The organism is Mesorhizobium sp. M0633, assembly GCF_040320645.1.
GTDB lineage: Bacteria > Pseudomonadota > Alphaproteobacteria > Rhizobiales > Rhizobiaceae > Mesorhizobium.
Genome location: NZ_JAMYQC010000025.1, coordinates 1 through 53,981 on the forward strand (window position 1 = coordinate 1; position 53,981 = coordinate 53,981).

Consider the following 53,981-nt stretch of genomic DNA (forward strand, 5'->3'; position numbering starts at 1 on the left):
GAACGCAGTCTGCGACACCATCATCGCTTACGTCCGCGATGACAGTTTGCAGCCTTGGCGGTAATCGCGCGCTCTTCCCTTCTCCCCCTGTGGGAGAAGGTGGCTCGGCGCGCAGCGCCGAGACTGTTGAGGGGTGTTGGACGGAGCGCCGCCGGTGCCAAGCTGGAGCACCCCTCATCCGACCGAGCTTCGCTCGGCCACCTTCTCCCACAAGGGGGAGAAGGGAGGGCGCGACCTCAGCTCCTCAGCTACACCCGCTCGTAGCCCCGCAAGTATCGCACTTCTCGCAAGTCCCGTTCCGCACCATCGTGAAGTTATGGCATTCCGAGCATTCGTTGCCGGTGTAGCCCTGCATCAGCGATTGCTGGCGCCGGTTGGCGGCGAGCGCTTTGGCTTCGGCTGCTTCTTTCGCGGCCTCGTCGGTGAACAGCTCCGTCGGGTCGGAGGCTTCCGCGTAGACGATGTCCTCGACCAGTTCCCTGGCGCGCTCCTCGTAGTCGCGCTTGTAGGCGATGGCTTCGTCGCTGGCCGGCTTCAGCGTCAGCACGTTGGAGCCGGAGAAGGCGGTCGGGGCGGTACGGGCTGGAGTTCCGGAGCCGGAACCCGCAAAGCCTTTCGGCTCGGCGCCCGACACCAGCTTGACCGGCGAGGCGCCGCGGGTCAGGCCCTTGGAGAAGGGCGTTGCCTTGCCTTCGTTGATGCCGCGCCCGAGCGCAGTCTTGTCGAAGTCCGACTGGTCGACATGGGCCAGGTCGTGGCGGCCGAGATAGGAGACGGCGAGTTCGCGGAAGACATAGTCGAGGATCGACGTGGCGTTCTTGATCGCGTCGTTGCCTTGCACCATGCCAGCCGGCTCGAATTTGGTGAAGGTGAAGGCCTCGACGAATTCCTCGAGCGGCACGCCATATTGCAGGCCGAGCGAGATGGCGATGGCGAAGTTGTTCATCATCGCCCGGAAGGCCGCACCTTCCTTGTGCATGTCGATGAAGATCTCGCCGATACGACCGTCATCAAACTCGCCAGTGCGCAGATAGACCTTGTGGCCGCCGACGACCGCCTTCTGGGTATAGCCCTTGCGGCGGTTCGGCAGCTTCTCGCGGTCACGGTAGAGACGCTCGACGACGCGCTCGACGATCTTCTCGGTCACCTGAACGGCGCGCTGTGCGGCCGGCGCCGCGATCAGCTGCTCGATGGCTTCGTCCTCGTCGTCTTCGACGTCGGCGAGCAGCGAGGCATTGAGCGGCTGCGACAGCTTCGAGCCGTCGCGATAGAGCGCGTTAGCCTTCAGCGCCAGCTTCCACGACAGCATGTAGGCGCCTTTGGCGTCTTCCACCGTCGCGTCGTTCGGCATGTTGATGGTCTTGGAAATGGCGCCGGAGATGAAGGGCTGCGCCGCCGCCATCATCATGATGTGGCTGTTGATCGACAGCGAACGCTTGCCGATCTTGCCGCACGGGCTGGCGCAGTCGAACACCGGCAGGTGTTCGGCCTTCAGGAACGGCGCGCCTTCCAGCGTCATCGCCCCGCAGACATGGATGTTGGCGGCCTCGATATCTTTCTTCGAAAAACCAAGCGCCGGCAGCATCTCGAATGAGAAATCGTTGAGCTGCTCGTCGGTGAAGCCGAACGTCTCCTTCACCCAGTCAGAGCCCAGCGTCCACTGGTTGAAGACGAACTTGATATCGAAGGCCGACTTCAATGCCGCATTGAGCGCGGCGATCTTTTCGTCGGTAAAGCCTTTTGCCTTGAGCGAGCCAGGATTGATGCCCGGCGCCTGGTTGAGATTGCCGTGGCCGACCGCATAGGCCTCGATCTCGGCGATCTGGCTCTCGGAATAGCCGAGCGTGCGCAACGCTTCCGGCACGGCGCGGTTGATGATCTTGAAATAGCCGCCACCGGCGAGCTTCTTGAATTTTACCAGCGCGAAGTCGGGCTCGATGCCGGTGGTATCGCAATCCATCACCAGGCCGATCGTGCCGGTCGGGGCGATCACCGTTGCCTGCGCGTTGCGGTAGCCGTGCTCCTCGCCGAGCTCGATGGCGCGGTCCCAGGCGGCCTTGGCGTGGTCGGCAAGCTCTTGCTGCCTGAGATCCGAGGCGACCAGCGGCACCGGGTTGACGGCAAGCTTCTCGTAGCCGTCCCTTTCGCCATAGGCAGCACGGCGGTGGTTGCGCATGACGCGCAGCATGTTCTGCGCATTGCGGTCATAATCGGGGAAGGCGCCGAGCTCGGCGGCCATTTCAGCCGAAGTGGCATAGGCCGTGCCGGTCATGATCGCGGTGAGTGCGGCGCAGATGGCGCGGCCTTCGTCGGAATCATAGGGAATGCCGGAGGTCATCAGCAGGCCGCCAATATTGGCATAGCCGAGGCCGAGCGTGCGGTACTCGTAGGAAAGCTTGGCGATCTCCTTCGACGGGAACTGCGCCATCATCACCGAAATTTCCAGCACCATGGTCCACAGCCGAACCGTGTGCTCGTAGGCGGCGATGTCGATAGTGCCGTCGGCGTTGCGGTAGGGCAAAAGGTTGATCGAGGCCAAATTGCAGGCGGTGTCGTCGAGGAACATGTATTCCGAGCACGGATTGGACGCCCGGATCGCACCGGCCGAGGCGCAGGTGTGCCAGTCATTCATCGTCGTGTTGAAGTGCAGTCCGGGATCGGCCGACGCCCAGGCGGCATAGCCGATCTTTTCCCAGAGATCGCGTGCCTTCAGCGTCTTCAGCACCTTGCCGTCCTTGCGGGCGGTGAGATGCCAGTCGCCGTCCTGCTCGACCGCGCGCAGGAAATCGTCCTTCAGCGACACCGAATTGTTGGAATTCTGGCCGGAAACGGTGAGATAGGCGTCCGAATCCCAGTCGGTGTCGTAGGTCTTGAACGACATCGAGGTGTAGCCCTGCTTAGCAAACTGGATGACGCGGTAGATGTAGTTCTCCGGCACCGCGTCCTTCTTGGCCGCCTTGATCTCGCGCTTCAGCGCGGTGTTGACCGCCGGATCGAAGCAATCGTCGCCATTGCCTTCGCAGTTGATGCAGGCCTTCATGATCGCTTCGAGATGCTTCTTGACGATCTTCGAGCCAGTGACCAGCGAGGCGACCTTCTGCTCCTCATTGACCTTCCAGTCGATGAATTCCTCGATGTCGGGATGATCGGCGTCGACGATGACCATTTTCGCGGCGCGGCGTGTCGTGCCGCCCGACTTGATGGCGCCCGCCGCGCGGTCGCCGATCTTGAGGAAGCTCATCAGCCCCGACGAACGACCGCCGCCCGACAGCTTTTCGCCTTCACCGCGCAGGAACGAGAAGTTGGAGCCGGTGCCGGAGCCGTATTTGAACAGGCGCGCCTCACGCACCCACAGGTCCATGATGCCGCCTTCATTGACGAGGTCGTCCTGCACGCCCTGGATGAAGCAGGCATGCGGCTGCGGATGCTCGTAGGAAGACTTCGACTTGGTCAGCTTGCCGGTGAACGGGTCGACATAGAAATGACCTTGGCTCGGACCGTCGATGCCATAGGCCCAGTGCAGGCCGGTGTTGAACCATTGCGGCGAGTTCGGCGCGACGCGCTGGGTGGCCAGCATATAGGCGAGCTCGTCGCGGAAGGCGCGCGCGTCTTCCTCCGACTTGAAGTAGCCGCCCTTCCAGCCCCAATAGGTCCAGGTGCCGGCAAGCCGGTCGAAGACCTGGCGGGCGTCGGTCTCGGAACCGTAGCGCTCGGCTTCCGGCAGCTTGGCCAGTTCAGCCTCGTCGGCGACCGAGCGCCACAGGAAGGAGGGGACTTGCGTCTCTTCGACCTTCTTCAGCCGTGCCGGGACGCCAGCCTTGCGGAAATATTTCTGCGCCAGGATATCGGCGGCAACCTGGGAGAACTGCGCCGGCACGTCGATGTTGTCCAAGCGGAACACCACCGAGCCATCCGGATTCTTGATCTCCGAAAGCGCCTTGCGGAATTCGATCTCCGCATAAGCTGATTGCCCTGGCTTGGTGAAACGACGCTCGATGCGCATTGGTCCGGTCCCTTTTGTCTACATATAGCGCTTTTCCCAGAGGATTTCTGCCCTCTTGGCGAAACGCGCATGTCCGCCGTCTGCCGGCGTTCGAAACCCGCCGGCTCTCATCATCACAGTCTCCGCCGCCCTGCCGGTCGAACCTCTTGCGAGGCCGCTGTCCAACGCGCTCACGGACCCTGTGGGTCCCTCAAAGCTGAAAACTTTTTGTAACGCCCTCGGTCGAGGGAACTTCACATTATCTAGCGTCGAACCTACCTGCAAACACTAAATATAGTATTAACAGACAATTTATTCAAGTCCGACAATCCTCCCCTCTCGCCCCCCAAGGCTTCAAAATCCCACGCATTCGCCGGCCTCGTAAACAGGCGGGAACGCGGATCAAAACGCACATATTCCGGGAAAAAGACCGGCCTCGAAACTTTTCCGGTCGCACTCTCAACAAGAGCGCATGGCCTATAAAAGGCGACTCGTTTTGCGACGTCAAGGATTCGTTTGCGTAGCTTTTATGACCCCCACATCTTGTGTGTCACACATGTGGATAACGGGGATAGAAGCGGAGCGCAAGGAAGGGTCGGCTCTGGGTGGAGGCGCTTCGGCAACGACGTTCCACAGCACCTGAGCGATAGGCTATGCGCGACTGAGACTCAGGAGAACCGATGCGGATCCGCGCAGAAATGGGCGATGATCTGGCTGAGGTCGGGTTCGTTGACCATGCGCACAGCCTCGGCGGCGCTGACCCACTTGCGGGTGCGTGCCCGCTTTTCCTTCCACCGGTCGGCGACCTTGTCGACCTGCAGCGGGAAGACCAGCACCTCGCACGGCACTTCCTCGCCGGAATCCAGCAGCTTGGCATAGAAATAGCGGCCGGCCTCGTGATGCGAGATTGTGCCGCTCAGGCCGGCCTCCTCGCCGGCTTCGCGTGCCGCCGCTTCGCAAAGCGGCTCCTTCGCTTCCGGCCAGCCCTTGGGAAGCACCCAACGGCCGGTATCGCGGCTGGTAATCAGCATGATTTCGACGCCGTCGCCGCTATCGCGCCAGGGCAGCGCTGCAACCTGCAGGCGGGAGGGCACCGCGCCGAAGAGTCGCCGGACCCTTTCGGCCTTATGGTCGTGCGTCGTTGGCCTCGTCAACATCGGAGAAGCTTGCCCCAGCTTCCAGAATCATTTGCCGTCTCACGAATCTTACGGCTAATTATAAGCAATGAAAGTAAAAAATGTTTCACGGATCGGCCAGATTCCGTCAATCTGCGCCGATCTCAGCCTAATGGCGCGACTGCAGCAGCGTCGCGCCACGCCTTTATCGGTGTGCGGAGGTCCCCTGGGCGGACTCGGTGCATCAAGCGGCGTTGCCGCGAATCAGCCGGCGTGGTCGTCGGCGATCGGCTTCTGGTAGGTGAAGCCCATGTCCCAGGGGAAATAGATCCAGGTGTCCTGGCTGACCTCGGTGACGAAAGTGTCAACCATCGGCCTGCCTTTCGGCTTGGCATAGACGGTGGCGAAATGCGCCTTGGGCATCATCGCGCGCACTATGCCCGCCGTCTTGCCGGTGTCGGTGAGGTCGTCGATGATCAGCACGCCGGCCCCGTCATCGGCGAGCAGCGCCGGCGTGACCTCCTTCAGCACCTGCAATTGCCCCTGGCTGGTATAATCGTGGTAGGAGGCGACGCAGACCGTCTCGATGATGCGGATGCCAAGCTCGCGCGAAATGATGGCGGCCGGAACCAGGCCGCCGCGCGTGATGCAGACGATCGCCTTCCATTGCCCCTTGTTGGCGCCGGCAAGCCGCCAGGCGAGCGCGCGCGCATCGCGGTGGAACTGGTCCCAGGAGACCGGGAAGGCTTTTTCGGGCAGGGACATCTTTCGCGCACTCCGTAAAGCGCGCATCGCGCGCAGACACCTATGGAATGCGCGCGGAATTAACTGGAAAGGCTTGGCTTTGGCAAGGGCGCGGCAAAGCTATTGTCCTGCCAGCTATCCCTGTGAACCTACCGCGACAGGAAAGCCGCCACCGGGGCGGTGCGCAGCACCGTTCGCGTCACCCCGCCGAACAGCAGCTGGCGCAGCCAGGAATGGCTGTAGGCGCCGAGCACGAGCAGGTCCGCACCCGACTCGGCGACCCTGGTCTGGATGATGTCGTCAACGGAAGCGCCGCCGGACCTCAGCACCGAGACGCTGACGGTCGCGCCATGCCTGGACAGCGAGGCGGCGATCTCGGCGCCGGCTGTTTCCGGCGCCTCGTCGAGCGTATCGGGCGGGTCGATGACGACGATGTCCGTCTTTTCGGCCTCGATGATGAAGGGCAGGGCATCGAAGGCCGCGCGCGCGGCTTCCTTGCTGCCGTTCCAGGCGAGCAGCACATGCTTGAAGCTGGTGACCAGCGGACCCGAATGCGGCACCACCAGCACCGGCCGGCCGGCATCGTAGACCAGGGTGTCGACGTCGGCGCTCGGGTCGCTGCCCGATTCGCGCTGCGCGGCGATGATCAGGTCCGCGGTGCGAACGGTCGAGATGCCGGTCAGCGCACTGTCGCCGGAAAAACTCTCGAGACTGCGCCACTCGAACGACAGGCCGGAATTCTCGATGCGCTTGTGAAAGGCGGCCTGCAACTTCTCGGCGCGCTCCCGGTTCATATCGGCGGAAACCTGCAGGAACTCGGTGTCCGGAAAGCCGGTGGCAGAGGTGTAGGGCACCGGCAGCGCCTCGGCATGGATGCCGATCAGATGGCTCTGGAATCGGCTGGCCAGCGGGATCGCGCAGTCGAGGACGCGCTCGGCATCCTGTTCATTCTGCAATATGGCGACGATGGTCTTGAAGCGCATGGCAGTCCCTCACTTCTTACGGCGATCCCACTCGTGACAAACGTCACTGCGCGATGCTGGTTCCGTCAGGCCGGCCGATCAGCCCACTCGGCTTGCCTTGATCAAGCCCGCCACCATAGCCTCTACGTCGGCGCGTGCGGAGTCCAGTGCCTGCTGGCTGCGGGCGCGCACCACCAGTTCCGTCCAGAACTTGCCGTCGCCATATTTCGGGTAGGAGCCGATGATCGTGTCCGGATGCGCCTTCTGGATGTCGCCCAGCGGCCCGCCGATCAGGCCTTCGCCGAACGGGCATTCCACGGTTGCTGACAGCATTTTGGTGCCGGCCCGCAATGTCGGCACGACATTGTCGAGCATCGCCTGGAAAATCGCCGGCACGCCGGCCATGACATGGACGTTGCCAATGCGAAAGCCCGGCGCAACCGACACTGGATTATCGATGTGGTCTGCCCCGCGCGGCATCCGCGCCATGCGCTTGCGTGCTTCGGTGTATTCGATGCCGCGGGCGGCGTAGCTTGCCTCCAGCAGGGCGTAGGCCTTGGCGTCGTATTCGCATGGCACGCCAAAGGCCTTGGCAACCGAATCGGCGGTGATGTCGTCATGCGTTGGGCCGATGCCGCCGGTGGTGAAGACATAAGTATAGCGGGTGCGCAGCGCATTCACCGCAGCGACGATCTCGTCTTCCTCGTCCGCAACGATGCGCACTTCCTTCAGGTCGATGCCGATCGCCGTCATGATGTCGGCGAGGTGGCCGATGTTCTTGTCCTTGGTGCGGCCGGACAGAATCTCGTCGCCGATGACGAGCATGGCGGCGGTGACGATTTCGGTCATGACTGGCTCCGGCAAACGGGTCGCCTGAGATAGCGCGGCAAACGGCCGGCGGCAATGCCGCCAAATGACGGATCTACCTGTGCCACCTCCCTTGCAGTGCACCCGTCGGCGGGTGATGCTGCGTGCCGGTTTGGAGCCCTGAGCAAGACATGCCGGCATCGATTCTGCTATGGCTACCCGGCGCGCTGTTTCTGCTGGCGCTCGTCATGGCAGCCTATCCGATGCTGGCGACGCTGCGGATCGCGGCGAAGGCCGAAAGGCTGGTGCCGGCCAGTGGCAAATTCATCGAGATCGACGGCAACCGCATCCATTATGTCGAGACGGGCGAGGGGCGGCCGATCGTCTTCCTGCACGGCCTCGGCGCGCAGCTTCATCAATTCGGCCACACGCTGTTCGGACGGTTCGGCCCGAACTATCGGCTGATCGCGCTCGACCGTCCGGGCTCCGGCTATTCGGTGCGGGCCAGGGGCGCCAGCGGACGGCTGCCCGAGCAGGCCGAGATCGTGCGGCATTTTATCGACGCGCTTGGGCTGGAAAAGCCTCTGGTCGTCGGTCATTCGCTGGGTGGCGCCATCGCGCTGACGCTGGCTATCGAGCATCCAGAGGCGATTTCCGGCATCGCCTTGCTGGCACCGCTGACCCATCTGGAGCCGGACGCGCGCGAGAAGTTCGGCCCGCTGTACATTAAGTCGCCGCTGCGGCGCCGGATCATGGCTCATACGGTGGCGATCCCGGCGGCTCTCAAATATGCCGAAGCGACGCTTGCCTTCATTTTCGCGCCGCAGACGGCGCCGGCCGACTATATGGTCGAGGGCGGCGGCTGGTGCGGGCTCAGGCCAAGCCATTTCTATGCAACGTCGACCGATGTCGTGGCCATTGAGCACGACCTTGGCCGCATCGAGCAACGCTATCGCGAGATCACCATGCCGGCCGGCATTCTGTTTGGTGCTTCCGATCTCGTGCTGGGCATCGATATTCAAGGCTGGCCGGTGATGGAAAAGATCAGGGGGCTGCATTTCGAGCCGGTCGAGGGGCTTGGTCACATGCCGCAATTCGTCGAGCCGGAACGGGTCGTCGCTTTCATCGAACGCATTGCCGACCGCGCATTTGCGCCGAAGTCCGACACCGGCAGCTGACACCCTTCCGCAACCTCGCGCATTCCTCACGCAAAGGTGTGCAAGCCTGTCTCCGACGCCAACGCCAACACGAATGTCAACGATCAATACTGCGGCAAGTAACCGGCCGTAGCCTCGGCCGGCAGGGTGCCTACCCTAGGCATTCCCGGCCGCCGGGAATACCTCCGAACCCAATCATGATGCTGGCTATTCCTTCACGGCTCCGGTCATCGAGGAAACATAGTGCTCGACAAAGAACGAATAGAGCACCACGACCGGCAGCGAGCCGATCAGCGCTCCCGCCATCAGCGCCCCCCATTCGTAGACGTCCGAGCGCACCAGCTCGGTGAGCACGCCGACCGGCACAGTCTTGTTTTCGGACGACTGGATGAAGGTCAAGGCGTAGATGAACTCGTTCCATGACAGCGTGAATGCGAAGATGCCGGCGGAAATCAGGCCCGGCACCGATAGCGGCAGCACGATCTTGGTGAGGATCTGCCAACGGCTCGCCCCGTCGATCAGCGCGCATTCTTCCAGCTCGAACGGGATCGAGCGGAAATAACCCATCAGCAGCCATGTGCAGAACGGGATCAGGAAGGTCGGATAGGTGAGGATGAGCGCGAACGGCGTGTCGTAAAGTCCAAGGTTGAACACCATCACAGATAGCGGAATGAACAGGATCGAGGGCGGCACGAGATAGGCGAGGAACACCGCGAGGCCGACCTGCCGCGCCCCGGAGAACCTCAAGCGTTCGATCGCGTAGGCAGCGAACACCGCAGCCAGCAGCGACAGGAACGTGGCGGCGGTCGAGATGATGATCGTGTTGAGCAGCCAGCCCGGATAAGACGTCTCGAAGAGCAGGTAACGGATATGCTCGAGCGTCGGATGCACCACCCAGAACGGATTGAAATTGGCGTAGTCGGTCATCTCGAGGTTGGGCTTAACCGCCGTGATCGTCATCCAGTAGAACGGAAACAACAGCACGATGACGAAGATCAGCAACGGCAGGTAGACCGTCACCACGCGGCGCGGCAAACTCTGCAGGTAGCCCATGCCGCCTTCGTCGAGTTCGGGGCGTTTGCTCGTTTCGATCGCGGTCATGTCAATCTCCGCCGCCCTGCTGCCATTTGCGGCGCTGCAGGCCAAAGTAGCTGAACAGGATCGCCGCCAGCAGGAACGGGATCATGGCGACCGCGATCGCGGCGCCTTCGCCAAGCTGGCCTCCGGAAATGCCGCGCTGGAACGACAGCGTCGCCATCAGGTGCGTGGCGTTCACCGGCCCGCCGCGCGTCAGCACATAGATCAGCTGGAAGTCGGTGAAGGTGAACAGCACCGAAAACGTCATGGTGATGGCGATGATCGGCGTCAGCAGCGGCAGCGTCACATAGCGGAACAATTGCCAGCGGCTGGCGCCGTCGAGCGTGGCGGCCTCGTAGAGCGACTGCGGAATCGTCTGCAGGCCGGCAAGCAGCGTGATCGCCACGAAAGGAATGCCGCGCCAGACATTGGCGGCGATGACCGAAGCCCGCGCATTCTCGGGATCGCCGAGGAAGTTGATGCGATGGTCGATCAGGCCCATTTCCATAAGCGCCCAGGACAGGATCGAGAATTGCGAATCGTAGATCCACCAGAAGGCGATCGCCGACAGCACCGTCGGCACCACCCAGGGCAGCAGGACGATCGCGCGGAAGAACGACTTGAACGGCAGGTTCTGGTTGAGGATAAGCGCCAGCCACAGGCCGAGCACAAACTTCAGGACCGAGGCGCTGATCGTGTAGAGCAAGGTGTTGAAGACGGAGAGCCAGAAGACGGCGTCATCCCACAGATATTCATAGTTCTCGAAGCCGATGAAGATGCCGGGGCGGCCGATGCGGGCATCGGTGAAGCCGAGCCAGACGCCGAGCCCGAGCGGATAGGTCAGGAAGACCAGCAGCAGTGCCGCCGCGGGCAGCATGAAGCCGAAGCCAAGCGCGTTATGACTTTCGGACACGAACGTCAGAATGCGCGACAGCGCCGACCGGCGTGGCTGAGCGGCAGCGGAGGTCACGGCCATGGTCGGCTCCTCTAAGGTCTCATTGAACGGCCGGGCGGCCATGCGCGATTCGAAGCCGGGCAGCATGGCTGCCCGGGTGAACCCGGCTCAAACGCGATAGTAGCGGTTTGCGCGCTTCTCGGCTTCTTCCATCGCTTCTTGCGGCGTCGCCTGGCCTGTCACCGCCTTGGCGAACATGTCGACCAGCACATAGTCGGCCATGGTCGCCGCCGAGGCATAGCCAAGCGGGCCGGCATAGCCGTTGGGCCGCAGCGTCGCCGAGGCCTTGGCGTAGGCGGCGTTGTTCGGATCGGCCGTCCACACCGGGTTGTTGTCGAAGGCTTTGAGCGTCTGGCAGCAATAGCCTGCCGACGACGTGATCCACTGCGACATTTGCGGATCCTCGAACATGAACTGCAGGTAGGCCTTGGCGGCGTTGGGGTAGGGCGTGTAGTCGAAGATCACGGCCGTGGTCACCTGGAACAGCTCGACGGATTTTCCGACCGGGCCGATCGGCAGGTTGGTGGTGCGGATGTCCTTGGCTATCTCAGTGAGCTTCGGATCCTTGTCCTTGTTGATCTTGGCGGTGTTGTAGGCGGAAATGCCGTTGGCGATGACGCTCAATTGCCCGGCCAGGAAGGCGCGGTTGTTGTTGACGTCGAGCCAGCTTTCGGTGCCGGGAATGAAGGTCTTGTAGAGTTGCTGCGCGTATTCGATCGCCTTGAGCGTCTCGGGGCTGTTGATCGTCACCTTGCCGCTCTCGTCGACCATCTGACCGCCATGGCTCCATAGCAGCCAGTGAGCGTAGTTGTTGCCGTCGCCGACGCCGTGGCCATGCGTGAAGCCGGCCGGGTGCCCCTTTGCCTGCAATGCCTTGCAAAGCTCGAGCAGGCCCGCCGTGTCCTTCGGAAATTCGGAGAAGCCGGCCTCCTTCACCCAGCTTTCGCGATAGACGATGGCATTGCCGATGGTCGCCAGCGGCAGGCCGAGGAATTTGCCTTGCCGTGTCGCATATTGGTGCGGTCCATCGTGCCAGCCGCCATATTTCGAGCCGAGATATTCGCCCAGTTCCGTCACGTCGTGCAGCTTGTCGGGATATTGGTGCGGGTCGTCGAACCAGACGAACATCAGGTCCGGGCCGGAGCCGACATTGGCGGCGACCGCCGCCTTGGGGCGGATGTCCTCCCAGCTTTCCTTGTCGACGCGGACCTCGACACCGGTCGCTTCGGTAAAGCGCTTGGTGTTGGCCAGCCATTGATCCTCGTCGCCCTGCACGAAAGGCGACCAGCGCAACAGCCTGAGCTTGGCGCCGTCCTCGGGCTTGTATTTCAACCCCTCCTGGGCAAAGGCGGGAGAGCCGATGAGCCGGCTTCCCAAGGCTCCCGCCGCAACGCCGGCGGTGGTGCGGATCACGTCACGTCTGGTGAATTTCATGCTCGCTTCCTCCTGCTTATTGTCCTTGCCGTCCTACTGCCCGATGGGTGTTTCGAACCGCTGTCCGGTTTTGCCGTGAAAGAGATGGATGAGGCCAGGCTCGGCCGTAAGCCGGATGGTTTCGCCCGGCGTGAAGGAATGGCGTTCCCGGAAGTTTGCGACGATCTCCTCGCCGCCGGCGGTGCGGCCGATGAGCTGCACTTCGGACCCTGTCGGCTCGACCACCACGACGGTGACCGGGATGCCCTGATGGTCGGACAGCCGTAAATGCTCGGGCCGTATCCCCAGCACGACCGGCTCACCATTGCCGATGGAAAGTGCAGACGCCAACGGGACCGAAATCCCTCCGGCGCCGCGAAATGACGGCGAGCCGTCGCTTACGATCTCGCCCCTGAGCATGTTCATGGCGGGCGAGCCGATGAAGCTAGCGACAAAAATATTGTTCGGCCGGTCGTACAGCTCGAGCGGCGGCCCGATCTGCTCGACGATGCCGTCATGCATGACGACGATCTTGTCGGCCATGGTCATCGCCTCGATCTGGTCGTGGGTGACGTAGACCGTCGTCGTCTTCAGGCGCTGGTGCAGTTCCTTGATCTCGGCGCGCATCTGCACCCGGAGCTTGGCATCGAGATTGGATAGCGGCTCGTCGAACAGGAAAACCTGCGGATCGCGCACGATCGCCCGGCCCATGGCAACGCGCTGGCGCTGCCCGCCGGAAAGCTGGCGCGGATAGCGGTCGAGCAGCGGCACCAGTCCCAGGATTTCGGCCGCGCGCCGCACGCCGGCATCGCTCTCCGTCTTGGGAACGCCCTTGAGCATCAGCGAGAACGCCATGTTCTCGGCGACCGTCATATGCGGGTAGAGCGCATAGTTCTGGAAGACCATGGCGACGTCGCGCTCCTTTGGCGCAACGTTATTGACGACACGTTTGCCGATCGCGATCTGGCCGCGCGAGATCTTTTCCAGGCCGGCGATCATCCTGAGAAGGGTCGACTTTCCGCAACCCGAAGGACCGACCAGCGTGACGAACTCGCCGTCGTTTATATCGACGCTGACCCCGTGCAGGACCTCGACGGTCCCAAATGATTTGTAGACATCGCCGATTGCGACAGACGCCATCGATCTCCTCCCGATTGATTCCTGCAACGACTTCGAAGGAAACCGCTTTCTTGCCTGGCCCGCGACAGCGCCCAGGCTCCTCCCCGGTCACGCGCGATGTGAGACGGTAGCGCTACCAAACCGACCTGTAAAGCACGCCGGCATCACTGGGATATCGACACACCCTAATCCGAAACCTCGGTCTGCGGCCGGTCGCGGCCGTCGGCTAGCTCGTCATGCCATTTGCCGTCGGCGTCCTCGTACTGGATGCCGTCGGTGTTGCCGGCGACCTGCTGTTCGGCGGAAGCGATCTCGGCGGCGCGCAACGCGTCCTGATGGGTGGGGAACGTTTCGGAGAATGTCGAGCCGACCTTGTAGGCCCAGCCTCCGTCATGCTCGACGATCTTGTAGGTCAGTTTCGCCATGAAACCCTCCGGTTGAAAGCCCGTTGCCTCAATGCAGCCTATCGTCGGCCAGTCTGTCGTCTGGCAGCCTGTCATCTGCGACCAGCACGTCCGATTCCCTGGCGGCTTCGATCAGTGCCCGGCGCGCATCCGCCGTCGAACGATAACCTTCCAGCACTTTTAGGCAAGTGTCGAGGGCATCACGATGACGCGGCCCGCGATTGAGTGGCCAGACCGTCATCAGGCACTCCGCCGCCTCCTGGGCGCTGCGGATCTGCCGATATTTGCCGACATGGCCGAGTTCGACCACGACCGGCTTTTCAAATGGCTTGCTGTCCATCATCGCCGCCAACGCGGAGCGACCGATTTGGTTGCAAGTACTATGTTAGCTCAGGCGAATATAGCTCAATAGCCGCAGTCGTTGCGCAGCCAGCGTGCGTTCGCCCAGCCGGTGCGGCCGCCGAAATCGACCTTGTACCAGCTTCCGCGGCGGTCGAAGATCTCGGTTTGGTCGCCGTTGAATAATTGCCCGACCATGCGCGACGACGAGTTCGGTCGGGCTCGAAGGGCGAGAAAGCCGCTTCCCGTCGCCAGATTGTAGTGCCTGGAAAGGCCGTGCACCGTGCCTTCGCAATATTGCGCCCCGGCCGGCGTCGGTGCGGCGAACGACAGCCCGGCCAACACCGCGGCGGCAGCCGCTATGGAATTCCCCCTGAACGGCATGTCTCTGCTCCCCCAACCCGCCGCGCCCAGCCGCGGCCCCGGCCACTCTACACCGGCAGAGGATCAATGCGATGCTGTGCTGGCCCGTCCAGCGAGACGAACCCGCCGTCAGGTCGCCACCTTCATCCAGTGCTGCATCGTCGTCACCGAGCGGGCAAGCTGCGGCGCCGGGTGGATTTTTTCGCCGAAGGTGGCCGCGGCGCGCCAGCCCCAGCGCGGATCGGCAAGGAAGGCGCGCGCCAGCGCCACCATGTCGGCGCGGCCGTCGGCAACGATCGCCTCGGCCTGTTTCGGATCGTCGATCAGACCGACGGCCCGCGTCGGGATGCCGACGGCCTTGCGCACCGCTTCGGCCAGATGCACCTGATAGCCGGGCCCGGAGGGCAGCTTCTGCAACGGTGAATTGCCGCCGCTCGAGCAGCAGAGATAGGCGGCGCCGGCTTCCTTCAGCGCTTTTGCCACTTCGGTCGCATCCTCGACCTCGAAGCCGCCATCGACCCATTCCTTGATCGACAGACGCGCGCCCAGCATCAGCCTGGGCACCGCCTTCTTCACCGCCTTGGCGATCTCGACGGCGAAACGCATGCGGTTTTCCAGCGAGCCGCCCCAGCGGTCGGTGCGCCGGTTGGAGAGCGGCGACAGGAACTGGAAGATCAGATAGCCATGCGCGGCATGCAGCTCGATGAAGTCGAAGCCGGCGCGCTCGGCCCGCCGTGCCGCTTCTGCGAAGCGTTCGATGATTTGCAGGATCTCGTCGTCCTCCAGCGCCCGCGGCACCTGCCAGCCGGTGTCGTAGGCGATCGCCGAGGCCGACACGATCGGCCACGGATCCTGATCGGCATGCAGCGGGCCGCCGCCCTCCCAGGGTTTCCGGTTGGAGGCCTTGCGGCCGGCATGGGCAAGCTGCGTGCCGAATTTCGTGCCCGGTGCGGCGACACGCTTGGCTGCATCCAGCGTGCGTCGCGCCGCCGCCTCGTTGTCCTCGGAATAGAGGCCGAGACAGCCATGCGAGATGCGGCCGCGCCGTTCGACATCGGTCATCTCGACGGTGACCATGCCGGCGCCGGACATCGCCAGGTTCATCCAGTGATAGAGGTGCCAATCGCTGGCCGAGCCGTCCTCGGCCGAATACTGGCACATCGGCGCGACCGCGATGCGGTTGGGGAAGGTGAGGCCGTCGAGGGTGATCGGCTGGAAAAGAGATGAGGTCATAAAAAACTCCGGAAAGGGTTGCCGCTATTTATGCAGCCGATTGTGCCAGCGCCAGACACGAGACGGTGAAACGTCCTCTGGACCAATTGGTGACCCGATTGCGCGAACCGCCGTTCGCGGCTACGCCTTGCCGCGGCAGCAGGGAGTCCACCATGGAAGATCGCATTCGCATCCGCTCCGAGGAAGTCCTTTCCGACGAGTGGGCGGTTTTGAAAAAGACCGTCTTCGACTACCGCCGGCGCGACGGCAAATGGGAAACGCACACCCGCCAGACCTACGATCGCGGCGACGGCGCGGTGATCCTGCCTTTCGATCCGGAGCGTTCGACGGTGCTTCTGGTGCGGCAGTTCCGCTACCCGGCCTACGTCACCGGCCACAAGGAGCCGCTGATCGAGGCCTGTGCCGGCCTGCTCGACGAAGACGATCCCGAAACCTGCATCCGCAAGGAGGCCGAGGAGGAACTCGGCTACCGGCTGAAGGACGTGCAGCGGCTGTTTTCACCCTATATGAGCCCCGGAAGCGTAACCGAGCGGCTCTGGTTCTTCGTCGCCCGCTATTCGCCCGCCGACCGCATTTCCGACGGCGGCGGTGCGCAGGACGAAGGCGAAGACATCGAAGTCTTGGAAATGCCGCTCGACGAAGCACTGGCCGGCATCCACGACGGTCGGATCATCGACGCCAAGACGATTATTTTGATCCAGCACCTGAAGCTGAACCCGATCGGGAGGTGAGCCATGCAATAGGCCACGATCCCGCCAACGAACGATTCCGCACGGGCTGTGGAGGAATATTCCTCTATGTAGCGATACAGCGCATCCAACTGGCGCTCCGCTTGCGCGGAAAATACAACCGTGCGCGTCATTCCTTAGTGGCATCATCGCGTCGCGCGGCGGCGCGGTCGCGGATACGCAGCATGACCTGCTCGGCAGGGACGGCGCTGGACGGATTCGCCTTGTACTCGTCGTAGCTCTGGGCGACTTCCTCGTGCAGCCAGCGTTCAACCGCGGCGTCGCGGTCGAGCAGCGCGCGCACGCCCTCGCGCAGCACTTCGCTGACGGAGGCGTACGCGCCGGATTCGACCTTGCGCGCGACGGCCTCGGCCATGTCGCGCGGGAGGGTGATACTTATCGGCTGGGTGGTTCGCATGGGCGGACTCCTTTTCCACCATACAGCAGCCGATGTGACAAAATCATATCGAAATTGCTGGCGATGATGCGTGTGACCGATACCGCCGCCCTTGCCTGAGTGCGCTTTGGAAGCTGGCAAACGAACATGCGGACACCGGATACGCATATCGCAGATCCCGCATCGGCTCGCCGGCTCCTGGTCGAGAAATGGCATGTGGCAGCCTGTATGCGGCGAGTTCATGCTCTTGCTTAGGCCGCAATGGCGGCGCCGATGTTGCTGGTGCGGACGACGGGACTCGAACCCGTACGATCAGAGATCGAGGGATTTTAAGTCCCTTGCGAGGCTTGGTGTGGGCGACGGGATTTGAACCCGTAAGTGCTTGAAACACCGGCAGATTTTAAGTCTGCTGCGTATACCAGTTCCGCCACGCCCACCTCCCACATTGTGGGGAAATCCCACCGGTCTCCCACATGGTTTCCCACACGGTCGGCTTAGGATTTGCCGTTCACTACCACGAGCCTCGGAGCCGCGCCACCTTCGAGCGCGGTCAGGTTGTCGAGCAAGTGATTGGGTGCGAGGTGGGCGTAGTTCAGGGTGGTCTGGATCGACTTGTGGCCCATCCAGATTTGGACGCGCCGGATGTCGATGCCACGGATGATCTGCCACGAGCAGCACGTATGCCGCGTCGTGTAGACCACGGTGTCGGACAGCCCCGGGATGTGTTCGCGGATGCTGCGCCACACCTCTATGACCTCCCACTTGCCGATGTCGCAGAGGTCGCTGTGCTGCATCAGACGGTGGATGCCCTTGCGGTTCTGAGCCATCAGGCGACTGCCGGGAGATCGTGGTCGTGATGCGTTAATGGGGTTGGCTGGACTAGCTTTGAAGGCGATGTCCTAAACACCGTCCTCTCCTACTCCAATGCGGGCGCCTAGTTTCCGCAAGTTGAGATCAGCAAGGCTGCCTCGCAGCGCCCTTGAAAGTGGTGTCCATGGTGTTTTTCTGTGTTTTTGTGGTGGGGCAGGCTTTTCTTGGCCACGACTTATGAATAGTAGAAGGTAACGAGCGCTATATTTCGGCTCTCTCTAATATTAGGAGTAGATGATTTGTGGTGGTCAAGGTTCAAAAGAGGTTTTGCAGGAACATGGGAGGATAGACTGGACGGGATATTCTCATTGGAGATCGACTATGCTGGGAAATCCATTCTCGATGTTGGCTGCAATATGGGTGTTGTCGCCTATGAAATATCGAAGCTGAGACCGAGTTCGATCCATGGGATCGACATTGCCAAGCCGCACATCGAAACGGCAAAAATGCTATTGAGCGGCTCCCCGGTACATGCCCGGTTCGATCGCCTGAATCTCGGCAGCCGGCGCCTCGGCAATATCCTTCTGCCGAAGTACGATATCGTCCTGCTGCTGGCCGTTTACCAGCACATGCAGCGCAACATCGGCCCAGGCAAGGCGCGAAGGGTGCTTTCCAATATTGTGAGGCGCACCTCAAACGTTGTTGCCCGCGTTCCGCCTGGAACGGATGGCGAATTTATCGAAACGCTTTCTGACGAGGGGTTCAAGGTCAAGAGCACTCACACATCACCTCTTGGCAGTCATGTGCTGGTGCTTGAGAAACCGCCTCACGCACCTCTAAGATTGTGCTGATTTAGATTTGATTTCCTCTTCTGGAGCCACCCTTGGCGTAGTTGTCTAACTCGTCGTCGGTGCCGGCCTGCAGATTCATGTGGATTGGTTTGGCCATGAACGTCTGTTCTCCTTTTCCCACACGATTTCCCACAACGGCGTGTTTCCCACAAAATCCGTTGCACGAGTGGAGAGATTAAATGAAATGCAAAACCCCGGCGCAAACCGGGGAATTACAAGGCGTTGAGGGGTTAGTTGCGAGGGTGCAACGGACTAGAACGGGATTTTAAGTCCCTTGCGTCTACCAATTCCGCACGTCCGCAGGCCAGTCCTTTTCAGATGCCGGGCAGGGGCCGTCAAGCCGTCTTCTGCCGTAGAGAAATCTGGCACCGGAAGCTAGCGAGGCCGATCACCTACAGTGATACAAACAAAATCGTTTCACCTGGAAATGTTCTTAGCGGCAGCTTCCGCGGCCACCGCGAATGCGCGTCCCCCGTTCGCAGGATGCGTTCGGGCGCTCTGCCCTGATAGACTCCAATTGGCAAGTGGATCGGCGCGCCGATACTCGACGCCGTCCTCTACAGACATTGGGAGATTGTCATGCTCAAGCTTGCCTCTGCCCTGGCACTGCTGCTTGTTGGGACGGCGCCTCTGTTTGCCGATGAGATGCCGATGAACGCCAAAGACATCAAATGGGGTCCTGCTCCAGCTGTCATTCCCGCTGGCGCGGAAATGGCTGTTGTCGCTGGAGACCCCTCAAAGGAGGGCGCCTATGTGCTGCGGTTGAAGACACCTGCCGGCTACAAAATTGCCGCACATAATCATCCCACCACGGAATACGTAACGGTGCTTTCCGGCAACTTCCATATTGGAATGGGCGATAAGCTCGACGAGGCGAAAGGTGTCGAACTGACTGCTGGCGGCTTCGGCGTCGCGCCGGCCGGAATGAATCACTTCGCCTGGACGACAAGCGATACGATTATCCAGGTTCATGGCGAGGGGCCATTCAAGATCACCTACGTCAACCCGGCGGACGATCCAAGCAAAAAGTGACAGTTCGGGATCGAATTGAGTGAACCGGCCGAAGGCTCGAACGATGGAGTGCGTCAAACTCCGCGACCGTCGATTCAGAAGGATCCTCTAACGAGACGAAAGCTGATTGGCCGCAACGGAATCGTATTCCGTTTGGGCCATTTTGCCGTGAATGGCGCCATAACAGAATAACCCGCCTCGGGAGGCGGGTCGTTGGAGCCAATTGGCACCATACCCAAATTAGTAGCATAGCTGCCGGCACAAAGCAAGAACAAAGTTGCTGCGGCCGGCACAAAATGCCCTTGGCGATTGGCGAAGGCCATGGCGCATCGATCTCCCTCCTTGAGGGGGAGATGGCCGGCAGGCCAGAGGGGGTCGTCGCGCGTCGAGCGCCAGCCTGTTTTGTTTCGCGGTAAAGGTTCGCGTCAGGACGTCCCGACCCCCTCTGTCGCCTTCGGCGACATCTCCCCCTCAAGGGGGGAGATCTGCAACTTCGCCGTCCGCGCTTACTTCCTCGCTGGTCAAAATCCTCGCGGCTTGGCACAGTCGGGCAAAGAGGAGCCTGTTGATGCCGAAGACCGCCAATGCGACGAAACCAAAACCCTGGGCCGAGATGGCGACGCATCTGGTCGATGTCGCCATGGGCCGCAAACCCGCCGATCTCGTCATCCGCAACGGGCGCTGGGTCAACGTCCATTCGGGCGAGATCATCGCCGGCACCGACATCGCCATTGCCGGCGGCCGCTTTGCCTATTGCGGGCCGAACGCCGGCCATGCCATCGGCCAGGGCACCAAGGTGGTCGATGCCGGCGGCCGCTATCTGGTGCCGGGGCTTTGCGACGCGCATATGCATGTCGAGAGCGGCATGGTGACGGTGACGGAATTCTGCCGCGCGGTGATCCCGCATGGTACAACTTCGATGTTCATCGATCCGCATGAGATCGCCAACGTGCTCGGCCTGCCGGGCGTGCGGCTGATGCATGACGAGGCCGTCGCCATGCCGGTCAACGTGCTCGTGCAGATGCCGTCCTGCGTGCCCTCCGCCCCGGGGCTCGAGCATGCCGGCGCCGAGCTGACCGTCGCCGACGTTGCCGAGGCGATGACCTGGGAAAACATTATCGGGCTCGGCGAGGTGATGAATTTTCCGGGCGTCGCCGCCAATGATCCGGTGATGTCGGGCGAGATCGCGGCGACGGTGAGGGCCGGCAAGACCGTCGGCGGGCATTATGCCTCGCGCGATCTCGGCCTGCCGTTTCACGGCTACGTCGCCGGCGGCCCCGAGGACGACCATGAAGGCACGCGCGCCGAGGACGCCATCGCGCGCGTCCGCCAGGGCATGAAGGCGATGCTGCGGCTGGGCTCGGCCTGGTATGACGTCGCCTCGCAGATCAAGGCGGTGACCGAGAGCGGGCTCGACCCGCGCAACTTCATCCTGTGCACCGACGACAGCCATTCCGGTACGCTGGTGCACGAAGGCCATATGGACCGGGTCGTGCGCCACGCCATCAGCCAGGGCTTGAAGCCGGTGACGGCGATCCAGATGGCGACGCTCAACACCGCCCAGCATTTCCGGCTGGAGCGCGAGATCGGCTCGATCGCGCCGGGACGGCTCGCCGATCTGCTGATCATCTCCGACCTGGCCGAAATGACCATCGACGAGGTCTATGGCCGCGGCGTCAGGCTGGCCAAGGGCGGCAAGCTCGAAATCGACATTCCGGCCTACGACTATCCGAAGACGGCGAAGAACACCGTCAAGCTCGGCAGGAAGCTCAAACCCGGCGACTTCGACATCGCCGCACCCATGGGCGCCAACGAGGTGCGGGTGCGGGTCATCGGCGTCATCGAGAACCAGGCGCCGACGCGGGCGCTGGAGGCCGATCTTGCCGTCGAGGACGGGCTGGTCGCCATGGACCGTCGCAACGACGTCTGCCAGATCGCGCTGGTCGAGCGCCACAAGGGCACCGGCGGCGTCACCAACGCCTTCGTCTCCGGCTTCGGCTACATCGGCGACTGCGCCATGGCCTCGAGCGTGGCGCATGATGCCCACCACATCATCGTCGTCGGCACCAACAAGCAGGACATGGCATTGGCGGTGAACCGGCTGGGCGAGGTCGGCGGCGGCGTCGTGCTGTTCTCCAAGGGCAAGGAGCTGGCGCTGGTCGAAATGCCGATCGCCGGGCTGATGTCGGACGAGCGGGCGGAAATCGTCGCCGCCAAGGCGGACAAACTCAGCGACGCCATGCGCCAGATGGGCTGCTCGCTGAACAACGCCTACATGCAGCACTCGCTGCTGGCGCTGGTCGTCATCCCCGAGCTCAGGATTTCCGACGTCGGCCTGATCGACGTGACGACTTTCCAGAAGGTTGATTTGTTCGTTTGAAGAATCACTGAACCCTGGAGGGACAGCGCCCCCCTCTGTCCTGCCGGACATCTCCCCCTCAAGGGGGGAGATTGGCAGTTTCGTCGACAGCGCGTTGTTCGTCAGAGTTGGAGATTGGCGAAAGCCGAAAGTGGCGGCCAATCTCCCCACTAGAGGGGGAGATGTCCGGCAGGACAGAGGGGGGCGCGAAGGATCGCTACAGGGCGTTTTTATTGACTCGCGGCCAACCACCAACGTTGCCGATTGGCAGCAGAGGTCTGCTCACCCGCCGGTGGCGATGGTCAGCACTTTGAACGGCGTGGTGATGACGATTTCGGCGACCGAGCCGACGGCCTTGCCGAGGCCCTGGCCGAGGTTGTCGAGCTGGGCCGGCGCGGTCTCTTCGGAGGCAAGGCCGGCCGGGGCGCGCAGGCGGTCGCCGAGCAGCTGCACCAGGAACGGGTTGTCGGCGAATTTGGCGTGGTTCAGCCGGTCGCCGCCCTTGGTCTTGGTCAGGTCGACCACCGAGACGCCATAGCTGGCGAGATCGGCCGCGTCGCCATAGTCGCCGACGCGTGGCTTGTCGCCAGAGATCAGGGTCGACAGCCTGAGCGCCCGGTCGTCGCCCGAAAGCAGCACGGCGAACGGCTTGTCGGGCTTGCCGTAGCGGATCATCTGCTTCTTGAACACGTCGACGTCGATGTCGGGAGAGGCCAGGATGACGTAGCCGAGCTTGCCGCCGAGGTCGCGGTCGCCGGTGATGGCAAGCTGGCGCAACGCTTCCATGGTCACCCAGGTCCCCATCGAATGGGCAATGATGTCGATGCTCTTGGCGCGGCTCTTGGCGAGCATGCGCAGCGTCGCTTCGAGATCGTCGCGCGCCGCATTGGCGCTTTCCTTGTCGTAGATGTAGCCGGTCGTCTTGCCGCTCGACGCCCACGAAAACAGCACCGGCGTTCCTGGGTATTTCGTGTCATGCGCGATCTGCGTCAGCCGGTAGATGCCGTCGTCGAAGCCGTTGTTGAAGCCGTGCACGAAAACCAGCGCGCGGTCGCCGCGCATGGCGATATCGGCGCCGACCGCCTTGGCGAATTGCGGCGCGCCTTCGTAGAAGGTGACGCCGGTCGCCGTGAAATCCTTCGCCGGATTGCTGTTGGCCGAGCCCTTGACCCGCTCGATGGCGCCGAGCTGGTGAATTTTGGGCACCGTCACCTCGACGCTGGCAAAGCTGGTGGTCGGCGAACGGTCGCCGTCGAACACCTGCCGGGGCGCTTTCATTGCCTTTTGCCGGGTTGTGGCGACGAAGATTTGATGCGTCGCCGCGATATCGGCAGCAGGCACCGTGATCGTCGTCTTGTTGAGCAAATCATGGGTGTTCTGGCCGGCGCAGCTTGCCAGCGCGAGCGCGAACGCAACGACGAGAAAGATCTTCGAAGGCACGGTCACGCGGGCTCCCGCAAAGGCGACGTCGAGCCGGAGACGTCTTGGCCTATTCGATAGAGGCAGAGCCCGGCACGGTCCAGTTCAAACTGTTCCGATGGTGCGGCAATGGTCAACAATCACTGCCGCGCAATGCAGCTATTGTCCGACCGAGGCGATCCGGTCGGTCACCTCGCGGTCGCTGGCAAACCCGTCATCCTCGCGCAGCTTCTGGCCGATCAACTGCACCAATTCCGGATTGTCGGCGAATTTGGTGTGGTTGAAGCGGTCGGCTCCCTTGACGCTGGAGAGATCGACGACCGACACGCCATAGCTGGCGAGGTCGGCGGCGTCCTTGTAGTCGCCAACGCGCGGCCGCGCGCCGGCTATCAGGCCGGAGAGCCGCAGCGCCCGGTCGTCGTCGGAGAGCAGCAGGATGAACGGCTTGTCCGGCTTGCCGTAGCGGCGCATCTGGCTCTTGAACACGTCGACGTCGATGTCTGGCGAGGCCAGCACGACGTCGCCGAGCTTGCCGCCGAGATCGCGGTCGCCGGTAATGGCAAGCTGGCGCAGCGCCTCCATGGTGACCCAGGTTCCCAGCGAATGGGCAACGATGTCGATGCGCCGCGCGCCGGTCTGCGCCAGCATTCTCAGCGTCACTTCCAGCTGGTCGCGGGCAACGCTGGCGCTTTCCTTGTCGTAGACATAGTCGGTGGTCTTGGCGCCCGACGCCCAGGAAAACAGCACCGGCGTGCCCGGATAGCCGGAATCATGGGTGATCTGGGTGACGCGGTAGACCGCGTCGTCGAAGCCGGTGTTGTAGCCGTGGACGAAGACCATGACGCGGCCGCCGCGCGCCGCGATGTCGGCGCTGAGCGCGCTGGAGAATTTCGGCTGGGTGTCGTATCCGACGACCTCGGAAGCCATGAAGTATTTGGCCGGATCGTCCGACTTGCCGCGCGAGCGCCGCTCGATCTGGCCTGTCTTGTGGATACCGGGGACGGTGACGTTGACGCGGGCATAGTTCAGCGTCGCCGAGCGCTCGCCGTCGAAGACCTTGTCGGGATCGTCGGAGCGCTTGCGCGTGGTTGCGATGAAGATCGAGTGGTTGCCGGCGATTTCCGTCACCGGCACCGCCATCATGGCGCTGCCGAGCAGTTCCTCGGTTTGGCGCCCGCCGCAGCCGGCGAGCAGCGCGGCAATGAGAATGATGCAAATCGTCTTCAAGGGCACTTAAGCAATTCCACTCCGGCCTGACCAAAGGCCCATCCACCTCCGCCGCACCTCCCGGACAGGCCAAGTGCGGCGGAAGTAAGTCGCAGGCGCCGAAATGCGCTCAGCGCCTCGCGACTGCCATCGCACTGTTGCGCGAAAGCCAGAACGGCGGCAGGAACGCCGGAATGTTGGAAAACGGCAGTACTTCCGGCTTCAGCCTTATGCCGAGCACGTCGGTCATGAAGGCGCGGCGCGCCTCGATGCGGCGCCAGGCTTCGGGATAGCGCACCGCGATCTCTTCGCGCAGCGCCTCGTCGGCCAGCGCGATGCCGTCCTCGATGTTTGTGGTGAAATAATCGGTGCCGGTCGCCGGGATGATGTCGACCTGCAAGGCCATGCCCGACTTCAATCTGATGTCGGAGCCGGAAAATACCGGCGAATGCATCCATTCGTCGATATGGATGAGATGGCCGGGGTTGAGCGCTACGCCGAAGAACCGATCGCCGATGCGGTCGTGCACCGCTTGCCACAACGCGCCGCCGGGAACGCCGATGCCGACCGTCTCGTACCAGTCGACGACGGCGCAGAAATAGGGCGCGACCAGCTTCTCGACATAGTCCTGGATGCCCCTCGGAAGCTCGGCCGCGTCCTCGACCAGAAAACCGGCGCGCGCATTGAGCGAGCCCTGGATGCCATAGGCCATGGTGATCGGGTCGCCGCGCTTGATGATGTCGAGGCGCGGGCTCGGCAGGCCATAGGCCGCACGCTTGCCGGTCGACAGCATCGGGTGACAGCATTGCGGCAGGCCGTTGATGCCCATCAGCCGCGCCGCCTGCAATTCGGTCATGCCGGGTTGGATGCCTTGCAGGACGTTGCGCAGGCCTTGCGAGGAATAGGTCGCGGCGAATTCGAACGCGGCCAGTTGGTCGGCCTCATTGATGGCGCGCAGGCCGTCGGCGGGGTTCATCAAAAGGTTCGCCGCGTTGACGACCGTGCCCCTATCGCCGGCAAGGGTACGCAGCGTGTCGGCGATGAAGGACGGCAGGTCGAGCGTCGTTTCGCCAAAACCCGCATCGCCGGGGCCGAACGGCTTCCAGCCGATGGCGCCGATGCGCTGGCCGGCCTTCAGGCCGCAATCGGCAAGGATGTCGGAAAGCGCCTGCGAGCGGTGGCGCGGCTGCGCCGGCAGCGAAAACGTCTGGTAGAGCACGCGCTCGTACGGCCCATCGCAGATCTCGGCATAGCCCCAGCCCTCATTGCCGACCAGCAGTTTCGGCGGCTTGCCGGGAACGATGACCAGCAGCGTCTCCTCGAAGCGCGGATCGTAGCCGCAGAGGTAGGCGACATTGGCCGCATGTTCGCGGTCGCCATAGACGACGAAGGCATCGAACCCGCCGCGCGCGACCAGTGCCGCGATGCGGGCCTCATAGGTGGCGCGCGTAACCAGCGGCATCACCGTCGGCTCGCCGAATTCCGGCAGCGACACGGTTTTCCGGGCAACCGATGCGACAGGCATGAGCAAACGCCCCCAAATGCTTACGTTGATTCCGGAAATGCACCTTCGGGGCGGCCGGACAATGGCTTCACGAGGCCGGATATGCAATAGCGGGACCGAACTCGCGTAGCCTGTGGGGTGCTCTTGCCATGACCAGTTTCTCCTCTCGCGTCGCTGCTGCCGCTGCGGCGATCCGCGAGATTTTTCCGGAGACGCCGCTGCAGGAAAACGATTATCTGTCGAAGAAGACCGGCGCGCGGGTGCTGCTGAAGCGCGAGGACCTGACGCCGGTGCGCTCCTACAAGATCCGCGGCGCCTTTAACTTCTTCCGCAAGGCGCTCGCTGCCGGTAACAATGCCGAGCTGTTCGTCTGCGCTTCGGCCGGCAATCATGCGCAGGGCTTTGCCTTCGTCTGCCGCCATTTCGGCAAGAAGGGCGTCGTCTTCATGCCGGTGACCACGCCGCAGCAGAAGATCGACAAGACGCGGCTGTTCGGCGGCGCGTTCGTCGAGATCAGGCTGGTCGGCGATTTCTTCGACGACTGCTATCGCGCGGCACTTGAATTCACCGAAACTGCCGGCGCCCACATGGTGCCGCCGTTCGACCATAAGGACATCATCGAAGGGCAGGCGACCGTCGCCTACGAGATATCAGGCCAGATGCCCGGTGCGCGCATGGCTGATATCGTCATGCTGCCGGTCGGCGGCGGCGGCCTGGCCGCCGGCGTCACCCATTATTTCGCCGACCAGCAGCGAGAAACACGTTTCGTCTTTTGCGAGCCGGCCGGCGCCCCGAGCCTGAGCGAGAGCCTCGCCACCGGAAAGCGGGTCAAGCTCGCCAAGGTCGACAATTTCGTCGACGGCGCGGCGGTGGCCGAGATCGGCCGCGAGCCGCTGCGCCACCTCAGGGAGTTTGCCGCCGACACCGTGCGGCTGATCCCGGAAAACCGGCTCTGCGCGACCATGATCGAAATGCTCAATGTCGAAGGCGTCGTGCTCGAGCCGGCCGGCGCGCTGGCGATCGATGCGCTCAAGGATTTTTCCAGGAAGGAAATCAGGGGCAAGACCATCGTTGCCGTGGTGTCGGGCGGCAATTTCGATTTCGAGCGGCTGCCGGATGTGAAGGAACGGGCGCTGCGCTTCGAGGGCTTGAAGAAATACTTCATCATCCGCTTTCCGCAACGGCCCGGCGCGCTGCGCGATTTCCTCGAATTGCTGGGTCCCGACGACGACATCGCCCGCTTCGAATATCTGAAGAAATCGGCGCGCAATTTCGGTTCGGTGCTGATCGGCATCGAAACCAAGGACCGCCGCAATTTCGACCTGCTCAAGGCGAATTTCGACGCCGAGAGCGTCCATTACCAGGACATCACAGACAACGAGACGCTCGCCGGGTTCATCATATGAGCAGCAACGATCTTCCGAACGCTCCGGCGAACGTTTTTATCGCGCTGTTTTCCGGCATCAATGTCGGCGGCAACCGCATCGTCACGATGGCGGAACTCAGGTCATTTTTCGAGCAGCTCGGCTTCTCCGATGTCGCCACCTATGTACAGAGCGGCAACGCCGTGTTCCGGTCGCCAGATGGCGATGCGGCGACGCTGACCAAGCGGTTGGAAGCGGAATTCGAGAAGAAATGGGGGTTCCATTCACGCATCGTGGTGCGCGATCTCGGCTGGCTCGAGCGGCTGGCGGCGGACAATCCCTATCCGGAAGTGGCCGGCGAGCCGACCAAGCTGCATGCCTATGCGCTGGAGCGCCGGCCGACCGCCGAGGAGGTCGCCCGGCTGGCGGAAAGAAGCACCGGGCCCGAACGCTTCGAGATCAAGGGCGACGTGCTCTACCTGCATGCGCCTGACGGGCTCGGCAAATCGGTGTTTGCCAATCTCATTCCGCGCGTTCTGAAGGTGCCGGGCACGGCGCGCAATTGGCGCACCGTGCTGATGCTGCTGGACATGGCCAAGGCCGGCGGTTGACAGGTCGTCTACGCGGCCGGAGCGCGTTTCCAGTCGAATGCCAGCGCTTCACGGAAGGCGAAGCGCTTGATGTGCTCGGCGACGACCGTTTCCAGGCGCTCGAGCGAGCCGGCTTCATCGGTCGTCACTGCAATGTGCAGCGCAGCCGGGTCGGCATCGAGAACCGTGCGGCCGAGCGTCAGATCGATGGTGCCGTGGTTCGGGTCGAATTCGACGGGAAACTTGTGCGCCCAATGTTTGCACAGCTGCTGCAGATAGCGGCTGGCGTGTTCGGTGGCGACGTCGACATGGCTGGTCGGCATAAATGAATTCTCCTGGGGCACGCCCCTGTTGGCGTGATTGGGCGCCAGCCTGGGAGGCGGGCGCGACAACCGGATAGATAGGTGCCGTCTCGCGGATCGGCAAAGGCTGCCGGACGCATCCGCCCCCAGGCGGGGCCAAAACTCGCGACACATAGGCGCCCGACGCGGACCGCGCGGACGAACGTGCTCGCGATCATTAACTCAGGTCGATTGACCGCCGATCTTCTCCCGCGTCAGCCCCGGTATCGCAGGGTCTCCACAACGATGCTGAACGCGGGCGTCGGCTGGCGTCGGCTCGGGTAATAGAGGTGATATCCCGAATAGGGCGGAGTCCAGTCCGAGAGCATTTGGACGAGTTGGCCGCTGTCGAGGTAGGGCTGAACCTGGCCTTGCGGCAAGTAAGTCACGCCGAAACCATCCAGAGCGGCTTGCAACATCGGATTCCCGCTGTTGAACGTCAGTTGTCCGTCGACGCGCACCCGCAGCTCCCGGCCGTTCTTCTCAAATTCCCATGCATAAAGTCCGCCATAGGTCGGCAGGCGAAGATTGATGCAGTCGTGGCTCGTCAGATCCTGAGGCGTTCGCGGCATTGGGCGTCCGGCGAAGTAGGACGGCGCCGCGACCGCTGCCATGCGCAAATTCGGTCCGATGGGCACGGCGATCATGTCCTTGGCCACCATCCCGCCGAGCCGCACGCCGGCGTCGTATTGCTCCGCGACGATATCGGTCAGGCCGTAGTCGATGACGATCTCCAATTTTACGTCGGGATAGCGCGGAAGCAGCTTGTGAAGCGCGGGCCAGAGCACGGCCCCAACGGCATATTCGTCCGTCGTAATACGGATGTTGCCGGCCGGCTTCTCCCGCAATTCGCTGAGCGCCGTGAGTTCGAAGTCGATCTCCGCGAACCGCGGAGCCAAGGTCCGAAGGAGGCGTTCACCCGCCTCTGTCGTCGTCACGCTGCGGGTCGTCCGCGTGAGCAGCCGAACTCCCAGGCGCTCTTCGAGCGCACGCATCCCGTGGCTCAGGGCGGATGGAGAGATGGCGAGCTTGGCGGCGGCCCGAGTGAAACTTCGCTCGCTGGCGACCATGACGAAGGCGGCAAGATCGTTGAGGTTCGCTCGAGCCATTGCTGAATCTCACTCACAAGTACATGCACAAACTAGCACCTAATCGCATGATTGGGCGACCCTTATATTGCTTGCGAGCAGAACAGCCTGCCACACAACGCGCACGGCGCGACGCCCACCACACGGCCATGACCCATCTTCCCGTCACCGAAGCCCTCGACGGCAAGGCGGTCGAGTGGACGGAGAAAGTGACAGATGAGGAATATCTCGCCGGGCCCACCAAGGAGAGTCTCCGATGAGCGAAAAGCCCAAAGCCTTCTGCAGTCCGTTTGGGGACATCGCTCCCACGCTCGCGGGCTACACCGATGACGTTCTGTTCGGCGATGTCTGGAAGCGGCCCGGCCTGTCGCCGCGCGACCGCAGCCTGATCTCAGTGGCGACGCTGATCGCCCTCTACCGGACAAACGAGTTGCCGTTCCACCTGAAATTTGCGTTCCAGAACGGCGTCACGCGCGACGAACTGGTCGAGACGATCATCCATCTCGCCTTCTACGCCGGCTGGCCCACCGCCAGCACGGCGGTCGGAATCGCGCGCAAGGTCTTCGAAGAAACCGACACGGGAGAATGAGAATGCAGAACCGCACGCTCGGTGACAGCGGCCTTGTGGTCTCGGCCATCGGGCTGGGCTGCATGGGCCTGAATTATCACCGTGGCCCGGCTCCAGACCGTCAGGAGACGATCGCGCTCGTCCGGGCGGCGGTCGAGCGCGGTGTCACCTTCTTCGACACCGCCGAGGTCTATGGTCCGTTCACCAATGAGGAACTCGTGGGGGAGGCGCTGGAGCCGTTCCGCAAGGACGTCGTCATCGCCACCAAGTTCGGCCACGACTTCAGTCGCTGCAGATCCAGCGGGCTCGATAGCCGCCCCGAACGCATCCGGCAAGCGGCCGAAGACTCGCTGAAGCGGCTGCGGGTCGAGGCGATCGACCTGTTCTATCAGCACCGGGTCGATCCCGACGTGCCGATCGAGGACGTCGCCGGCGCGATGAAGGACCTGATCGCGCAAGGCAAGGTCAAGCAGTTCGGTCTCAGCGAGGCAGGCGCCTCGACCATCCGCCGCGCCCATGCGGTTCAGCCGGTCGCGGCGATCCAGAGCGAATATTCCCTGTGGTGGCGTGAGCCCGAGGCGGAGGTGTTGCCCGCTTGCGAGGAACTGGGGATCGGCTTCGTCCCCTACAGCCCGCTGGGCAGGGGCTTCCTCACCGGCAAGATCGACGAAACCACCAGCTTCGGCGGTAACGACAACCGCGCCAGCTTGCCGCGCTTTACGCCCGAGGCCCGCAAGGCGAACCGCCCCGTGGTCGACCTGCTGGAAAGAATCGGCGCGCAGAAACGCGCGACGCCCGCACAGATCGCGCTCGCCTGGCTGCTGGCGCAAAAGCCCTGGATCGTCCCAATCCCAGGCACCACCAAGCTCAACCGGCTCGAGGAGAACATCGCCGCGGCAGGGATCGAGCTCTCGCCCGACGATCTACGGCACATCGAGGACGCTGCCGCGCAAATCACCGTGGAAGGCGACCGTTACCCCCAGGTGGAGGCGGAGCTCACGCGGCGTTAGCGGCGCACACGCCGAACCGACACATTTACAGGAGATATTTCCATGAACATTGCATTCGAGGGGAGGGTCGCGCTGGTGACAGGCGCGGCGTCCGGACTGGGCCTCGCCACAGCGAAAGCCTTCGCGGAATCGGGGGCGTCCGTCGCGCTCGCCAACTGGAACGAAGACGCGGTGCGTGCTGCGGTCGATGAACTGACCGCTCAAGGCCATAAGGTCCTCGCCATTCGTTGCGATGTCGCCGATGACGCACAGGTCGAAGCCATGGTCGCGCATACGGTCGCGGCCTTCGGCCGGCTCGATGCCGCCTACAACAATGCGGGCGTGCAGAATGTCCTCGCGGAAACGGCCGACGCCACCCGGGAAGATTACGACCGAGTCATGGGGATCAATCTCCGCGGCGAATGGAGCTGCATGAAATTCGAACTGCAGCAGATGCGCAACCAGGGTAGCGGCGCGATCGTCAATTGCTCTTCACTCGGGGGACTTGTGGGAGGTGCCGAGCGCGGGATCTACCATGCCGCCAAGCACGGAGTGCTTGGGTTCACCAAGAGCGCGGCTCTCGAATATGCAGCACGCGGCATCCGTATCAACGCCATATGCCCAGGGCTCATTTGGACGCCGATGGCCGACCAGATGGTGGCCGGCGGTCAGGGCGATGCGCTCAGGGCGATGGAAAAGAGCATTCCGATGGGACGGGTTGGCCGCCCCGAGGAAATTGCGAATGCAGTCCTGTGGCTCTGCAGCGACGCTGCGAGCTATGTGACCGGCCAGTCCATCTCGGTGGACGGCGGTTTTGTCATGCGCTGAAGAGGACGAGGAAAACCATGCAAGGAGCAGTTCTATACGGTCCGGGAGACGTGGGTTTGGAGGACCGTGCCGAGCCGAAAATCCTGGCCTCGACCGATGCCATCATCCGGATCGCGGCGACCTGCGTATGCGGGTCGGACCTCTGGCCCTACCGCGGCCTGCAAGCGTCCTCCGGGCCGACACCGATGGGACATGAATATTGCGGACTCGTCGAAGAGGGGAGGCCCAGACATGACGAGATGGTCTGAAGACGAATTGCGCGAGATCGCCGAAGCCGACAACTTGCACATTGCGCCGTTCAGGGAAGATGGCGTGACATATGGCACCCCAACCTGGATCTGGTCCGTGGCAGTCGACGGCGTCCTCTATGCGCGCGGCTACAATGGACAGGACTCACGATGGTACCAAGCCGCCATCCGGCAGAAGGGCGGACGGATCATCGCCGCTCGCATGACGAAGGACGTCGCCTTCGAGCCGGTCGACGGGCCGATCAACGACCGTATCGATGACGCCTATCGGGCGAAGCATCGCGGAAACCCGTACCTTAGCCCGATGATCGGTGCGCGCGCTCGGTCCGCCACCGTCAGGATTGTACCGCTGCTGCCTGAGTAGCAAGCTCACCGAAGGACCACGGCTCACCAGCCAAAGGCTTGCCGAGCGATCCTCCCCATTAGACACAACCCGCCCAGCAATGCCGGCTCAAGATGGCGTGATCGGTTACCAGCTGCCGGTGTTCGGCATCGACGCCCACGGCTCGGCCTTCGGCTTGGCCGGACCTTTCTGCAACAGCTCGATCGAGATGCCGTCCGGCGATTTGACGAACGCCATGTTGCCGTCGCGCGGCGGCCGGTTGATGGTAACGCCATTGTCCATCAGCCGCTGACAGGTGGCGTAGATGTCGTCGACCTCATAGGCGAGATGGCCGAAATTGCGGCCGCCCTTGTAGTCTTCCGGGTCCCAATTGTAGGTCAGTTCGACCAGCGGCGCTTTCTCGCTGATGCCGCTTTGCTCGTCTTCGGGGGCGGCGAGGAAGATCAGCGTGTAGCGGCCTTGCTCGTTTTCGTGACGGCGCACTTCCTTGAGGCCAAGCTTGTTGCAGTAGAAATCGAGCGAAGCATCGATGTCGGCGACGCGGACCATGGTGTGCAGATAGCGCATGATTTCCTCCTTATGTTGCGTTGCGGCGCAACATAGGGGCGGCCCGGCCAAAGGGCAATTGGCCACGTTTGCCGGCGCCGGCAAACGGCAAATCCGCTATTCCTGTACGGAACCGTGAAAAAAGGCACGTCAGGTCTTGCACACACCGGAAGCCGCGGTGTTAATCTGATACCAAGAATCAGTTGCAGTGTTTCTTGAAAAAAGGGGGCGTTCTTATGGGGGAAAAGGCCTCTTTCATGGGGCGGGACGGGGCCGGTAACGATACGTTGAAGCGGGATGAGAGCGCCGATACGGCCGATCTCGTCGAAATCGCCGGCGCCATCAAATGGTTCGACGTGGCCAAGGGCTACGGTTTCATCCTTCCCGATGATGGTACTTCGGGCGACATCCTCCTCCATGTGACATGCCTTCGAAAGGATGGTTTTCAGACCGCCCTGGAAGGCGCCCGTGTCGTCTGCCTGGTCAAGCAGGGCGAGCGCGGGCTGCAGGCCTTCCGCGTGCTCTCGATGGATGTCACCACGGCGGTGCATCCGGCGGAGCTACAGGAGCAGCGCACCCATGTCGCGGTGACGCCGGAAAGCGGCCTCGAACGGGCGCTGGTCAAATGGTTCAACCGTACCAAGGGGTTCGGCTTTCTGACCCGGGGCGAGGGCACCGAGGACATTTTCGTCCACATGGAGACGCTGCGCCGCTACGGCATCACCGAACTCCGGCCGGGCCAGGTGGTGCTGGTCCGCTTCGGACGCGGCGACAAAGGCCTTATGGCTGCCGAAATTCACCCCGATATGGGTACCTTGCCGGTCTCGCATTAGTTCCGGCCGAGGATTTCATATGGCTCACAGGAACCGGGTGACGGCGGGCGCGCTCTGCGCCGGGATTTTCCTCATCGTCGCCACAAGTGCGTTCTTCTATTTTCAACAACCGAGTTCCGCCGACGGCAAGGCGATGATCCTTCCCGTCGACCCGGCGCCGCTGGTCGCGGTGACGAAGGCCGGCGAGCGTTCTTTTTCCGTGGAAATCGCCGACACGCCCGCCGAGCGCGAAGCCGGGCTGATGTTCCGCCGGCACATGGCCGACAATCACGGCATGCTGTTCGTGTTCGGCGCGCCGCAGGATGTGAGTTTCTGGATGAAGAACACGCCGATGCCGCTCGACCTGATCTTCGTCGGCCAGGACGGCCGGATCCGGGCGATCGAGCAAGGCGAGCCGCAGTCGGAGGCGATCATCTCGCCGGACGAACCGGTGCGCTTCGTGCTCGAGCTCAAGGCGGGCACGGCTGCCAAAAAGGGCATTGAGGACGGCGACCTGCTGCGCCATCCGGCCATCGGCACGGCGGCGGGGCCGGCCATGCCGCCGCCCGACAAGGGCGATGCGCCGAGTGTCGATTCCGACTGAGCGGGCAGGATCTTCGGCCGATGCAGTTCTTCTCCCATGACGGTTTCGACCTTGCTTTCCTTGACCGCCAGCCGGCATCGGGGCAGGGCGATCCGGTGCTGATGATCCACGGCTTTGCCTCGAGCCATTACGTCAACTGGGTGTCGCCCGGCTGGTTCAAGACGCTGAACGACGCCGGCTACCGTGCGATCGCCTTCGACAATCGCGGCCATGGCTCGTCGTCGAAGAGCTATGACGAAGCCGACTACACGCCGGCAAAAATGGCGTCGGACGCGGCAGCGCTTTTGAACCATCTCGGCATCGAACGCGCTCATGTCATGGGTTACTCGATGGGCGCGCGCATATCGGCCTTCCTGGCGCTCTCCGACCCGGAGAAGGTGGCGACGCTGGTCTTCGGCGGTCTCGGCATCGGCATGGTCGACGGCGTCGGCGACTGGGATCCGATAGCCGACGCCCTTCTGGCCGACGATCCGGCAGGCACCAGCGATCCGCGCGGCCGCTCGTTCCGCGCCTTCGCCGATCAGACCCGCAGCGATCGCCGGGCGCTCGCCGCCTGCATCGCCACCTCGCGCGAATTGCTGAGCGAGGCCGACCTTGCCCGCATTGCCCAGCCGACGCTGATCGCCGTCGGCAGCAAGGACGACATCGGTGGTTCGCCGGATGAACTCGCCACCCTGATGCCCAACGCCAGGGCTTTTCATATCGAAGGCCGCGACCATATGCTGGCGGTCGGCGACAAGACCTTCAAGCAGCGCGTGCTGGAGTTTTATGCCGAGCATCCGCTTTGATGGATGGTTCCAAAAGCGGCCATAGGGCCTGAAGCTGGGATTCTTAGCGGTTTTGCAACGATACAGGAATTAATAAGAGCGACGTGTGGATCGGTTCAAACCCGCCGCGCGCTGAACGAGGGCAGGGGGTACGATGGCACAATGGGGAAGAAGCGACGCCGCTTTGCCGGGCGTTGTTGCGGAAAGCACGTTCGGCAAACGATCCGTTATTCTAGCGCTGACCGCATTGGCGGCAGGGGCGATTGCGATCACCGCATTGATAGCAATGCCGAGCGACGCGTCCCCACTGCTCCAGAACAGTGCGACAGGCTTCTTCGCCGCCGTATTTTTTCTGGCCGGGCCATTGGCACATCTTACCGGCGTGGTTTTCGGGTTGATGGCGCTCGGTCGTTCGAACGACAGTCGTGTGCTCGGTCTGGCTGGCATCGTAGTCAACGGCGCGTCGCTTGCGGCCGGGGTGTTCATGCTGTGGGGAATGGCATCGACCATCGGCGCGTTTACCTGATTTCGGGCAACTCTCCGGCAGGCAAGCGAGCGACGCGTCGGGCTACGATCGGCGCGGGCTGTGCCCCAGCGCCCTGAGCGAGCGCGTCATGTTATGCCGGGCCTGGGTTTCGAAGCGCCGGCGGAATTCCTCGCTGTGGAAGATATGCGGCCGCGCGAGGAAGCCCTCTAGCACTGCGGCACGGCCGGCCCGCCACATCGGCTCATCGACCCACTTATATTCGCGGCGAACCGCCTGCTCGTAGGCGTCGAACACGTCGGGCGCAGCACCCAGGATCGCCAGGTCCATGTCGAGGAACAGCGCCGCGTCGCGAACCGAATGCTGGTCGCCAAGGGGCGGCAATTCGTGGCCGGCGGTGGCAGTGATCATCGCCGCGATGTGGCCGAGGCGTTGTGCATCGGCGCGACCGGCGAGCTTTTCCTCGGCAAGTTCGGCACTCCTCGCCTCATTGTCCTTGGCGCGGCTGTCGTAGATCGCGTCGTGAAACCAGATCGCTGCCTCGACAGCTTCAGGATCATGCAACAACGCCTTGTAATCATTGGCCAGCGCCAGCATCGCCTCGATGTGGCCAAGGTCGTGGTAGTGGCGATCTTCGGCCTCATAGAGCGCGGAAAGCTCGCGCTTCAGGGTCTCGTCCATCAAGGTTGCGTTTTCCATGGCTGCTTGAAATTCCGCCAACCAAATCCATTTCACGAAGCACTAAGGAAAATTGAGTTCACCCGTGCTATGATCTGGCTTATAGGTGCGGCCGGAGAATAGGCAAGCCGCCAACCGAGACATTGGATGGCCGAGACATTGGATGGCCGGAGACATCAGATGAACAGCGTTACGATTTCCCGTCCCACCAGGGTGCAGCCGGTAGATCCGATCTGGCGTTCGATCCGCGACGAAGCGATGGAAGCGGTCAACCGCGATCCGCTGCTGGCGGCGTTCCTCTATTCGACCATCCTCAATCAGGAAAACCTGGAAGAAGCGGTCATTCACCGGCTGGCCGAGCGCCTCGCCCATCAGGACATCGGCTCCGACCTCATCCGCCAGACGTTCAAGGCGATGGCGGCCGACGACAAGGACTGGTCGACGACGGTGCGCGTCGATATCCAGGCCTATTACGACCGTGATCCGGCATGCGACCGCTTCATCATGCCGGTGCTCTACTTCAAGGGTTTTCACGCCATCCAGACGCACCGGCTGGCGCATTGGCTGTGGAACCAGGGCCGCCAGGACTTCGCGCTGTATTTGCAGAGCCGGTCGTCCTCGGTGTTCCAGACCGACATCAATCCGGCTGCCCGCATCGGCAAGGGCATCTTCCTCGACCACGCCACCGGCCTCGTCGTCGGCCAGACGGCGGTGATCGAGGACGACGTGTCGATCCTGCACGGCGTGACGCTGGGCGGCACCGGCAAGGCCGGCGGCGACCGCCATCCCAAGATCCGCTACGGCGTGCTGATCGGCGCCGGCGCCAAGATCCTCGGCAACATCGAGATCGGCCATTGCTCGAAGATCGCGGCCGGCTCGGTGGTGCTGTCGCCGGTACCGCACAACAAGACGGTTGCCGGCGTGCCGGCCCGCGTCGTCGGCGAGACCGGCTGCGACCAGCCTTCGCGGCAGATGGACCAGCTGTTGCCATCGCAGACGATGGACCACGTCGTCAGCTTCGACATCTGAGTGCTCGGGCAGGGGCTGAATTCCTGCCCCCCATGCCGGCTTGCCTTTACATGGCCATTGTCGACGTGCCAGAAGCGCGCTCACCAATGCATGTCGCCCAAAGTGCCCAGCGGTTTTTGGATAGCGACATGCATGAAGCAAGATTTAAAGCGCGTCGCATCGTCTCTTCAGACGCGACGCACTTTAGCAAGCGACGATCGGAGAAGACTGTTGAAGCCGGACGAAATCAGAAAGCTGGACGCCTATTTCAAGCGCACCTTCCAGAACCCTAAACTCGAAGTGAAGGCGCGGCCGCGCAAGGAAGATTCGGCCGAGGTCTATGTCGGCGACGAGTTCCTTGGCATCGTCTTCAAGGACGAGGACGACGGCGATTATAATTTCTCGATGGCGATCCTCGACATCGATCTGGCCTGAGCTGGGAGTTTAGCTGGCCGCTATGCCTCAAGCGCTGCGGCGGTACGGAACCTTGCAGGACGCCGGCGGGACAGCGCCCTCCTCTGGCCTGCCGGCCATCTCCCCCACGAGGGGGAGATTGGCAGCCTCGGCGCTGCACTCTTCCTGCAACATTGGAGATTGGCGAAAGCCAAGATGACGGCCGATCTCCCCCCTCGTGCGGGAGATGTCCGGTAGGACAGAGAGGGGCGCGAAGGATCGCTACGGAACGGCTCGTTTCGTTGCTTACCGCCCGGTCTTCAGCACACGCGCTGCTTCGGCAGAAATCGCCGCGTCGAGCCCCTGCCAGTCGCCCAGGAATTCCCGGGGGAAGCGGTAGGTAAGGCTGAGATTGTCGCCGACCAGGATGTCGCGTTCGCAGGGCGCCAGCGATTCGTCCGCGCTCGGGCCGCTCAGGCAGCGTGCGACGAACGGATCCTTTCCGGGGCGATCGGCGACTGCCAGCACTTCGTTGAGATAGCCTGATTTTTCGCTGAAGGCGTAAAGCGTGGTGCCGCCAGGGCCGGGCGTACCCGGCTTGGCGATCAGCGCGCTGTAGATCGGCGCGAAGCGGCCGCTCATGTCACGCGACATCATCTGCGGCTCGAACGACAGGAAGACGATGTCCTTGCTGGGTCCGGTGTGGTTGAAGTCGTTGCGGGCACCCTCGCTGTAGCCGTCCATCTCGGGATAGCGCAGATAGAGGTCGAGCCGCGAGGCGATGCCGTCGCGCCGGGCCTGGGCAAAGCGGATGACATTGGCCGGCACGGCGATGACGTTGTTGCCGATGACGACCTTGTGGGCCGTGGTGTCGTCGGTGTACCCGGCCATGGCGATCGAGCGGCCGAACCATTTGCCGCCAAGGCTGATCGCCACCGAAAGCAGCGCCAGCGTCGCGAACGCATAAAACACTCGCTTCATCAGCGTCGAATCGACGACGCTGAGTTGCGGGCCCTCTGTGGCGGCTGCCTGCTTCATCGCGACCCTCGTTTACCGTCCATCGGGTGTGCCTGAGCGGCACATCTCGGCCCGGCACGGCGCTTGCTTCGCAGCTTTTGCGGGCGACTGTGCGATTTCATGGTAAACGGAGGGTAAAGATGGGCCCCGTCGAACAAATCATATTCAGTTTTATGGCTGGGCTGACGGCTTGCGGCCTGGCCGGATCGGCGATGGAGCTGATCGCCGGCCGTAGGCTTGCCTTCGTCCAACCCTATGTATCGTCGAAGCACATGCTGCGCTCACTCGCCGCGACGGCTTGCGCCGGGCCGCTGATGTTCGCCAACGAGGCGCTGGACGCCTGGCGCGAGCGTCGCATCTCGGTGCTGGGGCTGATCTCCTACGGCTGTACGGCGACCATCTGGGCGCTGGCGCTGGGCATGGTGGTGATCGCCATTGCGTCCTGGGCGGCTTCGCTTCTAGGGTCTGGCAGCTTGTCGGTGTGAGACGATCTGGAGACAGCAATGCCGATCTACGCGATTGACGGAAAAGCGCCCGCCTTCGAGGACGCCGACAGCAACTGGATCGCGCCCGATGCCACCCTGATCGGCAATATCAGGATTGGCCGCAATGCCGGCTTCTGGTTCGGCGTCGTCGTCCGCGGCGACGACGAGCCGATCGTCATCGGCGCCGACACAAACGTGCAGGAGCACACAATCATGCACACCGACGCCGGCTTTCCGCTGACCGTCGGCCAAGGCTGCACGATCGGCCATCGCGCCTTGTTGCATGGCTGCACCATCGGCGACAACAGCCTGATCGGCATGGGCGCCATCGTGCTGAACGGCGCGAAAATCGGCAACAACTCGCAGGTCGGCGCCGGCGCGCTGGTCACCGAAGGCAAGGAATTCCCCAACAATTCGCTGATCGTCGGCTCACCCGCGCGCGTCGTCAGGATGCTCGACGAGGCCGCAGTCGCCAGGCTGCGCGCCTCGGCCGCGCATTATGTGGCAAACGGCAGGCGGTTTAGGGCTGGGTTGAGGAAGGCATAGCCGACCCGGAAATGGCGGAGCCGGGCCTTAAGATATCGAAGCATAACCCCTTCCAAGTCAAACCGGCTGGGCGGTCGGCCGGAACAAGATCTCGTTGATATCGACGTCGTCGGGCTCGTTGATCGCGAAGGCGACCGTTCGGGCAAACGTATCTGGCCCCACGGCGATCTTGCTCACGAAGTCCCTGGTCCCCTGCTGGATATCCTTCTCGCTGATATGCTCGAGCAACTCTGTGCTGACAGCGCCCGGCGAGATCACCGTGGTGCGGATATTGTAGGGTTTCACCTCTTTCCGCAGACCCTCGGATATCGCACGCACCGCGAACTTGGTGGCGCAATAGACCGCCGCACCCGGGTCGACCACATGGCCGTATACGGATGAGACATTGATAATGTGCCCCGATCGCTGCTCCTTCATGTACGGAAGCGCGGCCGCGATGCCGTAAAGGACGCCCTTGATGTTGACGTCGATCATCCGGTCCCATTCGTCGACCTTGAGCCGTTCGAGCGGGGCCAACGGCATGAGGCCCGCATTGTTGAGCATCACGTCGATGCGGCCGAATTCCCGGACCGCCGTGTTCACCAGGTTCTGGACCTGGCCGGCGTCGGTGACGTCCGTAGTAACGGCCTTGGCTTTGTGCCCAGCGGCGGTCAGTTCCTGGACAAGGGCGTCGATGCGGTGTGACCGGCGTGCACCCAGGACCACGGAAGCGCCTCGTGCGGCATGATGGCGTGCCGTCGCTTCACCGAGGCCACTGCTGGCACCGGTGATGACGACGACCTTGTTCTCGATTCCTTCGGACATGAGATTCTCCTAGACAAGAATTGAAAGAGTTCAGGTGCGGGGCCGGCCGAGGCGGCGAGCAAGGCCGAGCCCGTGAGCAGGACGGCGGCGAGAAGGAAGGCGCTCCACCAGCCGGCCACGTCGAACAGCAGGCCTCCTGCAATAGCGCCGCCTGCGATCGCGAACTGGATCAGGGCGACCTGGAGTCCGCCCCCGGCCTCCAGGTCTTCAGGGATGAGCGTGCTCATCCAGGTGTTCCACGCCACCGGGATCGGGGTAGCGAACAGTCCCCAAAGAACCAGCAGGCCGGCCGTGGCGCGTGCAAACGGTCCAAAGGCAATCAGCAGTAGAGCGAAGACCGCGAGTGCACTCGGCAGCCCGATCAGCACGGCTGTGAGGTGCCGCCGGAGTATGAAGCCGACAATCGACAGTCCCGCCACGCCACCGAGGCCGACGCCCAATAGAGCCAGTGAGAGGGTGTTGACCTCAAGGCCCGTCACGTTTTCCAGAACCGGCCGCAGATAGATCGAGAGCGCGTTCTGCCCGATGAAAGCGAGCCCGGTCGCGCCCATGCCGATGGCGAATCTGCGATTCCGCAGCAGGCCGAACATGCTCGACACCGAGGCGATCTCTATCGGCGGCATCTTCGGGAGAACGGCCAACTGCCACACGAGCGCCGCAAGGCCGATGGGGACAGTGACGAAAAAGGTTCCCCGCCATCCGATCAGCGATCCGAGGAAGCTGCCGACGGGCGCGGCGATCACCAATGCGAAGGCAGTGCCACCCTGGAGCAAGGCAATGGCCTTAGGCAGGTCGGGTCCCGCGGCCAGGCGGGCCAGAATGGCCGTCGACAGTGACCAGAAACCGCCGATCGCGATGCCGACCAGCGCCCGCCCGGCCAGGAAGACCAGGAAGTTGGGAGCAAGCGCCACCGCCAGGCTCAATGCGGCCAGCACTGCCGTATAGACCAGAACCACCGTCCGTCGATCGACGTTTCGCAACAGCGAGTTGCCGAAGAGGCTGGTAACCACGGCGAAGAATCCGGATACCGCGATTGCCTGGCCTGCCTGACCCTCGGAGACGGCCAGATCCTGAGCGATCGGGGTGAGCAGGCTCACCGGCAGGAACTCCAGTCCGACCAGAAGGAAGGTCAGAAGCGACAGGCAGACCACCGCAGACCATGGGGTCGTCCCGCTGTCAGCAGCAGTGGCCTCGTCCAGCACGAAATCGATGGTCATAAGGCAGTCTCCTGTCCGTTCCCGAGCTAAGTAGTCGGGCTGGCCAAATGCGACTAGCGGGTATAATTTTGATGTGGTTGTGAATGAGGCTCATCAATGCCACGCGACGAGTTCGCCGAAATGCGCGCGTTCCTGGAGATCACCCGGACGCGGAGCTTCACCCGAGCAGCCGCCAAGCTCGGGGTCACTCCTTCGGCCCTTAGCCACACGATCAAGTCGCTGGAGTCGCGGCTTGGCGTCCGTCTTCTGTCTCGCACCACGCGCGACGTGGCCCCGACGGCGGCCGGTCAACGCCTCAAGGAAGGCATCGAACCACATTTCGAAGGCATCGCGGCTGAGGTCAGCGCTCTCGGCGTCCTTCGCGACAGGCCGTCCGGCAACATTCGCCTGGTGTGCACCGACGATTCGGTCGACATTGTCTTCCGCGCCCGGCTGCCAAAGTTCCTGAGCGACTTCCCCGATATCAATGTCGAGCTGGTGGTCGACAACGCCTTCACCAACATCGTCGAGCGCCAGTTCGATGCCGGCGTGCGTCTGGGCGAGTCCATTGCCCGGGATATGGTAGCCGTGCGCATCGGAGCCGACGTGACCTACACTGTGGTCGGCTCACCCCATTACTTCGCCCACCGGACACCGCCGGAGACGCCGCAGGAACTGACCGACCATAACTGCATCAACTACCGGCTGCCGACGTCAGGATCGGTCTATGCCTGGGAATTGCGGGAAGGAGCGCGCGAGTTCAGTGCTCGGGTCGAGGGGCAACTGACGCTTAACAACATGGGGCCGGCGATCCAGGCCGCGCTTGACGGAGTGGGCTTGGCCTATCTACCGCGTGAACTCGTCCTTCCACACATTGAGAGTGGCCTTCTTCAGGAAGTCCTGACCAAATGGTGCCCGACGTTCCAGGGCTACCACCTGTACTATCCAAGCCGACGCCATCCCTCTCCGGCGTTTTCCGCCTTTGTCGACGCGTTCCGTATCAGGGGCAAGTAACAGCGTTTCGACGGCAAACGGCAGCTCGTATCCCACAAACGATCGTGAGACAGCTTGGATGACGAAGCGCAGTTGGAGGCAAAGCCGAGACAACTGTATCGAGATGTGTTCCACCCGGAAATGGTGGAGCCGGCCCGGGGACGGGGCCGGCTCCTTAAACCCGGTCGTTGGGGACGGGGAGGGTGGGGACTCGACCGGGTTTCTCCTAAAGCGCGAAGTCATGCGACGCACTTAACCTCTGTTTTATGCATGTCGTTATCCCAAAACCGCTACGCACTTTTGGGCGACATGCCTTGGCGTCCTCAGCGGACGCTGGCGACCGCGTCGGAGCGGCCGTCGTTGATCGTCACCCAGGCGCCGGAATTCCGCTCGGACTGGCGCTTCAAGTAGGTGTAGCCGGTATTGGTCCAGGACAGCACCTTGGGCTGGAGATTGTCGAGGATGAACTCGCCAAGGCTGGTGCGCACGGTCAGCACCGCATGGCCGTCGCCATTGCGCTGGCGCACCACCGTCATCAGCAGATCGCCGGCCGGCACGCCGATGCTCATCAGCTCGCGGCGCTTTTCCAGCGCATAGTCCTCGCAGTCGCCGAAGCCGCTATTGGGAAAGGACCAGACTTCCTCCTTGCCCCACATTTCCATGTCGGTGCGCGGCGCGACCCTGCTGTTGACCGAATTGTTGACCTTGACGATCGTTGCCCACAGCTTGCGGGTCAGCTCGACGGGTGCCCGGCCAGGCGTCCTCTGATTGCATTCCTGCGGAAGCTGCTGGCACAATTCGTAGTGTCCGACCGGCTGCGTGGTGCGGCCGCCGGTGTGCATGAAGGCCGGCTCCGCCGCGTTTACAGTCCCCCAACCGAAAAGCTGCATCGCTATTGCCGCCAGCAACAGCTTGCCCCTCATCCTGTTCATTATTCAGTCTCCCCGTTTGAGGAGACAATGACACGGCTGGATTTATTTGACGCAAAAGCGCGAAGTAGACATTAAGTAAAACGCCAATAGAATAAACATAAAATTTGACGCAATTGAATATAGAATTGTTTAAGGATTCCAGCCGGGCATGTTCCCATGCTTCGTCGCACCGTTCGAACAGCTAGGATAGCGGGACAGAGGGGGGCGCGAAGGATCGCCAGCCTCTCTTCCCGATAGTGCTAACGCTTCCGCGTCAGCCGCGCGATGAGCTGAATTCGGTATCGAGCGTTCCCGGCCGCTGGATGACGGCGAACTCGATGGCGACGCCATCTTCGAAATGCCGCACTATCTGGCCGCGCATGGTGCCCAGCGTCACCTGGACGCCGATGGCCGGCTTGACGTCGATCTCGATCGCCGCGCCCGACAGCGACAGGTCGATGATGCGGCACTGGTACTGGCGTCCGTCGGCAAGCTGCAGCACGCTCGTCGGGTTGCGCGGTGCGACGCGTTCATGGCGGCGGTCTTCCGGCAGGTCGAGCTCGTGCTTGTTGGCAAGCCAGGTCAGTTGCGCGGCGAGCTTGTCCCTCTTGCGGTCCGACGCGATGACGGTCATCGCAAAGCCATCCTGCAAAGTGCGGGTGATGACGCCTTCGATGCGGCCGATGTGATCGATATAGGCAATGACCTTTTCGCCCGCCAGGCCGGCGCGCTCGGTGCGCAGCGCGACGTTGCCGGGCGACATGTCGACCACCTGGCAGGGATGTTCGGTGCGGTCTTCCAGCATGAAGCGTCCGTAAATTTTCACGCGGACGCGCTGAAAGTTGCGCCTTTCAGCTTGGGACGGCGCATGGTCGACCGCCGCTGACCTCATCACTGCCATACCCCGTTCGGCATTCCGCGCATGGATGCGGAGAATTTCAGCGGAAAACTACAACAAAGCAGGTTAACAAAGGGGAAAGCCCGGCGCTGTTGCTTTAAGCTTTGGGCATCATTCCTCGCGTCCGCCGTCGAAGACGACCAGGTGACGGATGCGGCGGGCCTGGCCGAGCGCCGAAATCGTCTCGGGCGGGTCGAATTCCGATGGGGCGAGCGAGGGAACCTCGATCGCCGGACGGTTCCCCGGGAACATCGGCTCCTTGTCGGGATCGACGACACGGATCGAATCGATCAAGACGTCGAGAACCGGGTCGGCACCCAGCCAGAAGGGTTTTTCGACGGCGCTTATCACGCCGAGGCAGCGCGGGCTCTCGACACCGCCGTCGAGCGGCAGCGCGAGCAGCTCGAACCTGTTGGACCGGCCGTTGCGACTGAAACCCTCATAGGTGATGAGCATCACCGATTTCAGGTCGAAGACACCATCGGTCAGCTTCGAAATCAGCCGCTGGTCCTTTTCGCGCCACAGCGAAGGGAATGAAAACCCCTTGAGTTCGCGGCCATAGACCGCGCAGAGCCTGGTGCCGGCCAGCCGGAACACCGCTTCGCCGCGCGTGTCCTTTTCCAGGATAAACGTGTCGGCCAGCAGCGACTTGATGTCGGCGGGTTCGACTTCCGAGCGCTTCGGGGCAGGGCGTCCGTCACGCAACCGGTTCCAATAATGGAACAGCGTGATCGATCCGGTCTGGTTCATGCTAATGCTGCTCCGCGCATTCTGTCTTCTGATGTCCCATCGGTGAACAGAAGGGCGCCCTCCGAAGACCTACATGCGTTGCGGAGCAGGATGCGTGCCAGCATCGTTAATACTTGTTCACGGGTCGGGGCGGTTAAGGTTAACAACTGGTTTACGTTGCGCGCCGGCCAGGCCTGTGGCACACCAAAACCACTCCAGAAGCGGTCGTTTTGCGACGATCGGCAGCACTTCAGTCAAGAGTTCAGGGGGAGCAAGGGGGCTCGACCAGCCGTTCAAGGGAAACCTTGGACGGCTTCTTTTTTTGATTCGGGGCTGCTGATTCGCCGTTTGTGATTCGGTTGGCCGTGATCTACATGCTCGCCAAGTCCAATCCAGCGACTGAGTGCAAGCCATATGAGCGACCCAGAAAGCCCACCGGAGATCGAGCAGGGTCAGGGTGGGCCTGCCGCCCGCGAACCGGAGCAGCGCCGCGAACCGGTGTTCAACCTGCCGCCCGTAGTGCTGGCGGTGATCGGCATCTGCGTCGTCGTCTTTCTGATGCAGCAGTATGTGCTTAGCCAAGACCAGCAGCTGACACTATTGTACGACGGGGCCTTCATTCCTGTTCTCTACACTGGCCAATACGGCTTCGACTGGTTCCTGTTTTCTCGGCCCTTTACATATGCCTTCCTGCATGGCGGCTTTGCCCATCTTGCCATCAACATGGTGTGGCTTGCGGCCTTCGGCTCACCGCTGGCCAACCGCTTCGGCGCGCTGCGCTTCAGCCTGTTCTTCGCCGCGACCGGACTGGCGGCGGTGGCGCTGTTCTGGGCCATGCACCCGCTTGGCGAGGCGCCGCTGGTCGGCGCCTCCGGTGCGATTTCCGGCATGATGGGTGCGGCGGCGCGCTACGGCTTCCGCATCGACCGCTCGTCGGGCAAGGCCGCCTTCGCCGGCCAGCCTTTGCCGATGGCGGCGGTGCTGCGCTCGCGCGGCGTCGTCACCTTTCTCGCCATGTGGATGGTGATCAACCTCGCGACCGGCCTCTTCGGCCTGGCGCCTGGCATTGGCGGCCAGATCGCCTGGGAAGCCCATATTGGCGGCTTTCTTGCCGGCTTCTTCGGCCTGCGGTTTTTTGATCGGCGAGAGCAGGTGCCCCGGCAGGCGGACGAGCCGGAGACCTGAGACCGCCGCACTTGAAATGCAACCGTTCGCGGCGCACCATGTTCATCCCAGGGCAAGCCGGCCAGGGCAGGAGCCGGCAGGAAATGCAGAGGAGGACGCCATGACTGTTAAGGCAATTCTCGAGGCAAAAGGCCACGACGTGGTGACGCTCGGGCCGAACGAAAAGCTCAGCGAAGCCATCCGCATGCTTTCCGAACACAGGATCGGCGCGCTGGTCATCACCAACGGCGATCACAAGATCGTCGGCATTCTTTCCGAGCGCGATGTGGTGCGGGTTCTCGCCAAGGAGGGGGCGGCGGCGCTCGACCTTGCCGTCCGCTCGGCGATGACGCCCAAGGTGAAGATCTGCAATGAGAACCACACCGTCAACGAGGTTATGGAGATCATGACCAAGGGCCGCTTCCGCCATCTGCCGGTGGAAAAGAACGGGCTGCTCGACGGCATCGTGTCGATCGGCGACGTGGTCAAGCGGCGCATCGAGGATGTCGAGCGCGAGGCCGAGGAGATCAGGGCCTATATCGCCACGGCATAGGTGACGGCGGCCGGGTTGCCGGCAGGTCGATTTTTCAAGCTGCTATCGCAGTTCATCGCGGCAGGTGCGGGCCTGTGCCGCGTCGGCGGCCTGCGGCTTTGCGCTTGTCTCTTTTGGCGGTTTGCACTAGCGAAGTTGCACAGCAAAATATGCGTTCTCGCATATCCGCAATTTCAGTATGCAGGCCCTTATGAGCATTATCGACACCCGCACGCCCGACGCCAAGCGCCTGGTTCCCGGCGCCACCGGCGACTGGGAGATCATCATCGGCCTCGAGGTCCACGCGCAGGTGACCTCGCAGGCAAAGCTGTTTTCCGGCGCCTCGACCATTTTCGGCGCCGCGCCCAACGCCAATGTCAGCCTGGTCGACGCGGCGATGCCCGGCATGCTGCCGGTCATCAACGAGGAATGCGTCAAGCAGGCGATCCGCACCGGGCTGGGCCTGAAGGCCGAGATCAACCACAAATCGGTCTTCGACAGGAAAAACTATTTCTATCCCGACCTGCCGCAGGGCTACCAGATCTCGCAGTTCAAGCAGCCGATCGTCGGCGAGGGGAAGGTGATCGTCTCGGTCGGCCCGGACCGGCAGGGCGAATTCGAGGACATCGAGGTCGGCATCGAGCGCCTGCACCTGGAGCAGGACGCCGGCAAGTCGATGCACGACCAGCATGCGACGATGTCCTACGTCGATCTCAACCGCTCCGGCGTGGCGCTGATGGAGATCGTCTCCAAGCCGGATATGCGCTCCGCCGATGAAGCCAAGGCCTATGTCACCAAGCTGCGCACCATCGTGCGCTACCTCGGCACGTGCGACGGCAATATGGACGAAGGCTCGCTGCGCGCCGACGTCAACGTCTCGGTGCGCCGGCCCGGCGGCGAATTCGGCACGCGCTGCGAGATCAAGAACGTCAACTCCATCCGTTTCATCGGCCAGGCCATCGACTACGAGGCGCGCCGCCAGATCGCCATCCTGGAGGACGGCGGCAAGATCGACCAGGAAACGCGGCTGTTCGACCCCAACAAGGGCGAAACGCGCTCGATGCGTTCCAAGGAAGAAGCGCACGACTACCGCTATTTCCCCGATCCCGACCTTCTGCCGCTGGAATTCGACCAGGCCTATATCGACGAGTTGGCAAAGGACCTGCCGGAACTTCCCGACGCGAAAAAGGCGCGGCTGATCACCTCGCTCGGCCTGTCGACCTACGACGCCTCGATCCTGGTATGGGAAAAGGCGGTCGCCGACTATTTCGAGAAGGTGGCCGCTGGTCGCGATGGCAAGCTTGCCGCCAACTGGGTCATCAACGATTTGCTGGGTGCGTTGAACAGAGCCGGCAAGCGTATTGAAAATGCTCCGGTTTCGCCCGATCAGCTCGGCGCGGTCATCGATCTGATCAAGGAAGGCACCATCTCCGGCAAGATCGCCAAGGATCTGTTCGAGATCGTCTGGAACGAGGGCGGCGATCCGCGTCAGCTGGTCGAAAGCCGCGGCATGAAGCAGGTCACCGATACCGGCGCCATCGAAAAGGCGGTCGACGAGGTGATCGCGGCCAACCCGGACAAGGTCGAACAGGCGCGCGCCAAGCCGACCATGGCCGGCTGGTTCGTCGGCCAGGTGATGAAGGCGACCGGCGGCAAGGCCAACCCGCAGGCGGTCAACGAGCTGGTCAAGGCCAGGCTCGGGATCGAGTAGGATGTTCGTCCGCACCGCCGGCGAGCGCGATCTTGCGGCGGTGCGCGCATTGCTGGTCGAGACATGGCATGCCACCTATGATGCCATCTACGGCGGGCCGCGGGTCACCGAAATCACCGATGAATGGCATTCTATCGCCGCGCTCAAGGCACGGCTGACGCGGCCGAACTCGGAGTTCCTGGTCGCCGACGACGGCAAAAACATCGGCGGCATGGCTTTCGCCGCCGCTACCACGGATGCCAGGATCGTCATGCTGAACCAGCTTTACGTGCATCCGGCCTGGCAGAGGCAAGGCATCGGCCAGGCGCTGCTGGACGAGATCGAGGCCAGCTTTCCGGAGGCCCGGACGCTGCGTGTCGAGGTCGAGGAAGCAAGTGCTCCGGCTGTCGCCTTCTACCGCTCGAGGGGGTTCTTGCCCGCCGGCAACACGGCCGATTGCGGCGGCGCCTCGGGATTGCCGGCGCTGGTTTTGGAGAAGGCGATCGGCTAGCTCGTTTGCCTGGCGCTCAGTTGCGTTTCTCAGGCAGGTTGGAGCAGCCGGCAGCGAGAAACTCGCACGGCAGGCTGCCGCCGCCGCCCGACGTGTGCGGGGGCGTGGCGGCTTCGATTTTTTCCACCTCGTAATATTTCGAGGTGACACCCCATTTTTTGACGCCCTGGCACGTCGAGCGCACGCCAACCTCCGTCGCCTTTGCCGCAGTCTTGTAATAGGTGGTGATCCGGCAGGATTGGCTGACCGGCAGCGCGTTCGCCGGGCTCGTGACCGGCGGCAGGAAGTTCGGGAAGGCAAGCAGCGAGATTGCCGCAATGATCCTGACGGCGGGCATGGTGAGGGGAAGGTGCTGCATCGTTTGTCTCCATCGATGGCGCCGCTCGCTCGTGGCGCAGCGGCGCGTTTGTTCCGGCAAGATCAGGCCATGATGCCGGTGCTGCCGCATCTGCCGCGCGGGGGAAGGCGGTAGCGGTCTGAACCGCCGCCGTCATCCGCGAGCGGCCGCGTCAGGGCGTTTTCGGCTTGATGAGCGTCTCTATCGGAACGGCGACTTTTGGAGGCCGGACCGTACTGGTTCCACCATCGACGGCCAGCCCGCCGCTGTTGAGATAGCGTACCGTATAGTGCAGCTCATAGCCGGGAACTCTGATCCATGTAGGCTTGGGATTGAACTGGTCCGGCGGCCTCGAATACCACTTCGGGATCTGCATGATCTTGGAACCGGCACCGAATCCCGCAGTCTTGGCCGCTACTGCGAAGGCGCTGTCTCTGGGGTCGTTCGGCGGCTGGTCGACATTGCCGATGACGACCAGCGAATCGTATTTTCGCGCGTCCAGCCGTACTGCGGGAAGGTTCAGCGCAGCCACGTTGCCTTCGCGCATCGTCAGCGCCTTCTGACGGCCATCCTCATTCGCATAGACGTTGAGGTTTATGGCCTCGGATTCCGCATAGACGATATTGTTGTGGAAGTCGCGGGCTGGCACGCGTGTGAGGCTGTCGAAGGTCACTTCAACCGTCGGCTTGGCTATGGCGTCCGTCACCACCAGGTTGCGCCGCGGCACCGTCCAGAAGATGAGATCATCGCCGGTGGCCTGCGTGCCGGCATCGGAGCCGTCTATTGCCGAGCATTTCGAATTTGGAACCGGCGTCGTCACCGGCAGGGGTGCCGAAAACGAGCTGCGTACCTGAGCGTCGATGTAGTTGCCGACATTGAAAACGTCTTCGAGGATGTTGCCGCCCTCGAAGCTCGCCGGGCCGGGTTGCGAGCGGATGATGACCTGGCTGGAATCGGTCTGCCAGCCGCTGCAGAAGACGTTGACGTCTATGGGAATGCCGATGTGGCGGTCGGAGGTCACCGGGATCGAGACTTTGATGGTCAGGATGTAAGGAACTTTGACAAACCAGCTGTTCGGCTGGTTCAGCATCTGCGTCGCAAAGCGCGACGGTCGCCATTGCTTCAGCGATTCGATCGACGCGCGTGACGATCGTCCCTGGGCGGCCAGCTGTGCGTTGGTGGCGTCGACCTTGGCTTGCGCCAGGTTGCGGACGGTATTGGTGATCAGGAACACGCCGAGTTCGGCTTTGCAGGGCCTGTTCGATTGTGTGGCGTTGCATGGGGCAAGTGCCGCACTGGGAACCGGCGGCCCCGAAGGCGGCGGCTGGGCGGCCGCGGTGGCCGCCATCAGGCCGAAGAACAGCATCGTGCAGGTTTTCAACATGGTATCCTCGCTCTTTCGGTTGGAAACCACCCTCCGGCTAGACAGCAGCATTTGTTCGATGGCAGTTTATCGCCCGCACGGGGGATGAACTGCGAAACATCGGGCCGGCCCAGCGACGTCGAGCCGCCGTCCGTTCGGATTGGATATCTACTGCTTCACGACGCCTTTGGTTGTCGCCATCGGCGCGACGACCTTGGGCTTGGGGGTTTTCGGGCCGGGGTCGACTACCAACGCGGCCGTGCAGGAGCATTTGCCCGAACCGCAGTTCAGGTCGCCCTTGCACATTTTGGAATGCCGCATATCGGTGCAGTCGGCGGTCCCGGAGCAGGAGCAACTGCCTTGCCCAATCGTTCCGGACTGACATTTGAAGCTCCATGCCGGATCGGCGGCAAGGCCGGCCACAGCGAGCGATAAGGCAAAAAGCGTCGTCGAGATGAGCTTGCGCATGAATACCTCCCGGTTCTATCGAGCGATGGAACCACGAAGCAGCAACGCCTTCATCTCCCGCGCGGGGGACGAACTCGCATACCGGTGACGATCGTCAATGCTGTCCCTTCAGCACGACGAGATAGCCGCGTTCGACGCGAAGCCGGAACGCGATTTGCCCTGCAGTGCCGGGATCCTTAGAAACCTTGTCGATGACATAGCCGCTGGGATGCGAGCCAAGCCATTCTTCCGGTTTGTCGGTGCTTTCGAATGGCTTTTGCAACCGGGCCAGGAAGCCGACTTCGCCTTGATAGTCGAAAGCCACGGCCCAGTCCGCATCCTTTCGCTCGTCGATGAAGTTGGCGAGCGGCGTCAGATCATAGCGTTTGAACGCGGTTGCCGATGCCACCGCGTGGCCGATGCCGAAAATGACAAGCATGACGATGGCCGAGCTCTTCAGCCTGGCGAGCGGGATCTCCGCCATGAAATAGCCGAACAGGATGACCACGAACGGCAACATCGGCACGACATAATGAGGCTGCTTGCCGGATATCGCGCTGAACACGAGAAACACGGCAACGAACGAGAATGACAGCAGGCGCAAGGCGCGCAGATCCGGCGACTTCGCGTCGATCAGGTTGCGTATCCGCGTGCGCAGCTTCAACCGCCACACCTCGGGTATGAAGATCCACGGTATGAACATGACGGGCAGCAGCAGCAGATAGAAATAGAACGGCCGGCCATGCGAATTGCGCAAATTGCCGGTGACGCGCCCCGCCGACTGGTTCCAGACGAGATCATAAACGAAATTGCCTTTTGTCAGGATGGTCGCCGGCACCAGCCAGATCGCCACCGGAATTAGTGCGGCGAGCAGGGCCAGGCCCACTCCAGCGAGGAAGTTCGGTGTCGTCAGTCCCGCCCGCCGGTCGCGCCAGAACGGGTAGAACAGGATGGGCGCGCCGATATGGATCAGCACCACTGGGCCTTTCGTCAGCACGCCCATGCCGATGAACAGCCCGGCCAGAACGGCCTGCCAGCGGTTGCCGCTGCGGGCAAAGGCAATCAACGACAACAGCGCGGCGAGCACAAAGACCGTCAGCAACAGGTCGAACAGGATCAGCGTCGAATAGATGACGAACACGCTGCTTCCGGCAACCAGCCAGGGGATGCGCCGCGCGATGTCGTCGCGGCCCGGAAACAGGGTCTTTGCCAACGCCGTCGTCAGCCAGATGACGAGCGAGGAGGCGGCGAAGATGACCAGCATCGCCGCCGGCCTGCTGGCGCCGAAAATGTTCCAGACAAGGTCGATAAGCCAAAACAGCAGTGGCGGCTTCTGCAGATAGGGCGCGAAATTCATCGTCGGGACGAAGATCTGTCCGCTCAGATACATTTCCCAGGTGACGCTGAGATATCGCGTTTCGTCGACGGGCAGCAGTGGCCGGAAAGCGACCGCGATTACGATCAGCCCAAGCAGAAAGAGGTAGGGGAGCAGTCGCTCGGTAGCTGTCGGTGTCAAAGATCGAGATCCGCGCCAGAAACCATTTTCATTCCAGCCGAGCATAGTGCCGCGTTTCTGGACCGCGAACGACCGCACCATGATTTTGGCCGAATTGCAACGATGCCGGTTTCGTTTCCCAGATTTTGCGGACGATGGTGTCAAAGGTTTGAAAAACTTACCGGCCGAGTCTTTTGGACCGCTGCCGGTCCGGGGAACCTGAGCAAAATCAACTGGAGCGCAACGGCGGTGACAATTCGCGCATCAACAGTTCGAGCTCGCGCTGATCGCCGGTACCGGTCTTGTCGAAGATCGTCGCCAGCTGCGACTTGACGGTGCCGTCCGAGACGCCGCCGGCCGCGGCAATTTCCTTTCGCGTCAGGCCGGCGGCAACGTGACCGGCGACTCGCCTTTCTGCCGCGGTCAGTCCGAACAGCGCCGCAATGGCGTCCAGCGCCGGGGTCGGTGTCGAACCGGCCGCGGCGATGAAGATCGCTGCGGCGGCGCGTTGCGAGATGCGCGCCGAGATTTCACGCCGCGCCAGCGGCATGACATGGGCCACTGCCGGAACGACCGTCCTGGCCAGGGGAATATTGATGCCGCAAGGTCCGAGCGCGAATTCGTCGCGCGTGCCGAGCTGGACGGCACGGCCGATCGCGGCGTTGGCGTTGGCATAGGTGAAGGAAAGCTGTCCGCGCACGCAAGCGACCGAGATGTTTTCGGCGAGCAGCGCTTCGGCTGACGGGTTGGCGAAGATGATGGTCATGTCTTCGGCCACGATCAGCACCGGATGGTCGAGGCTTTCGATGATGGAACGGAAGATTTCGGCCTTGCGCCGCTCGGCTTCGAACAGGTCGCCGATGGTCACCGCGCGCCGCACATGCGGTGCCAGCAGGCTGACAAGCTCGAGATCCTCGCGGGAAATCTGGCGCCTGTCCTTGTCGGTCACCACCATCAACGTGCCGATCCGGGTCGGCCGCTTCATCAACGCCACCCAGAAGAAATCGTCCAGGCGGTTGGGTTGCACCCATTCGCGCACGATGCGGCTTTCGAGCCATCTCTGTCGCGTATCCGGGCCTTGCAAAGCGTAGATCGAATCGACGGTGAACGGCACGTCGATCTCCATCTTGGGAACCGCCGCATAGAACGGCACTTGCGAGCCGTAGTCATGCTTCAACGGCTCAAGAACTGCGGGATCGCCGCAGGACACCGAAAACCGCGCGGAGCTGCTGATCGTGTCGATGACGGCGAGCATGG

General features: G+C 62.6%; 56 protein-coding genes, 1 tRNA gene and 2 pseudogenes (1 of these 59 running past the window's edge). 25 read left to right on the forward strand and 34 right to left on the reverse strand.

What is annotated here, in order from left to right; genetic code table 11:
* Nucleotides 1–244 precede the first annotated feature (244 nt).
* From NKI47_RS23380 to NKI47_RS23400, 5 genes are all read right to left on the reverse strand, one after another.
* Nucleotides 245–4,003, reverse strand: a complete 3,759-nt coding sequence (locus NKI47_RS23380) for a vitamin B12-dependent ribonucleotide reductase (RefSeq protein ID WP_352593800.1) — start codon at nt 4,001–4,003, stop codon at nt 245–247.
* Between the two features lie 647 nt (nt 4,004–4,650).
* Nucleotides 4,651–5,139: an NUDIX hydrolase gene (locus NKI47_RS23385; protein ID WP_352593801.1), complete on the reverse strand. Its 489-nt coding sequence runs from the start codon at nt 5,137–5,139 to the stop codon at nt 4,651–4,653.
* 222 nt (nt 5,140–5,361) lie between these two features.
* Nucleotides 5,362–5,862 carry a xanthine phosphoribosyltransferase gene (gpt, locus tag NKI47_RS23390; RefSeq protein WP_023674762.1) on the reverse strand — a complete coding sequence of 167 codons (501 nt, stop codon included), beginning with the start codon at nt 5,860–5,862 and terminating at the stop codon, nt 5,362–5,364.
* 128 nt (nt 5,863–5,990) lie between these two features.
* Complete coding sequence (locus tag NKI47_RS23395; protein WP_352458593.1) at nt 5,991–6,824, reverse strand: universal stress protein; 834 nt, start codon at nt 6,822–6,824, stop codon at nt 5,991–5,993.
* A 78-nt stretch (nt 6,825–6,902) separates the two neighbouring features.
* Nucleotides 6,903–7,652 (reverse strand): competence/damage-inducible protein A, encoded by a 750-nt coding sequence (locus NKI47_RS23400; RefSeq protein WP_352570874.1) that lies wholly within the window; start codon nt 7,650–7,652, stop codon nt 6,903–6,905.
* A 149-nt stretch (nt 7,653–7,801) separates the two neighbouring features.
* Here NKI47_RS23400 and NKI47_RS23405 point away from each other — a divergent pair, with 149 nt between their 5' ends.
* Nucleotides 7,802–8,788: an alpha/beta fold hydrolase gene (locus tag NKI47_RS23405; RefSeq protein WP_352593802.1), complete on the forward strand. Its 987-nt coding sequence runs from the start codon at nt 7,802–7,804 to the stop codon at nt 8,786–8,788.
* A gap of 186 nt (nt 8,789–8,974) precedes the next feature.
* Here the strand turns inward: NKI47_RS23405 and NKI47_RS23410 are convergent, their stop codons facing one another.
* The 8 genes from NKI47_RS23410 to NKI47_RS23445 all read right to left on the reverse strand — a co-directional run bounded on the left by NKI47_RS23410 (nt 8,975) and on the right by NKI47_RS23445 (nt 15,670).
* On the reverse strand, nt 8,975–9,868 hold the full coding sequence (locus NKI47_RS23410) for a carbohydrate ABC transporter permease (protein ID WP_023674766.1): 894 nt from the start codon (nt 9,866–9,868) through the stop codon (nt 8,975–8,977).
* Nucleotide 9,869: 1 nt separating this feature from the next.
* The gene (locus tag NKI47_RS23415) at nt 9,870–10,721 is read right to left on the reverse strand and encodes a carbohydrate ABC transporter permease (RefSeq protein WP_502897019.1); all 852 of its coding nucleotides are present in this window, start codon (nt 10,719–10,721) and stop codon (nt 9,870–9,872) included.
* 186 nt (nt 10,722–10,907) lie between these two features.
* Nucleotides 10,908–12,233, reverse strand: coding sequence for an ABC transporter substrate-binding protein (locus NKI47_RS23420; RefSeq protein ID WP_352593803.1), 1,326 nt, complete (start codon nt 12,231–12,233; stop codon nt 10,908–10,910).
* 33 nt (nt 12,234–12,266) lie between these two features.
* Nucleotides 12,267–13,352: an ABC transporter ATP-binding protein gene (locus NKI47_RS23425; RefSeq protein ID WP_352593804.1), complete on the reverse strand. Its 1,086-nt coding sequence runs from the start codon at nt 13,350–13,352 to the stop codon at nt 12,267–12,269.
* Nucleotides 13,353–13,516: 164 nt separating this feature from the next.
* On the reverse strand, nt 13,517–13,756 hold the full coding sequence (locus NKI47_RS23430) for a DUF2188 domain-containing protein (RefSeq protein ID WP_023674770.1): 240 nt from the start codon (nt 13,754–13,756) through the stop codon (nt 13,517–13,519).
* A 28-nt stretch (nt 13,757–13,784) separates the two neighbouring features.
* The gene (locus NKI47_RS23435) at nt 13,785–14,078 is read right to left on the reverse strand and encodes a DUF982 domain-containing protein (RefSeq protein ID WP_352453484.1); all 294 of its coding nucleotides are present in this window, start codon (nt 14,076–14,078) and stop codon (nt 13,785–13,787) included.
* Nucleotides 14,079–14,140: 62 nt separating this feature from the next.
* Nucleotides 14,141–14,458, reverse strand: coding sequence for an SH3 domain-containing protein (locus NKI47_RS23440; RefSeq protein WP_352593805.1), 318 nt, complete (start codon nt 14,456–14,458; stop codon nt 14,141–14,143).
* 108 nt (nt 14,459–14,566) lie between these two features.
* The gene (locus tag NKI47_RS23445; protein ID WP_352593806.1) at nt 14,567–15,670 is read right to left on the reverse strand and encodes an NADH:flavin oxidoreductase/NADH oxidase; all 1,104 of its coding nucleotides are present in this window, start codon (nt 15,668–15,670) and stop codon (nt 14,567–14,569) included.
* Between the two features lie 152 nt (nt 15,671–15,822).
* Here NKI47_RS23445 and NKI47_RS23450 point away from each other — a divergent pair, with 152 nt between their 5' ends.
* Nucleotides 15,823–16,401, forward strand: a complete 579-nt coding sequence (locus NKI47_RS23450; RefSeq protein ID WP_352593807.1) for an NUDIX domain-containing protein — start codon at nt 15,823–15,825, stop codon at nt 16,399–16,401.
* Between the two features lie 127 nt (nt 16,402–16,528).
* Here NKI47_RS23450 and NKI47_RS23455 read toward each other — a convergent pair whose 3' ends face one another.
* The 3 genes from NKI47_RS23455 to NKI47_RS23465 form a co-directional block, all read right to left on the reverse strand.
* Nucleotides 16,529–16,816, reverse strand: a complete 288-nt coding sequence (locus NKI47_RS23455; protein WP_352593808.1) for a ribbon-helix-helix domain-containing protein — start codon at nt 16,814–16,816, stop codon at nt 16,529–16,531.
* A gap of 327 nt (nt 16,817–17,143) precedes the next feature.
* A tRNA-Leu gene (locus NKI47_RS23460) sits at nt 17,144–17,232 on the reverse strand.
* 57 nt (nt 17,233–17,289) lie between these two features.
* Entirely contained in the window at nt 17,290–17,622 is a 333-nt protein-coding gene (locus tag NKI47_RS23465) for a tyrosine-type recombinase/integrase (RefSeq protein ID WP_352593809.1), read from the reverse strand.
* A gap of 351 nt (nt 17,623–17,973) precedes the next feature.
* On the opposite strand from NKI47_RS23465, the gene NKI47_RS23470 reads away from it, so the two are divergent.
* From NKI47_RS23470 to ade, 3 genes are all read left to right on the forward strand, one after another.
* A complete protein-coding gene (locus NKI47_RS23470) occupies nt 17,974–18,456 on the forward strand; it encodes a class I SAM-dependent methyltransferase (RefSeq protein WP_352593810.1) in 483 nt (160 codons plus the stop codon).
* Nucleotides 18,457–19,035: 579 nt separating this feature from the next.
* Nucleotides 19,036–19,488 (forward strand): cupin domain-containing protein, encoded by a 453-nt coding sequence (locus NKI47_RS23475; RefSeq protein WP_352593811.1) that lies wholly within the window; start codon nt 19,036–19,038, stop codon nt 19,486–19,488.
* A gap of 547 nt (nt 19,489–20,035) precedes the next feature.
* Nucleotides 20,036–21,847 carry an adenine deaminase gene (gene ade, locus NKI47_RS23480; RefSeq protein WP_352593812.1) on the forward strand — a complete coding sequence of 604 codons (1,812 nt, stop codon included), beginning with the start codon at nt 20,036–20,038 and terminating at the stop codon, nt 21,845–21,847.
* A 261-nt stretch (nt 21,848–22,108) separates the two neighbouring features.
* Here the strand turns inward: ade and NKI47_RS23485 are convergent, their stop codons facing one another.
* The 3 genes from NKI47_RS23485 to NKI47_RS23495 all read right to left on the reverse strand — a co-directional run bounded on the left by NKI47_RS23485 (nt 22,109) and on the right by NKI47_RS23495 (nt 25,976).
* Complete coding sequence (locus NKI47_RS23485) at nt 22,109–23,272, reverse strand: alpha/beta hydrolase (RefSeq protein ID WP_352570885.1); 1,164 nt, start codon at nt 23,270–23,272, stop codon at nt 22,109–22,111.
* Nucleotides 23,273–23,404: 132 nt separating this feature from the next.
* Nucleotides 23,405–24,478, reverse strand: a complete 1,074-nt coding sequence (locus tag NKI47_RS23490; RefSeq protein ID WP_352458455.1) for an alpha/beta hydrolase — start codon at nt 24,476–24,478, stop codon at nt 23,405–23,407.
* A 103-nt stretch (nt 24,479–24,581) separates the two neighbouring features.
* Nucleotides 24,582–25,976 (reverse strand): hypothetical protein, encoded by a 1,395-nt coding sequence (locus NKI47_RS23495; RefSeq protein ID WP_352593813.1) that lies wholly within the window; start codon nt 25,974–25,976, stop codon nt 24,582–24,584.
* A 128-nt stretch (nt 25,977–26,104) separates the two neighbouring features.
* Between NKI47_RS23495 and ilvA the strand changes: the two genes are divergently transcribed.
* Nucleotides 26,105–27,361 (forward strand): threonine ammonia-lyase IlvA, encoded by a 1,257-nt coding sequence (gene ilvA / locus NKI47_RS23500; protein ID WP_352593814.1) that lies wholly within the window; start codon nt 26,105–26,107, stop codon nt 27,359–27,361.
* Nucleotides 27,358–27,930 carry a DUF1697 domain-containing protein gene (locus NKI47_RS23505; RefSeq protein ID WP_352593815.1) on the forward strand — a complete coding sequence of 191 codons (573 nt, stop codon included), beginning with the start codon at nt 27,358–27,360 and terminating at the stop codon, nt 27,928–27,930. Before ilvA ends, NKI47_RS23505 begins: the two co-directional genes overlap by 4 nt.
* Before the next feature lie 8 nt (nt 27,931–27,938).
* Here NKI47_RS23505 and NKI47_RS23510 read toward each other — a convergent pair whose 3' ends face one another.
* Both NKI47_RS23510 and NKI47_RS23515 read right to left on the reverse strand, forming a co-directional pair.
* Complete coding sequence (locus tag NKI47_RS23510; protein ID WP_023674787.1) at nt 27,939–28,232, reverse strand: DUF2218 domain-containing protein; 294 nt, start codon at nt 28,230–28,232, stop codon at nt 27,939–27,941.
* 233 nt (nt 28,233–28,465) lie between these two features.
* Complete coding sequence (locus tag NKI47_RS23515; protein WP_352593816.1) at nt 28,466–29,359, reverse strand: LysR family transcriptional regulator; 894 nt, start codon at nt 29,357–29,359, stop codon at nt 28,466–28,468.
* A 235-nt stretch (nt 29,360–29,594) separates the two neighbouring features.
* Between NKI47_RS23515 and NKI47_RS23520 the strand changes: the two genes are divergently transcribed.
* The 5 genes and pseudogenes from NKI47_RS23520 (at nt 29,595) to NKI47_RS23540 (ending at nt 32,335) form a co-directional block, all read left to right on the forward strand.
* Complete coding sequence (locus tag NKI47_RS23520) at nt 29,595–29,927, forward strand: carboxymuconolactone decarboxylase family protein (protein ID WP_352593817.1); 333 nt, start codon at nt 29,595–29,597, stop codon at nt 29,925–29,927.
* 2 nt (nt 29,928–29,929) lie between these two features.
* Nucleotides 29,930–30,916 (forward strand): aldo/keto reductase, encoded by a 987-nt coding sequence (locus NKI47_RS23525; RefSeq protein WP_352593818.1) that lies wholly within the window; start codon nt 29,930–29,932, stop codon nt 30,914–30,916.
* A gap of 42 nt (nt 30,917–30,958) precedes the next feature.
* Nucleotides 30,959–31,723 (forward strand): SDR family NAD(P)-dependent oxidoreductase, encoded by a 765-nt coding sequence (locus NKI47_RS23530; RefSeq protein WP_352593819.1) that lies wholly within the window; start codon nt 30,959–30,961, stop codon nt 31,721–31,723.
* A gap of 17 nt (nt 31,724–31,740) precedes the next feature.
* A pseudogene (locus tag NKI47_RS23535) lies at nt 31,741–31,941 on the forward strand (alcohol dehydrogenase catalytic domain-containing protein); the annotation flags it as partial.
* Nucleotides 31,942–31,954: 13 nt separating this feature from the next.
* A complete protein-coding gene (locus NKI47_RS23540; protein ID WP_023674792.1) occupies nt 31,955–32,335 on the forward strand; it encodes a DUF2255 family protein in 381 nt (126 codons plus the stop codon).
* Nucleotides 32,336–32,440: 105 nt separating this feature from the next.
* Here NKI47_RS23540 and gloA read toward each other — a convergent pair whose 3' ends face one another.
* Nucleotides 32,441–32,881 carry a lactoylglutathione lyase gene (gloA, locus tag NKI47_RS23545; protein WP_023674793.1) on the reverse strand — a complete coding sequence of 147 codons (441 nt, stop codon included), beginning with the start codon at nt 32,879–32,881 and terminating at the stop codon, nt 32,441–32,443.
* A gap of 215 nt (nt 32,882–33,096) precedes the next feature.
* On the opposite strand from gloA, the gene NKI47_RS23550 reads away from it, so the two are divergent.
* The 4 genes from NKI47_RS23550 to NKI47_RS23565 all read left to right on the forward strand — a co-directional run bounded on the left by NKI47_RS23550 (nt 33,097) and on the right by NKI47_RS23565 (nt 35,569).
* Entirely contained in the window at nt 33,097–33,693 is a 597-nt protein-coding gene (locus NKI47_RS23550; protein ID WP_036238076.1) for a cold-shock protein, read from the forward strand.
* A 19-nt stretch (nt 33,694–33,712) separates the two neighbouring features.
* Nucleotides 33,713–34,276, forward strand: coding sequence for a DUF192 domain-containing protein (locus NKI47_RS23555; RefSeq protein ID WP_023674794.1), 564 nt, complete (start codon nt 33,713–33,715; stop codon nt 34,274–34,276).
* A gap of 20 nt (nt 34,277–34,296) precedes the next feature.
* Complete coding sequence (locus NKI47_RS23560; protein WP_023674795.1) at nt 34,297–35,064, forward strand: alpha/beta fold hydrolase; 768 nt, start codon at nt 34,297–34,299, stop codon at nt 35,062–35,064.
* 133 nt (nt 35,065–35,197) lie between these two features.
* Nucleotides 35,198–35,569 carry a hypothetical protein gene (locus tag NKI47_RS23565; RefSeq protein WP_156937280.1) on the forward strand — a complete coding sequence of 124 codons (372 nt, stop codon included), beginning with the start codon at nt 35,198–35,200 and terminating at the stop codon, nt 35,567–35,569.
* Nucleotides 35,570–35,611: 42 nt separating this feature from the next.
* Here NKI47_RS23565 and NKI47_RS23570 read toward each other — a convergent pair whose 3' ends face one another.
* The gene (locus NKI47_RS23570; RefSeq protein ID WP_023674797.1) at nt 35,612–36,226 is read right to left on the reverse strand and encodes an HD domain-containing protein; all 615 of its coding nucleotides are present in this window, start codon (nt 36,224–36,226) and stop codon (nt 35,612–35,614) included.
* A 159-nt stretch (nt 36,227–36,385) separates the two neighbouring features.
* Between NKI47_RS23570 and cysE the strand changes: the two genes are divergently transcribed.
* The gene (cysE, locus tag NKI47_RS23575) at nt 36,386–37,234 is read left to right on the forward strand and encodes a serine O-acetyltransferase (protein ID WP_023717455.1); all 849 of its coding nucleotides are present in this window, start codon (nt 36,386–36,388) and stop codon (nt 37,232–37,234) included.
* A 210-nt stretch (nt 37,235–37,444) separates the two neighbouring features.
* Nucleotides 37,445–37,648: a DUF3126 family protein gene (locus NKI47_RS23580; RefSeq protein WP_023674799.1), complete on the forward strand. Its 204-nt coding sequence runs from the start codon at nt 37,445–37,447 to the stop codon at nt 37,646–37,648.
* Between the two features lie 264 nt (nt 37,649–37,912).
* Here NKI47_RS23580 and NKI47_RS23585 read toward each other — a convergent pair whose 3' ends face one another.
* Nucleotides 37,913–38,644 carry a hypothetical protein gene (locus NKI47_RS23585; protein ID WP_023674801.1) on the reverse strand — a complete coding sequence of 244 codons (732 nt, stop codon included), beginning with the start codon at nt 38,642–38,644 and terminating at the stop codon, nt 37,913–37,915.
* 119 nt (nt 38,645–38,763) lie between these two features.
* Between NKI47_RS23585 and NKI47_RS23590 the strand changes: the two genes are divergently transcribed.
* A complete protein-coding gene (locus NKI47_RS23590) occupies nt 38,764–39,108 on the forward strand; it encodes a DUF6949 family protein (protein WP_023674802.1) in 345 nt (114 codons plus the stop codon).
* 18 nt (nt 39,109–39,126) lie between these two features.
* On the forward strand, nt 39,127–39,654 hold the full coding sequence (locus tag NKI47_RS23595) for a gamma carbonic anhydrase family protein (protein ID WP_023674803.1): 528 nt from the start codon (nt 39,127–39,129) through the stop codon (nt 39,652–39,654).
* A gap of 57 nt (nt 39,655–39,711) precedes the next feature.
* Here NKI47_RS23595 and NKI47_RS23600 read toward each other — a convergent pair whose 3' ends face one another.
* Complete coding sequence (locus NKI47_RS23600; RefSeq protein WP_023674804.1) at nt 39,712–40,458, reverse strand: SDR family oxidoreductase; 747 nt, start codon at nt 40,456–40,458, stop codon at nt 39,712–39,714.
* Nucleotides 40,459–40,499: 41 nt separating this feature from the next.
* Nucleotides 40,500–41,675, reverse strand: a pseudogene (locus NKI47_RS23605) (MFS transporter); the annotation flags it as partial.
* A 96-nt stretch (nt 41,676–41,771) separates the two neighbouring features.
* Here NKI47_RS23605 and NKI47_RS23610 point away from each other — a divergent pair.
* Nucleotides 41,772–42,668, forward strand: a complete 897-nt coding sequence (locus tag NKI47_RS23610; RefSeq protein WP_023674806.1) for a LysR family transcriptional regulator — start codon at nt 41,772–41,774, stop codon at nt 42,666–42,668.
* 302 nt (nt 42,669–42,970) lie between these two features.
* Here the strand turns inward: NKI47_RS23610 and NKI47_RS23615 are convergent, their stop codons facing one another.
* The 3 genes from NKI47_RS23615 to NKI47_RS23625 all read right to left on the reverse strand — a co-directional run bounded on the left by NKI47_RS23615 (nt 42,971) and on the right by NKI47_RS23625 (nt 45,206).
* Nucleotides 42,971–43,570, reverse strand: coding sequence for a transglutaminase-like cysteine peptidase (locus tag NKI47_RS23615; RefSeq protein WP_198023528.1), 600 nt, complete (start codon nt 43,568–43,570; stop codon nt 42,971–42,973).
* A gap of 262 nt (nt 43,571–43,832) precedes the next feature.
* Nucleotides 43,833–44,450: a PilZ domain-containing protein gene (locus NKI47_RS23620; RefSeq protein ID WP_352593820.1), complete on the reverse strand. Its 618-nt coding sequence runs from the start codon at nt 44,448–44,450 to the stop codon at nt 43,833–43,835.
* A 117-nt stretch (nt 44,451–44,567) separates the two neighbouring features.
* A complete protein-coding gene (locus tag NKI47_RS23625) occupies nt 44,568–45,206 on the reverse strand; it encodes a PAS domain-containing protein (protein WP_352593821.1) in 639 nt (212 codons plus the stop codon).
* Nucleotides 45,207–45,599: 393 nt separating this feature from the next.
* On the opposite strand from NKI47_RS23625, the gene NKI47_RS23630 reads away from it, so the two are divergent.
* The 4 genes from NKI47_RS23630 to NKI47_RS23645 all read left to right on the forward strand — a co-directional run bounded on the left by NKI47_RS23630 (nt 45,600) and on the right by NKI47_RS23645 (nt 49,082).
* Nucleotides 45,600–46,370, forward strand: coding sequence for a rhomboid family intramembrane serine protease (locus tag NKI47_RS23630; RefSeq protein WP_352593822.1), 771 nt, complete (start codon nt 45,600–45,602; stop codon nt 46,368–46,370).
* Nucleotides 46,371–46,470: 100 nt separating this feature from the next.
* Nucleotides 46,471–46,902: a CBS domain-containing protein gene (locus tag NKI47_RS23635; RefSeq protein WP_023674810.1), complete on the forward strand. Its 432-nt coding sequence runs from the start codon at nt 46,471–46,473 to the stop codon at nt 46,900–46,902.
* A 190-nt stretch (nt 46,903–47,092) separates the two neighbouring features.
* Nucleotides 47,093–48,592, forward strand: coding sequence for an Asp-tRNA(Asn)/Glu-tRNA(Gln) amidotransferase subunit GatB (gene gatB / locus NKI47_RS23640; protein WP_352593823.1), 1,500 nt, complete (start codon nt 47,093–47,095; stop codon nt 48,590–48,592).
* Nucleotide 48,593: 1 nt separating this feature from the next.
* On the forward strand, nt 48,594–49,082 hold the full coding sequence (locus tag NKI47_RS23645) for a GNAT family N-acetyltransferase (RefSeq protein ID WP_352593824.1): 489 nt from the start codon (nt 48,594–48,596) through the stop codon (nt 49,080–49,082).
* A gap of 16 nt (nt 49,083–49,098) precedes the next feature.
* Here NKI47_RS23645 and NKI47_RS23650 read toward each other — a convergent pair whose 3' ends face one another.
* The 5 genes from NKI47_RS23650 to NKI47_RS23670 all read right to left on the reverse strand — a co-directional run.
* The gene (locus NKI47_RS23650; protein ID WP_352501642.1) at nt 49,099–49,440 is read right to left on the reverse strand and encodes a hypothetical protein; all 342 of its coding nucleotides are present in this window, start codon (nt 49,438–49,440) and stop codon (nt 49,099–49,101) included.
* Between the two features lie 151 nt (nt 49,441–49,591).
* Nucleotides 49,592–50,803 (reverse strand): hypothetical protein, encoded by a 1,212-nt coding sequence (locus NKI47_RS23655; RefSeq protein WP_352593825.1) that lies wholly within the window; start codon nt 50,801–50,803, stop codon nt 49,592–49,594.
* A gap of 147 nt (nt 50,804–50,950) precedes the next feature.
* Nucleotides 50,951–51,250 carry a hypothetical protein gene (locus tag NKI47_RS23660; protein WP_352570904.1) on the reverse strand — a complete coding sequence of 100 codons (300 nt, stop codon included), beginning with the start codon at nt 51,248–51,250 and terminating at the stop codon, nt 50,951–50,953.
* A 94-nt stretch (nt 51,251–51,344) separates the two neighbouring features.
* Nucleotides 51,345–52,745 carry an ArnT family glycosyltransferase gene (locus NKI47_RS23665; RefSeq protein WP_352593826.1) on the reverse strand — a complete coding sequence of 467 codons (1,401 nt, stop codon included), beginning with the start codon at nt 52,743–52,745 and terminating at the stop codon, nt 51,345–51,347.
* Between the two features lie 208 nt (nt 52,746–52,953).
* Nucleotides 52,954–53,981 carry the 3' portion of a helix-turn-helix transcriptional regulator gene (locus NKI47_RS23670; RefSeq protein WP_352593827.1) on the reverse strand. The gene runs 133 nt beyond the window's last position, so the window shows 1,028 of its 1,161 coding nt (coding positions 134–1,161); its start codon lies beyond the right edge, outside the window; its stop codon occupies nt 52,954–52,956.

What these genes read in the sequence shown, in the direction of transcription:
- NKI47_RS23380 (WP_352593800.1), bottom strand. Translation starts at nt 4,003, where the DNA reads ATGCGCATCGAGCGTCGTTTCACCAAGCCAGGGCAATCAGCTTATGCG.
- NKI47_RS23385 (WP_352593801.1), bottom strand. Translation starts at nt 5,139, where the DNA reads ATGTTGACGAGGCCAACGACGCACGACCATAAGGCCGAAAGGGTCCGG.
- gpt (WP_023674762.1), bottom strand. Translation starts at nt 5,862, where the DNA reads ATGTCCCTGCCCGAAAAAGCCTTCCCGGTCTCCTGGGACCAGTTCCAC.
- NKI47_RS23395 (WP_352458593.1), bottom strand. Translation starts at nt 6,824, where the DNA reads ATGCGCTTCAAGACCATCGTCGCCATATTGCAGAATGAACAGGATGCC.
- NKI47_RS23400 (WP_352570874.1), bottom strand. Translation starts at nt 7,652, where the DNA reads ATGACCGAAATCGTCACCGCCGCCATGCTCGTCATCGGCGACGAGATT.
- NKI47_RS23405 (WP_352593802.1), top strand. Translation starts at nt 7,802, where the DNA reads ATGCCGGCATCGATTCTGCTATGGCTACCCGGCGCGCTGTTTCTGCTG.
- NKI47_RS23410 (WP_023674766.1), bottom strand. Translation starts at nt 9,868, where the DNA reads ATGACCGCGATCGAAACGAGCAAACGCCCCGAACTCGACGAAGGCGGC.
- NKI47_RS23415 (WP_502897019.1), bottom strand. Translation starts at nt 10,721, where the DNA reads ATGCTGCCCGCGGCGGCACTGCTGCTGGTCTTCCTGACCTATCCGCTC.
- NKI47_RS23420 (WP_352593803.1), bottom strand. Translation starts at nt 12,233, where the DNA reads ATGAAATTCACCAGACGTGACGTGATCCGCACCACCGCCGGCGTTGCG.
- NKI47_RS23425 (WP_352593804.1), bottom strand. Translation starts at nt 13,352, where the DNA reads ATGGCGTCTGTCGCAATCGGCGATGTCTACAAATCATTTGGGACCGTC.
- NKI47_RS23430 (WP_023674770.1), bottom strand. Translation starts at nt 13,756, where the DNA reads ATGGCGAAACTGACCTACAAGATCGTCGAGCATGACGGAGGCTGGGCC.
- NKI47_RS23435 (WP_352453484.1), bottom strand. Translation starts at nt 14,078, where the DNA reads ATGATGGACAGCAAGCCATTTGAAAAGCCGGTCGTGGTCGAACTCGGC.
- NKI47_RS23440 (WP_352593805.1), bottom strand. Translation starts at nt 14,458, where the DNA reads ATGCCGTTCAGGGGGAATTCCATAGCGGCTGCCGCCGCGGTGTTGGCC.
- NKI47_RS23445 (WP_352593806.1), bottom strand. Translation starts at nt 15,670, where the DNA reads ATGACCTCATCTCTTTTCCAGCCGATCACCCTCGACGGCCTCACCTTC.
- NKI47_RS23450 (WP_352593807.1), top strand. Translation starts at nt 15,823, where the DNA reads ATGGAAGATCGCATTCGCATCCGCTCCGAGGAAGTCCTTTCCGACGAG.
- NKI47_RS23455 (WP_352593808.1), bottom strand. Translation starts at nt 16,816, where the DNA reads ATGCGAACCACCCAGCCGATAAGTATCACCCTCCCGCGCGACATGGCC.
- NKI47_RS23465 (WP_352593809.1), bottom strand. Translation starts at nt 17,622, where the DNA reads ATGGCTCAGAACCGCAAGGGCATCCACCGTCTGATGCAGCACAGCGAC.
- NKI47_RS23475 (WP_352593811.1), top strand. Translation starts at nt 19,036, where the DNA reads ATGCTCAAGCTTGCCTCTGCCCTGGCACTGCTGCTTGTTGGGACGGCG.
- ade (WP_352593812.1), top strand. Translation starts at nt 20,036, where the DNA reads ATGCCGAAGACCGCCAATGCGACGAAACCAAAACCCTGGGCCGAGATG.
- NKI47_RS23495 (WP_352593813.1), bottom strand. Translation starts at nt 25,976, where the DNA reads ATGCCTGTCGCATCGGTTGCCCGGAAAACCGTGTCGCTGCCGGAATTC.
- ilvA (WP_352593814.1), top strand. Translation starts at nt 26,105, where the DNA reads ATGACCAGTTTCTCCTCTCGCGTCGCTGCTGCCGCTGCGGCGATCCGC.
- NKI47_RS23505 (WP_352593815.1), top strand. Translation starts at nt 27,358, where the DNA reads ATGAGCAGCAACGATCTTCCGAACGCTCCGGCGAACGTTTTTATCGCG.
- NKI47_RS23510 (WP_023674787.1), bottom strand. Translation starts at nt 28,232, where the DNA reads ATGCCGACCAGCCATGTCGACGTCGCCACCGAACACGCCAGCCGCTAT.
- NKI47_RS23515 (WP_352593816.1), bottom strand. Translation starts at nt 29,359, where the DNA reads ATGGCTCGAGCGAACCTCAACGATCTTGCCGCCTTCGTCATGGTCGCC.
- NKI47_RS23520 (WP_352593817.1), top strand. Translation starts at nt 29,595, where the DNA reads ATGAGCGAAAAGCCCAAAGCCTTCTGCAGTCCGTTTGGGGACATCGCT.
- NKI47_RS23525 (WP_352593818.1), top strand. Translation starts at nt 29,930, where the DNA reads ATGCAGAACCGCACGCTCGGTGACAGCGGCCTTGTGGTCTCGGCCATC.
- NKI47_RS23530 (WP_352593819.1), top strand. Translation starts at nt 30,959, where the DNA reads ATGAACATTGCATTCGAGGGGAGGGTCGCGCTGGTGACAGGCGCGGCG.
- NKI47_RS23540 (WP_023674792.1), top strand. Translation starts at nt 31,955, where the DNA reads ATGACGAGATGGTCTGAAGACGAATTGCGCGAGATCGCCGAAGCCGAC.
- gloA (WP_023674793.1), bottom strand. Translation starts at nt 32,881, where the DNA reads ATGCGCTATCTGCACACCATGGTCCGCGTCGCCGACATCGATGCTTCG.
- NKI47_RS23550 (WP_036238076.1), top strand. Translation starts at nt 33,097, where the DNA reads ATGGGGGAAAAGGCCTCTTTCATGGGGCGGGACGGGGCCGGTAACGAT.
- NKI47_RS23555 (WP_023674794.1), top strand. Translation starts at nt 33,713, where the DNA reads ATGGCTCACAGGAACCGGGTGACGGCGGGCGCGCTCTGCGCCGGGATT.
- NKI47_RS23560 (WP_023674795.1), top strand. Translation starts at nt 34,297, where the DNA reads ATGCAGTTCTTCTCCCATGACGGTTTCGACCTTGCTTTCCTTGACCGC.
- NKI47_RS23565 (WP_156937280.1), top strand. Translation starts at nt 35,198, where the DNA reads ATGGCACAATGGGGAAGAAGCGACGCCGCTTTGCCGGGCGTTGTTGCG.
- NKI47_RS23570 (WP_023674797.1), bottom strand. Translation starts at nt 36,226, where the DNA reads ATGGAAAACGCAACCTTGATGGACGAGACCCTGAAGCGCGAGCTTTCC.
- cysE (WP_023717455.1), top strand. Translation starts at nt 36,386, where the DNA reads ATGAACAGCGTTACGATTTCCCGTCCCACCAGGGTGCAGCCGGTAGAT.
- NKI47_RS23585 (WP_023674801.1), bottom strand. Translation starts at nt 38,644, where the DNA reads ATGAAGCAGGCAGCCGCCACAGAGGGCCCGCAACTCAGCGTCGTCGAT.
- NKI47_RS23590 (WP_023674802.1), top strand. Translation starts at nt 38,764, where the DNA reads ATGGGCCCCGTCGAACAAATCATATTCAGTTTTATGGCTGGGCTGACG.
- NKI47_RS23595 (WP_023674803.1), top strand. Translation starts at nt 39,127, where the DNA reads ATGCCGATCTACGCGATTGACGGAAAAGCGCCCGCCTTCGAGGACGCC.
- NKI47_RS23600 (WP_023674804.1), bottom strand. Translation starts at nt 40,458, where the DNA reads ATGTCCGAAGGAATCGAGAACAAGGTCGTCGTCATCACCGGTGCCAGC.
- NKI47_RS23610 (WP_023674806.1), top strand. Translation starts at nt 41,772, where the DNA reads ATGCCACGCGACGAGTTCGCCGAAATGCGCGCGTTCCTGGAGATCACC.
- NKI47_RS23615 (WP_198023528.1), bottom strand. Translation starts at nt 43,570, where the DNA reads ATGAGGGGCAAGCTGTTGCTGGCGGCAATAGCGATGCAGCTTTTCGGT.
- NKI47_RS23620 (WP_352593820.1), bottom strand. Translation starts at nt 44,450, where the DNA reads ATGAGGTCAGCGGCGGTCGACCATGCGCCGTCCCAAGCTGAAAGGCGC.
- NKI47_RS23625 (WP_352593821.1), bottom strand. Translation starts at nt 45,206, where the DNA reads ATGAACCAGACCGGATCGATCACGCTGTTCCATTATTGGAACCGGTTG.
- NKI47_RS23630 (WP_352593822.1), top strand. Translation starts at nt 45,600, where the DNA reads ATGAGCGACCCAGAAAGCCCACCGGAGATCGAGCAGGGTCAGGGTGGG.
- NKI47_RS23635 (WP_023674810.1), top strand. Translation starts at nt 46,471, where the DNA reads ATGACTGTTAAGGCAATTCTCGAGGCAAAAGGCCACGACGTGGTGACG.
- gatB (WP_352593823.1), top strand. Translation starts at nt 47,093, where the DNA reads ATGAGCATTATCGACACCCGCACGCCCGACGCCAAGCGCCTGGTTCCC.
- NKI47_RS23645 (WP_352593824.1), top strand. Translation starts at nt 48,594, where the DNA reads ATGTTCGTCCGCACCGCCGGCGAGCGCGATCTTGCGGCGGTGCGCGCA.
- NKI47_RS23650 (WP_352501642.1), bottom strand. Translation starts at nt 49,440, where the DNA reads ATGCAGCACCTTCCCCTCACCATGCCCGCCGTCAGGATCATTGCGGCA.
- NKI47_RS23655 (WP_352593825.1), bottom strand. Translation starts at nt 50,803, where the DNA reads ATGTTGAAAACCTGCACGATGCTGTTCTTCGGCCTGATGGCGGCCACC.
- NKI47_RS23660 (WP_352570904.1), bottom strand. Translation starts at nt 51,250, where the DNA reads ATGCGCAAGCTCATCTCGACGACGCTTTTTGCCTTATCGCTCGCTGTG.